Source organism: Acinetobacter sp. 22512, from assembly GCF_052044755.1.
GTDB lineage: Bacteria > Pseudomonadota > Gammaproteobacteria > Pseudomonadales > Moraxellaceae > Acinetobacter > Acinetobacter pittii.
The window spans coordinates 576,377-619,932 of record NZ_JBQENP010000001.1; the positions used below are offsets into that span (position 1 = coordinate 576,377).

39 protein-coding genes and 1 tRNA gene (1 of these 40 cut by a window edge) are annotated in these 43,556 nt (G+C 38.7%); 29 read left to right on the forward strand and 11 right to left on the reverse strand.

What is annotated here, in order from left to right; all coding sequences use genetic code 11:
- Both adeG and ACTJJG_RS02785 read left to right on the forward strand, forming a co-directional pair.
- Positions 1 to 63, forward strand: the end of a protein-coding gene (gene adeG / locus ACTJJG_RS02780) for a multidrug efflux RND transporter permease subunit AdeG (RefSeq protein WP_032062826.1). It extends 3,117 nt beyond the left edge of the window; the window shows 63 of its 3,180 coding nt (coding positions 3,118–3,180); its start codon lies beyond the left edge, outside the window; the stop codon is at positions 61 to 63.
- 12 nt (positions 64 to 75) lie between these two features.
- Entirely contained in the window at positions 76 to 1,548 is a 1,473-nt protein-coding gene (locus ACTJJG_RS02785; protein WP_032055438.1) for an efflux transporter outer membrane subunit, read from the forward strand.
- A 60-nt stretch (positions 1,549 to 1,608) separates the two neighbouring features.
- Here ACTJJG_RS02785 and glyA read toward each other — a convergent pair whose 3' ends face one another.
- Positions 1,609 to 2,862 (reverse strand): serine hydroxymethyltransferase, encoded by a 1,254-nt coding sequence (gene glyA, locus ACTJJG_RS02790; protein ID WP_372552673.1) that lies wholly within the window; start codon positions 2,860 to 2,862, stop codon positions 1,609 to 1,611.
- Between the two features lie 60 nt (positions 2,863 to 2,922).
- On the opposite strand from glyA, the gene ACTJJG_RS02795 reads away from it, so the two are divergent.
- Positions 2,923 to 3,078: a hypothetical protein gene (locus tag ACTJJG_RS02795; RefSeq protein ID WP_078225145.1), complete on the forward strand. Its 156-nt coding sequence runs from the start codon at positions 2,923 to 2,925 to the stop codon at positions 3,076 to 3,078.
- Between the two features lie 29 nt (positions 3,079 to 3,107).
- On the opposite strand, the gene ACTJJG_RS02800 is transcribed toward ACTJJG_RS02795, so the two are convergent.
- Complete coding sequence (locus tag ACTJJG_RS02800) at positions 3,108 to 4,337, reverse strand: alpha/beta hydrolase (protein WP_372552672.1); 1,230 nt, start codon at positions 4,335 to 4,337, stop codon at positions 3,108 to 3,110.
- A gap of 249 nt (positions 4,338 to 4,586) precedes the next feature.
- Between ACTJJG_RS02800 and ACTJJG_RS02805 the strand changes: the two genes are divergently transcribed.
- From ACTJJG_RS02805 to ACTJJG_RS02855, 11 genes are all read left to right on the forward strand, one after another.
- On the forward strand, positions 4,587 to 5,273 hold the full coding sequence (locus ACTJJG_RS02805; RefSeq protein ID WP_032055433.1) for a putative quorum-sensing-regulated virulence factor: 687 nt from the start codon (positions 4,587 to 4,589) through the stop codon (positions 5,271 to 5,273).
- Between the two features lie 144 nt (positions 5,274 to 5,417).
- Complete coding sequence (locus ACTJJG_RS02810; RefSeq protein WP_078225148.1) at positions 5,418 to 6,047, forward strand: hypothetical protein; 630 nt, start codon at positions 5,418 to 5,420, stop codon at positions 6,045 to 6,047.
- Between the two features lie 103 nt (positions 6,048 to 6,150).
- Positions 6,151 to 6,227: transfer RNA gene (locus tag ACTJJG_RS02815), tRNA-Arg, on the forward strand.
- A 117-nt stretch (positions 6,228 to 6,344) separates the two neighbouring features.
- Entirely contained in the window at positions 6,345 to 7,280 is a 936-nt protein-coding gene (locus ACTJJG_RS02820) for an ABC transporter ATP-binding protein (protein ID WP_002118101.1), read from the forward strand.
- Positions 7,277 to 8,050, forward strand: coding sequence for an ABC transporter permease (locus tag ACTJJG_RS02825; RefSeq protein WP_440608911.1), 774 nt, complete (start codon positions 7,277 to 7,279; stop codon positions 8,048 to 8,050). Before ACTJJG_RS02820 ends, ACTJJG_RS02825 begins: the two co-directional genes overlap by 4 nt.
- A complete protein-coding gene (gene queF, locus ACTJJG_RS02830; protein ID WP_014207239.1) occupies positions 8,047 to 8,859 on the forward strand; it encodes an NADPH-dependent 7-cyano-7-deazaguanine reductase QueF in 813 nt (270 codons plus the stop codon). The genes ACTJJG_RS02825 and queF overlap by 4 nt, the downstream gene beginning before the upstream one ends.
- 23 nt (positions 8,860 to 8,882) lie before the next feature.
- Positions 8,883 to 9,533: a hypothetical protein gene (locus ACTJJG_RS02835; RefSeq protein WP_002118229.1), complete on the forward strand. Its 651-nt coding sequence runs from the start codon at positions 8,883 to 8,885 to the stop codon at positions 9,531 to 9,533.
- A 126-nt stretch (positions 9,534 to 9,659) separates the two neighbouring features.
- Positions 9,660 to 10,802 (forward strand): rod shape-determining protein RodA, encoded by a 1,143-nt coding sequence (gene rodA / locus ACTJJG_RS02840; RefSeq protein WP_032055424.1) that lies wholly within the window; start codon positions 9,660 to 9,662, stop codon positions 10,800 to 10,802.
- A 19-nt stretch (positions 10,803 to 10,821) separates the two neighbouring features.
- On the forward strand, positions 10,822 to 11,823 hold the full coding sequence (gene mltB / locus ACTJJG_RS02845; protein ID WP_005068218.1) for a lytic murein transglycosylase B: 1,002 nt from the start codon (positions 10,822 to 10,824) through the stop codon (positions 11,821 to 11,823).
- A 289-nt stretch (positions 11,824 to 12,112) separates the two neighbouring features.
- Positions 12,113 to 12,724 carry a septal ring lytic transglycosylase RlpA family protein gene (locus ACTJJG_RS02850; protein ID WP_002118141.1) on the forward strand — a complete coding sequence of 204 codons (612 nt, stop codon included), beginning with the start codon at positions 12,113 to 12,115 and terminating at the stop codon, positions 12,722 to 12,724.
- A gap of 573 nt (positions 12,725 to 13,297) precedes the next feature.
- A complete protein-coding gene (locus ACTJJG_RS02855; protein ID WP_002118194.1) occupies positions 13,298 to 13,747 on the forward strand; it encodes an Mpo1 family 2-hydroxy fatty acid dioxygenase in 450 nt (149 codons plus the stop codon).
- Positions 13,748 to 13,790: 43 nt separating this feature from the next.
- On the opposite strand, the gene ACTJJG_RS02860 is transcribed toward ACTJJG_RS02855, so the two are convergent.
- The 6 genes from ACTJJG_RS02860 to rpsB all read right to left on the reverse strand — a co-directional run bounded on the left by ACTJJG_RS02860 (position 13,791) and on the right by rpsB (position 18,161).
- On the reverse strand, positions 13,791 to 14,108 hold the full coding sequence (locus ACTJJG_RS02860; protein WP_069119443.1) for an AzlD domain-containing protein: 318 nt from the start codon (positions 14,106 to 14,108) through the stop codon (positions 13,791 to 13,793).
- A 1-nt stretch (position 14,109) separates the two neighbouring features.
- Positions 14,110 to 14,826 (reverse strand): AzlC family ABC transporter permease, encoded by a 717-nt coding sequence (locus ACTJJG_RS02865; protein WP_069119441.1) that lies wholly within the window; start codon positions 14,824 to 14,826, stop codon positions 14,110 to 14,112.
- Between the two features lie 88 nt (positions 14,827 to 14,914).
- The gene (locus ACTJJG_RS02870; protein WP_057062045.1) at positions 14,915 to 15,739 is read right to left on the reverse strand and encodes a helix-turn-helix transcriptional regulator; all 825 of its coding nucleotides are present in this window, start codon (positions 15,737 to 15,739) and stop codon (positions 14,915 to 14,917) included.
- Between the two features lie 105 nt (positions 15,740 to 15,844).
- The gene (locus ACTJJG_RS02875; RefSeq protein WP_032004591.1) at positions 15,845 to 16,330 is read right to left on the reverse strand and encodes a DUF3465 domain-containing protein; all 486 of its coding nucleotides are present in this window, start codon (positions 16,328 to 16,330) and stop codon (positions 15,845 to 15,847) included.
- 65 nt (positions 16,331 to 16,395) lie between these two features.
- Positions 16,396 to 17,271, reverse strand: a complete 876-nt coding sequence (tsf, locus tag ACTJJG_RS02880; protein WP_002118238.1) for a translation elongation factor Ts — start codon at positions 17,269 to 17,271, stop codon at positions 16,396 to 16,398.
- A 137-nt stretch (positions 17,272 to 17,408) separates the two neighbouring features.
- Positions 17,409 to 18,161 carry a 30S ribosomal protein S2 gene (gene rpsB, locus ACTJJG_RS02885; RefSeq protein WP_002118204.1) on the reverse strand — a complete coding sequence of 251 codons (753 nt, stop codon included), beginning with the start codon at positions 18,159 to 18,161 and terminating at the stop codon, positions 17,409 to 17,411.
- A gap of 210 nt (positions 18,162 to 18,371) precedes the next feature.
- Between rpsB and map the strand changes: the two genes are divergently transcribed.
- The 4 genes from map (at position 18,372) to ACTJJG_RS02905 (ending at position 23,658) form a co-directional block, all read left to right on the forward strand.
- Positions 18,372 to 19,199: a type I methionyl aminopeptidase gene (map, locus tag ACTJJG_RS02890; protein ID WP_002118165.1), complete on the forward strand. Its 828-nt coding sequence runs from the start codon at positions 18,372 to 18,374 to the stop codon at positions 19,197 to 19,199.
- A 203-nt stretch (positions 19,200 to 19,402) separates the two neighbouring features.
- A complete protein-coding gene (locus ACTJJG_RS02895; RefSeq protein WP_032062817.1) occupies positions 19,403 to 20,521 on the forward strand; it encodes an OmpW/AlkL family protein in 1,119 nt (372 codons plus the stop codon).
- Between the two features lie 405 nt (positions 20,522 to 20,926).
- On the forward strand, positions 20,927 to 22,273 hold the full coding sequence (locus ACTJJG_RS02900; RefSeq protein ID WP_005068199.1) for an MFS transporter: 1,347 nt from the start codon (positions 20,927 to 20,929) through the stop codon (positions 22,271 to 22,273).
- A 170-nt stretch (positions 22,274 to 22,443) separates the two neighbouring features.
- A complete protein-coding gene (locus ACTJJG_RS02905) occupies positions 22,444 to 23,658 on the forward strand; it encodes an MFS transporter (RefSeq protein ID WP_032062815.1) in 1,215 nt (404 codons plus the stop codon).
- A 243-nt stretch (positions 23,659 to 23,901) separates the two neighbouring features.
- Here the strand turns inward: ACTJJG_RS02905 and sthA are convergent, their stop codons facing one another.
- Entirely contained in the window at positions 23,902 to 25,314 is a 1,413-nt protein-coding gene (gene sthA, locus ACTJJG_RS02910; RefSeq protein ID WP_002118117.1) for a Si-specific NAD(P)(+) transhydrogenase, read from the reverse strand.
- A 196-nt stretch (positions 25,315 to 25,510) separates the two neighbouring features.
- On the opposite strand from sthA, the gene lipA reads away from it, so the two are divergent.
- The 3 genes from lipA to ACTJJG_RS02925 all read left to right on the forward strand — a co-directional run bounded on the left by lipA (position 25,511) and on the right by ACTJJG_RS02925 (position 29,756).
- Complete coding sequence (gene lipA, locus ACTJJG_RS02915) at positions 25,511 to 26,524, forward strand: lipoyl synthase (protein WP_002118167.1); 1,014 nt, start codon at positions 25,511 to 25,513, stop codon at positions 26,522 to 26,524.
- 279 nt (positions 26,525 to 26,803) lie between these two features.
- Positions 26,804 to 29,266, forward strand: a complete 2,463-nt coding sequence (locus ACTJJG_RS02920) for an acyl-CoA dehydrogenase (protein ID WP_032055399.1) — start codon at positions 26,804 to 26,806, stop codon at positions 29,264 to 29,266.
- Between the two features lie 106 nt (positions 29,267 to 29,372).
- The gene (locus tag ACTJJG_RS02925; protein ID WP_032055395.1) at positions 29,373 to 29,756 is read left to right on the forward strand and encodes a carboxymuconolactone decarboxylase family protein; all 384 of its coding nucleotides are present in this window, start codon (positions 29,373 to 29,375) and stop codon (positions 29,754 to 29,756) included.
- Positions 29,757 to 29,792: 36 nt separating this feature from the next.
- Here the strand turns inward: ACTJJG_RS02925 and ACTJJG_RS02930 are convergent, their stop codons facing one another.
- Positions 29,793 to 30,329: a cysteine peptidase family C39 domain-containing protein gene (locus tag ACTJJG_RS02930; protein WP_032055393.1), complete on the reverse strand. Its 537-nt coding sequence runs from the start codon at positions 30,327 to 30,329 to the stop codon at positions 29,793 to 29,795.
- A gap of 221 nt (positions 30,330 to 30,550) precedes the next feature.
- On the opposite strand from ACTJJG_RS02930, the gene ahcY reads away from it, so the two are divergent.
- The 6 genes from ahcY (at position 30,551) to ACTJJG_RS02960 (ending at position 40,406) form a co-directional block, all read left to right on the forward strand.
- A complete protein-coding gene (gene ahcY, locus ACTJJG_RS02935) occupies positions 30,551 to 31,933 on the forward strand; it encodes an adenosylhomocysteinase (RefSeq protein ID WP_032055391.1) in 1,383 nt (460 codons plus the stop codon).
- Between the two features lie 71 nt (positions 31,934 to 32,004).
- Positions 32,005 to 32,841: a methylenetetrahydrofolate reductase [NAD(P)H] gene (gene metF, locus ACTJJG_RS02940; protein ID WP_000167014.1), complete on the forward strand. Its 837-nt coding sequence runs from the start codon at positions 32,005 to 32,007 to the stop codon at positions 32,839 to 32,841.
- Between the two features lie 18 nt (positions 32,842 to 32,859).
- Positions 32,860 to 33,582 (forward strand): 16S rRNA (uracil(1498)-N(3))-methyltransferase, encoded by a 723-nt coding sequence (locus ACTJJG_RS02945; protein WP_014207254.1) that lies wholly within the window; start codon positions 32,860 to 32,862, stop codon positions 33,580 to 33,582.
- 134 nt (positions 33,583 to 33,716) lie between these two features.
- Positions 33,717 to 36,569, forward strand: a complete 2,853-nt coding sequence (locus tag ACTJJG_RS02950) for a putative bifunctional diguanylate cyclase/phosphodiesterase (RefSeq protein WP_032055386.1) — start codon at positions 33,717 to 33,719, stop codon at positions 36,567 to 36,569.
- A gap of 236 nt (positions 36,570 to 36,805) precedes the next feature.
- Positions 36,806 to 39,076 (forward strand): NADP-dependent malic enzyme, encoded by a 2,271-nt coding sequence (locus tag ACTJJG_RS02955; RefSeq protein ID WP_372549798.1) that lies wholly within the window; start codon positions 36,806 to 36,808, stop codon positions 39,074 to 39,076.
- A 91-nt stretch (positions 39,077 to 39,167) separates the two neighbouring features.
- A complete protein-coding gene (locus ACTJJG_RS02960; protein ID WP_017398614.1) occupies positions 39,168 to 40,406 on the forward strand; it encodes a multifunctional CCA addition/repair protein in 1,239 nt (412 codons plus the stop codon).
- A 42-nt stretch (positions 40,407 to 40,448) separates the two neighbouring features.
- Here ACTJJG_RS02960 and ACTJJG_RS02965 read toward each other — a convergent pair whose 3' ends face one another.
- Entirely contained in the window at positions 40,449 to 41,624 is a 1,176-nt protein-coding gene (locus ACTJJG_RS02965; RefSeq protein WP_032055385.1) for a S1C family serine protease, read from the reverse strand.
- A 194-nt stretch (positions 41,625 to 41,818) separates the two neighbouring features.
- Between ACTJJG_RS02965 and ACTJJG_RS02970 the strand changes: the two genes are divergently transcribed.
- Together ACTJJG_RS02970 and ACTJJG_RS02975 are read left to right on the forward strand one after the other, a co-directional pair.
- Positions 41,819 to 42,577: a Nif3-like dinuclear metal center hexameric protein gene (locus ACTJJG_RS02970; protein WP_001284932.1), complete on the forward strand. Its 759-nt coding sequence runs from the start codon at positions 41,819 to 41,821 to the stop codon at positions 42,575 to 42,577.
- Positions 42,578 to 42,722: 145 nt separating this feature from the next.
- Complete coding sequence (locus ACTJJG_RS02975) at positions 42,723 to 43,349, forward strand: superoxide dismutase (RefSeq protein WP_000208083.1); 627 nt, start codon at positions 42,723 to 42,725, stop codon at positions 43,347 to 43,349.
- The last annotated feature ends 207 nt before the right edge of the window (positions 43,350 to 43,556 follow it).

Consider the following 43,556-nt stretch of genomic DNA (forward strand, 5'->3'; position numbering starts at 1 on the left):
AAACATAAATTGCATTCGGCAGCAGTTCATGAAGCACCTTTATCTACCCCACATGATCATTAAGGAGGACATTTAATGGCTACAGCAAAACAAAGCTTATTATTGTCCTCACTCATGGGAAGCCTGCTTGCAGGCTGCTCTTTGGCACCGGAATATCAACCTGCAAAGGTCATAGTTCCCGTCAAATTTAAAGAGTCTGACCCTAAACTTGAAGACAATAACTGGAAGATTGCCCAACCTGCCGATCAGCAGGTTCGAGGTGAATGGTGGCGTGTTTTTAATGATGCTCAATTGAATGAGCTCGAACAACAAGCCATTTCTGGAAACCAGAGCCTTAAAGCGGCAGCGGCTAATATTCAAGCTTCACGTGCGTTACGTTCAGCAGCACAAGCTGAACGCTTGCCAAGTATTGGTGCTGGCTTTGGACCGACTCGTCAAAAACCTTCTCCCGCTTCATTGGGTCTAGATGACAATGCTCATACGTCTGCACAGACCTTATGGCGTGCTCAAGCCAATGTTTCATATGAGCTCGATTTATTTGGCCGTATTGCCAGTAGTGTCAATGCAGCAACAGCTGATGTACAGCAACAAGAAGCTCTATATCAATCGGCGCTTTTAGCCTTACAAGCAGATGTTGCCCAAGGCTACTTTCTCATTCGTCAGCTTGATGCTGAACAAGCAATTTATAATCGCACTATTAAACTGCTTGGCGAGACACGCGACTTAGCTCAAACACGTTTTAGAAATGGTTTAGTCAGTGAATTAGATGTTTCTCGCGCACAGACCGAACTTGCTACAGCACAAACCAATGCATTAAATATTGCTCGTAACAGAGCCAATGCAGAGCATGCTCTTGCAGTATTATTAGGCAAAACACCTGCTGAGTTTAGCTTGGCAGTTCAACCTTTAACTGCAAACAGCATTCGTCTGCCAGCAGGTTTACCTTCGGCTTTACTTGAAAGACGACCTGACATTGCGGCTGCCGAGCATGCTATGGCAGCAGATAATGCGCGTATTGGAATTGCACGTGCTGCTTTCTTCCCAAAACTGGACCTAACAGGTGCACTCGGTTATGAATCATCAAGTTTAGGTGAGTTGGGTAAATGGTCGAGCCGTACATTCTTACTTGGTCCAGTGGCAGGTACTATTTTATCTTTGCCATTATTTGACGGTGGACAACGTAAGGCTGGAGTTGCTCAAGCACGAGCTGCCTATGAAGAAAGCGTGGCAAACTATCGCCAAACTGTGTTGAATGCATTTCGCGAAGTTGAAAATGGTTTATCAGATCAAAGAATACTTGATCAGCAAATTCAAGCTCAAAATCAAGCACTCTCCTCTTCTCGTCATGCAAATCAACTGTCTCATTTACGTTATCGAGAAGGTGCTATTAGCTATCTTGATGTGATTGATTCGGATCGGACTATTTTGCAACAAGAACAACTTTCTGCACAGCTTAACGGCACTAGAATGATGGCTAGTGTAAATTTAATCCGTGCATTAGGTGGTGGCTGGCATAATGCCGAGTCATCGGTAAAATCTAAAAGTTAATTCTTATCTAATTAACTTGATAAAAAAAGCGCCATACGGCGCTTTTTTTATATTTACAACTTATTGTGCGTATACAGGGAATTTTGCACAAACAGTTTCAACTTTCGCTTTTACGTCAGCAATAACTTTTTCGTCACCTTTGCTGTCAATCACGTCAGCGATCCAACCAGCAAGTTCACGAACTTCAGCTTCACCGAAACCACGAGTTGTTACTGCTGGAGTACCGATACGGATACCAGAAGTCACGAATGGAGAACGTGGGTCATTTGGAACTGAGTTTTTGTTCACAGTAATGTGAGCAGCACCTAACCAAGCATCTGCATCTTTACCAGTTACATCTTGCTTGATTAAAGATAACAAGAACAAGTGGTTGTCTGTACCGCCAGAAACAACATCATAACCACGAGCGATGAATACTTCAGCCATAGCTTGAGCATTTTTCACAACTTGTTGTTGGTAAGCTTTGAAGTCATCAGACATAGCTTCTTTGAAGCAGATTGCTTTAGCAGCAATCGCATGCATTAATGGACCACCTTGGTTACCAGGGAATACAGCTGATTGAAGTTTTTTCTCAATTTCTTCATTCGCTTTCGCAAGGATTAAACCAGAACGTGGACCACGAAGTGTTTTGTGAGTCGTCGTTGTTGTTACGTCAGCAATTTGAACTGGGTTTGGATATACACCAGCAGCAACAAGACCTGCAACGTGAGCCATATCGACGAAAAGGTAAGCGCCAACTTTGTCCGCGATGTCACGGAAACGTTTCCAATCTACAACACGGCTATAAGCAGAGAAACCAGCAACGATCATACGTGGCTTGTGCTCTAACGCTAAACGTTCAACTTCTTCGTAATCGATCTCGCCAGTTTCAGCGTTTAGCCCGTATTGAACTGCATTATAAGTTTTACCAGAGAAGCTTACTTTTGCACCGTGAGTCAAGTGACCACCGTGAGCTAAGCTCATACCTAAAACTGTATCGCCCGGGTTAAGAAGCGCTAAATAAACAGCAGAGTTAGCTTGTGAACCAGCGTGTGGTTGAACGTTTGCGTAATCTGCACCAAAAAGTTCTTTAGCACGATCAATCGCCATTTGCTCAATGATATCCACATACTCGCAACCGCCATAATAGCGTTTGCCTGGATAACCTTCTGCATATTTGTTCGTAAGTTTTGATCCTTGCGCTTCCATCACAGCAGGAGAGCAATAGTTTTCAGATGCAATTAACTCGATATGTGCTTCTTGACGCTCACCTTCAGAAGCAATTGCTTGAGCTAATTCTGGATCAAATTCAGAAATGGAAATATTGGCAAACATTAGCGGGGGTCCTATAAATTAGGGCTTTTAAGCCGTGCTAAGATTGCGGCATATTGTAGCATGAACTTTATAATTAAACAGAATGAAGTTAGCTCAGTTTTAAATAAAAATGGCTCAAGTTTTATAAAAAATGAGCCATTGTTTATAAATCAATTAAAAAGCTCGTTTAAAGCTTATATTTTAAATTTCTCTATCATTAATTTTAGCTCTCGCTAATACTAAAAAAGTATTAAATATCAATGACTCTATTGAGCTGCCAGTAAAGACTGAACATTTCCAACAATATTATCTACATTATTACTCATCACCGTGCCATGGTCCCAGTTACCCGTCACATAACTATTAATTTTAGTGCCTAAGGTAGTGGCATTAAATATCAATAGATCAGTTGCTAATTTAGGTACTGTAGGATCAGCTATCCCTTGATAAATGATGATTGGAGTAGTGACTTTTACTTGTAACGGCTGCGAATCTTTTTCCAAAAACGTTTTAACTAACGGCACAGCCATAAAATTAGGTTGTGTACGTGTAAAGCCATCTAGTGTGCCATTATGGTCTTTAGCATAATTACTCATACCCTCATAAAAGGCTCCATACAATGGTCCTGAACAAAGGTTTTCTGCTTGTGCGGCAATACTTGAAATTTGTGAAGTAAAGACTTGTGAATAATTAAAGGCAGGTTGTGTGTTGCGAATGCCAGCTGTAACCAAAGCTGTATATGTATCAAGCTGTGCATAGGTTGCAATTTTAATATCTATCGGTGCATTCGCAACTTGCGCCTCTCCATCTACTAAAATACCCACTAGATTAGAAGCAGGTGCTACCGCTACTGTACCTTTATAGTCTAGTTGTGCACGGCTCGCATATTGTGCAGCACCTAATGCAGCATGCCCACCCTGAGAATGTCCTACTGTTAACCATTTTTTTGAGGTTAATAAATTACGTTGTGATAAATAATTACGTGCCGCAACCACGGCATCTGTAATTGAAAAAGCCTCACTTTTAATATTTAAAAATGGATGTATGCCTGGGGTACCCAAACCTTCGTAGTCAGGTGCGACCACAACATAACCTGCAGCTAGTAATTTACTAATTAAATCTTTTGTACTATCTGCTAAAGCTGCCTTACTTGGTGCGCAAGTATCTGCCACACCCGTAGTGCCATGTGCCCAAACCACAATTGGCCAACCGCCTACTGGTGGTGGAGTGTTTGGTGTAAATACCAAACTGGTTGCCTGCACTTCTTGACCACTTTGACCCAACATTTTATAAGTCAAAATACTACTTTCTGCGGCAACTGATCCTAAGTTGGTGCTTGTGTAAGCCTCGACTTTAACGACTGGATTTTGAATATTATTGGTTGGAGTCCCAGATGGATTAGTAGGAGCTGGGCCATCATCACTACTCCCTCCTCCACAAGCGACTAAAAATAAACTCGTGCTAAGAACGCTCGTTATTAATAGGTTCATTTTCATTGGTATATCTTCCCTTAAATTCCATTTTTGTTTTGCTTTAGTTTTTTAATCAACATTTCCTAATGTCTTAAAAATATTTACGCCTAATCTTTATTTTCCGCAAGTTCTATTGGATGAAATTAATCTCTGAAAACTTTATTTTTAATATAAATTAACGTTCTCGCTACTCTCAGACCTCACTTCATGTTTTAAAGTGGGTAGCCAACTGTTAACATTCTTGATTACTCGTGATTGATTAAAGGGCCAGTTATGCAAACCATTATTTTAGATACAGAAACACATACACTAAATGGTTTGCCTATTGAAATTGCGTATGCCCCAATTGAAATTAATGAAGGCAAGCTCACCTTAGATAAGAGCAAATTGTTTGATCAACTTTATCAGGTTAGTGCACCTATCTCTTACGCGGCTATGGCAGTACACCATATATTAGAGTCAGATTTAGAAAACCAGCCCCACTATAAAACTTTTAAATTGCCAGAGACTACAACTTATATTATTGGTCACAATATTGATTACGATATTGCCGCGATTGCTCGTTGTGGCGTGGATGTCTCTCATATCAAACCGATTTGTACTCTAGCTTTAGCGCGTAAAACTTGGCCTGATGCAGAAGCGCATAATATTTCTGCACTCATCTATATGATTTCTCAAGGCAGCGTTAAAGCGCGAGAATTGCTCAAAGGCGCGCACCGAGCCGATGCAGATATTATTTTGACTGCTAATATTTTGATGCATATTGTCTATCATTTAAATATTCAAGACATTGAAGAGCTTTACCGAGTTTCTGAAGAAGCACGTATCCCTACGACTATTAATTTTGGTAAGCATAAAGGCACAGCAATTGCTGAACTTCCTAAAGACTATATTCAATGGTTATTACGTCAAGATGAACTTGACGTCTATTTACGTAAAGCGTTAGAAGGCGCATTTTAAAGACTTAAATAGATGATATTCATCAATTCTTCATCATATTGTCATTTTTGAGTTTTATCGTTAACCCCATTTATATTTTATTAAAAACAGTACTGTTCAACCAAGAAAATTGGACAGTCTGATTTATTTTTTATTTGGGGAAGAATGATGGCTGGTTTTTATCGAACCAATTTAGGAAGAGTCGCGCTTCAACAACGCAACATTACTTTAAATGCAAAACAAAGACGTTTACTACTATTAATAGATCACGAAGATTTTCAAAATTTAAATAGCGAATTTAAAAAACGTATTGCATCTCCAGAGCTTATTCAACAGCTTATCGACTTAAAACTCATTGCTCCTTCTGGCGAAAATTATTCAGAATTAAATGAACAAATATATTTCCCACCATCATCCGTAACTACAATAGAAGCTCATCAAAAAAATATTATAGATGAGAATAAAAGTGACAATATAGTTAGTGAAATTCAGGTTACTCAATTACCATCTTTGCAATCTACAAATACTGAAAATACCCAGCCACCAATTCCAGTTCAACAGCTCTCTTTTGAAGAAATACAACAGTTGATGAAGCAAAGCTTGAGTCAATATTGTGGGCTTATGGCAAAACCACTTATTCAGAAAATAGAACAAATAAAAACGCTTCAAGAGCTTAAAATGTGCCAAATGCAATGGATTACCAGCTTACAGGAGTCGCGTATTCCGCCTAATGAGCTAGCACATACGCTCCATTCTATTAATTATTCAATTCAACTTATTCAACAACGCATCTAAAAAAAACAACAAGTTGCTGTTTAATTAAGCATTAAACCCACTTGTTACCTATTTCGTGCTTTACCTATTGGTGTTTTTTTCCTATGATGTGGCCCACACATGTGCGCTCGTAGCTCAGTTGGATAGAGTACAGGTTTCCGAAGCCTGGGGTCGTGGGTTCGATCCCCGCCGGGCGCACCAGTTTATATATAATAACTTCATAAATTTATCTCAATTTTATAAAATTCCGACTATTTTACTTGGTTTATTAATCATTATCGCTCAAAATATACCCCTCTTTCATAATGTGAGAATTTCATGACTGATGCTTTGGTTTTAAGAGATTTGTCCAAAACATATCGTAATGGTTTTCAGGCGTTAAAAGGTATTAACCTCACTGTGCCTGAAGGTGAATTTTATGCGTTGTTAGGCCCAAATGGTGCCGGCAAATCAACAACCATTGGTATTATCAGTTCCCTCACGAAAAAAACCGAAGGAACAGTTGAGATTTTTGGACACAATCTCGACACTCACCCATCCTTGGCAAAACAACAACTTGGCGTTGTCCCTCAAGAATTTAACTTTGGACAGTTTGAAAAAGCGTTCGATATTTTAGTCACCCAAGCTGGCTATTACGGCATTCATAAAAAGATTGCAGAAAAACGTGCCGAGCATTATTTAGAAAAGCTAGGCCTCTGGGAAAAACGCAATATACAAGCACGTATGCTATCAGGTGGTATGAAGCGCCGACTCATGATTGCACGTGCCATGATGCATGAACCTAAACTTCTTATTTTAGATGAGCCTACTGCGGGTGTTGATATTGAATTACGCCGCTCTATGTGGGATTTTCTAACCGAAATGAACGAAAGCGGTACTTCTATTATTTTGACTACACATTATCTCGAAGAAGCAGAAATGTTGTGTCGTCAAATTGCTATCATTGACCGCGGTGTCATTAAAGAAGACACCAGCATGAAAAGTTTCTTAAACCAGCTGAGTGAAGAGTCTTTTATTTTTGATTTGGCAGAACCCATTGCCCCACTCCAGTTAAATATTATTGGTGTGAAGTTCAACTTAATTGATAGCAGCACTTTAGAAGTGACAATGGATAAAGCACATACATTAAATGACTTATTCCAACTTTTAGAATCACAAGGTATTCGTGTTCGTAGTATGCGTAACAAATCGAACCGTCTAGAAGAGCTATTCGTCAAAATGGTCGAGAAAAATCTTGAAGGAGAGGCAAAATGAATTTTAGCCAACTGCAAATTGCCCTCTGGACTCTAGTTCGTAAAGAAGTACGCCGATTTCTACGTATTTGGCCGCAAACCTTGTTACCACCTGCGATCACGATGAGTTTGTACTTTGTCATTTTTGGTAATTTGGTTGGTTCGCGCATTGGACAAATGGGCGGCGTGAGCTACATGCAGTTTATCGTACCCGGCCTCATCATGATGGCGGTTATTACCAACAGTTATGCTAACGTATCTTCAAGTTTCTTTAGTGTGAAATTCCAAAAGAGCATTGAAGAACTGATTATGAGTCCCGTACCACTACATATTATTTTGTGGGGCTATGTCATTGGTGGTATTTGCCGTGGTGTATTGGTCGGAGCAATTGTGACGACAATGAGCATGTTCTTTACAGACCTCTTTATACATAACTGGTTCGTAACTATATATACAGTCTTAATTACCTCGGTTCTTTTCGCATTAGGTGGTTTTATTAATGCAGTTTATGCAAAATCATTTGATGATATTTCTATTATTCCAACATTTGTCCTTACACCTTTAACCTATTTAGGTGGTGTATTCTATGCTATTAGTGCACTTGGCCCTTTTTGGCAAAAACTTTCTTTAATTAATCCTATTGTGTATATGGTTAACGCTTTCCGTTTCGGCATTTTAGGTCATAGTGACGTGAACGTTACGTTCTCTTTAATCATTGTGACATTATGCTGTGCTGTACTTTACGGAATTGCCTACTATTTACTTGCTCGTGGTTCAGGAATGCGTGAATGAGTGTCGAACAGTCTTTATTGGGTAAAGAAACTCAATATCCAACTAACTATCAACCTGATGTTTTATTTCCAATTGCTCGTGCTCAGTCTCGTGAAGCCTATTCGCATATTGAAGGTATTACACAAGGTAAAGATTGGTGGCATGTTTTTGAAATTTCATGGTTAAACGCTCATGCTATCCCGCAAGTTGCTATTGGCAGAATTACACTGCCAGCTTCTTCACCAAATTTGATTGAATCAAAGTCATTAAAGCTTTACTTCAATAGCCTTAACTTCACACAGTTTGACTCTAAACAATCATTTATTGAAACAGTTGAAAAAGACTTATCGGCTGCGGCCGGTGCAAAAGTTGAGTTAACCTTATTTCAAGTAGATGATTTAGAGATTTCTAAACCTCAAGGCATTTGTATTGATGACTTAGATCCAGAGCGTTTAGAGCAACATCCAGATGCGACTCTTTTAAAACGAGATGCGTCTGATGAAGAAGTCGAAATTGAACTATATTCTCATCTTTTAAGAAGTAACTGCCCAGTCACGGGACAACCAGATTGGGGTACAGTTTTTATCCGTTTTAAGGGCAAAAAACCTTGTTATCGTAGTGTTTTAGCTTATATTATCTCGTACCGTCAGCATAACGGCTTTCACGAACAATGTGTCGAGCAGATTTTTGCGGATATTTGGCAAAATTTGCAGCCTGAAAAGCTGATGGTTTATGCAACTTATACTCGTCGCGGCGGACTTGATATTAACCCTTGCCGAGTATCGGATCTTTCATGGATGCCAAAACCGATTCGATTGGCACGACAATAAAACGAATAATTTGAGGATACACCATGCCGTTTTTTGGTTTTACCCCTTCTGAAGGCTTATTGAACGATATACAAACTGGAATTGCGAACAAAAATTCTAGTGAGCCTTTATACCCACTTCGCGATAAGATTGCTTTACAACTTAATGAAGAGATTATTGATAATGTCTTAATTCAGTTAGTTCAGCACTTCCCTGCAAGTGAAAAGCGCGATACTGCCGAAAAACTAGCAGGCTATGTCAAATCAACAGTCGCTGTTCTTTTAAAACAATTGTTAAGCAAAGCGCCAAACGATGTTGTTAAACAGTCAGTAGAGTTCTCTGAAAAAAGCTTATTTAAAGATCCACAAGGTCAATATAAAGTAGGTGTAACTCTAGATCCTAGCTTAGTCACTAATCTTCAGCATAACTTCACTGAGCTTAAGGCGGGTAACGATATCAATAAAGCTGCATTGGCTGAACTGTATAAACAGTTTGGAGATGCTATGGTTAAACATTTTATGTCTGATTTTAATAAGACATTAGACCTTGGCATGATCAAGCGTAAAGCAGCTGATATTGGTGCGGCAGCTGTAACAAAAGCAGTTCATATTGCGATCGACAAACTCATCCCTAGCTTAAATCGCACTGAACTAAAAGCGATGGCTGAATATCACGAAAGTCTATTCTTTAACTAATAAGAAATAGCCTATCGGAAACCTAGCGAGAGCTAGGTTTTTTTATTGCAAAATATTGATATACATTGCCATTAATCAGGTTTATGTTAGCATGCGCCAAGCACTGATTGACCTAGTTAACGCCGCATGTCTCCTAGCCCACAATATAAGTTTTTACGCCAAGCTCCTCGAGATGGTCTTAGCACCGCTATGCAACCATCAAGGTGGCAACAACTCCACATTGACCCGTGGTTATGTCTATTTTTGCTGTTAAATGCGCTATTAGGCTTAACGGTACTATATAGTGCTTCGGCGCAGGATGTAGGGCTGGTCAGTAAACAAGCCATGAGTTTTGGTATTGGCTTTTTAGTGATGTTTGGTCTAGCCCAAATTCCGCCTAAGGTCTATCAAGCGTTTTCCCCCTACTTTTATTTGTTTGGCCTATTTTCGCTTGTGGCAGTTATGGTATTCGGTGAAGTCCGAATGGGTGCTCAGCGTTGGATTGATATTCCCGGTTTCGGAAGTGTCCAACCCAGTGAGTTCATGAAAATCGGCATGCCGATGATGATTGCATGGTTTTTAGCACGAAAACCTCTTCCCCCTAGTTTTTCACAAGTTATTTTATCTTTAATGTTAATTGGTATTCCCTTTTTACTGATTGCAGAACAACCTGATTTAGGGACATCACTTTTAGTATTAGCAAGCGGTATATTTGTCTTATTTTTAAGTGGACTATCGTGGCGAATGATTGGTGCAGCTGCCGCATGTGCAGCAATTGTAATTCCAATTGCGTGGGAATTTCTTTTACACGACTATCAACGCCAAAGGGTTTTAACTTTACTTGACCCCGAGGCAGACGCACTCGGTACGGGTTGGAATATTATTCAATCTAAAACTGCAATTGGTTCTGGTGGTTTTTCAGGTAAAGGCTTCCTTGAAGGTACCCAATCACATTTACACTTTTTACCCGAAGGACATACTGACTTTATTATTGCTGCATATTCCGAAGAATTTGGACTCATCGGTGTACTTATTTTAGTAGTCCTTTATTTTGCCATTATTTTTAGAACATTCCAGATCGGTTTACAAAGCTTCCATAACTATGGACGTTTAGTTGCTGGCGCCTTTGGTTTGTCTTTTTTTGTTTATGTATTTGTAAATGCGGGAATGGTCAGTGGTATTTTACCTGTAGTAGGTGTTCCTTTACCTTTTATGAGTTATGGCGGAACAGCTATTATTACTTTAATGGCCACCTTTGGTTTAGTCATGTCCATTCATACACATCGATAATCTGGAATTTTAAAACGATATGTTGTCTCAACACTTAAATAAAACTTTAAAAATGCTCGCTTTGTGTACTGGCTTAATCAGTACAAGTCATTTCGCTCAGGCCAACGATTTTGCAACACATCCTGATTATTTGAATTTTAAACAAAAAACGATGAATGCTTATGGCTTAAGTAGCGATCAAGTCGATGCAGCCATGAGTGGCGCAAAAAATTTACCAAACATTCTAAATATTATGACTCGTCCGGGTGAAAGTAAGCCTTGGTATGATTATCGCTCTATGTTCTTGGTTGAAGGCACAATTCAACGTGGTGTCCGTTTTAAAAATCAATATGCAGATGCGTTAAATCGCGCAGAACAACAATATGGCGTATCTCAAGCTGTCATTTTAGGTATTTTGGGCGTTGAAACAGGTTATGGCGCAAATAAAGGTTCTTTTATTACACGTGATGCTTTAGCTACCCTTGCTTTTGGCTACCCTCGCCGTGCTGAATATTTTGGTGATGAGCTAGCTGCTCTTATTGCTTGGACTTATAAAGAAGGCTACCCAACAAATAGTATTGTTGGTTCCTATGCAGGTGCGATTGGCTATCCACAATTTATGCCAAGCAATATTAGTAAATATGGGGTGGATTATGACGGTAATGGACATATCGACTTAAGAAACTCAGCAGAAGATGCTATTGGATCAATTGCAAACTACTTAGCAAAACAAGGTTGGCAACGCGACCAACCGATCGGGTTTATGGCTCGTTACACTGGGTCAAATCCAGAAAGTATTATTGCTAAAGATTTAACGCAACCTTTCCCATATGGTGCATTAAAGACACTCGGTATTTCTCCATTGAATCCTTTAGTTAAAATTGATGATCTCGATATGGTGAATGTTATTCAATTACAAGACTATAATGGACCAATTTACTATTTAACTTACCCGAATTTTCAAGTGATTACGACTTATAACAAGAGCCGCATGTACGCTACTGCTGTATGGTTATTAGGCACCGAAGTAGCTAGCCGATAGGCTAGCTTTTTTATACTTTATGTAAAAGTCAATAAATATTTTTGTTAAATAGATCACAATACATACATTTTTAATAACTTGTTACATTATTGATTATTTTTCAACCTAAAACTGTAAGTTTTTGCCCTTTTTGTAAAGATTTCTCGTTAAAGACTAGACACTCTCCGTAACCGATGAATATTATCCACCCCAATATAGCAATTGCAAAAGTGAATAATAAGGCATGTTCACTTTAAATTTCAGTCAATGGCTGAAAGAAAAAAGTACATGTTCTCAGGAGTTTATACAAATGCAGTTATCGCTGAAATACGTTCTTGCACTGACGGCTAGTTTAAGTATGGCCCCACTGCACGCTGAAATGGTGCAGTCATCATCATTAAACAGTGATGTAGATGGTCCTAATCTAGCAGCACGTGTATTGAGTAAAGATACTCAAAACTTTAATTCTCGTTTTTCTAACATTAACAGTCTTTCAATCACTGAACGTTCTGGCGATCAAATCCGTCGTCAAGCTATCGCAGCAAAAATTGAAATCCCTGAAGATGAGCCTTCAGTGATTGAAAAACTTAACACAGTAGCTTCAAACACTGTTCGTAAGTTTAGCCAAACTGGTATGGCGTCTTGGTATGGCCGCCAATTCCATGGTCGTAAAACTGCAAGTGGTGAAACATTCGACATGAATGCTTTAACTGCTGCTCACCGTAGCCTACCGTTGAACTGTTACATTCGAGTAACGAATAAAGACAATGGTAAAAGTGTGGTTGTAAAAGTAAATGACCGTGGTCCTTTCCATGGCAACCGTGTACTTGACCTATCATACGGTGCAGCTAAACGTCTTGGTATTACCAATGCTGGTACAGCTAAAGTAAATATTGAGCGTGTTGATGGCCCAACTTCATAAGTTATAGCCTCTCGAGTTCATGTAAAAAGCCGCAATTTTTTCTGCGGCTTTTTTATATTTTAAGTTATCAAAATAATTCCTAACGTAAAGTTAAAAAATCCTCTTTTTTTGACCCTTATCCAGCTCTGAATTTGAATATTTTTTAAACAAAAAACTATGTTTATTTAATACCAGTTAATTTTACGTCTAATTTACGTTTAGAGCGTCTTTTTTAAATTTGCGCTACCCTAGTACCATTTTTCCAAAATAAAGGCTATTTATGGCGTTTTTAGAGTAGATGAGTAGAGCTTTTTCATACAATTTTCCCATCAATCTCAAAATTACGCTTTTTTAGATGATTTCATCATCTAGCAACACAGAAAAAATATTATGAAAAATCGCCCCATTCTTGTGGTCGAATTGTCCACCTTGTCAATCACACTCGCATTATTTTTTCGTTTGCCCTTTCTTAGGTATTTTTAATACAACGCTCCCTATAGTTGAATAGTGTTAGTTTCTTGTCGAGATCCTCAAGAACAGGCTAAAATATACTCACAAAAATAAATCGAAGTTAAAACAAGGAGTGTGCTACTAATGAAATCCATTACTGAATGGTTTGATGAATATAGCGAAAGTCATCAAAATCCAACCAATAAACAAATTCACTGGCTTTGCGTTCCCGCCATTTTATTTTCTATTATTGGAATCATTGCACATTTCAGCACATTGCTTACTGCTTTATTACTTGTGTTGACCTTAGTATTTTATGCACGTTTAGATCTTGTACTTGCTGTGGCAATGGCTGCTTTACTTGTTGTTATGGCATGGCTCATTTATACCCTACCTGTAGGAGTCGGGTTTTATATCGCTATTTTTGTGATTGCTTGGGTTGGACAATTTTACGGACATAAAGTCGAAGGCAAAAAACCTTCGTTCTTTAAAGATTTACAATTCCTACTAATTGGACCAGTTTGGTGTATGGATGCTTATCTCTCAAAAATCTTACCTAAATGGAAAAGCAGACAAAAACAAGCTCTTGCTTAAAGATTAACTTAAAGCTGAATCCTTTCGATTCAGCTTTTGCATGTTAGTAATTTATTAGAAAATTTATAAAATAAAAAAATCCTAAACTTGCTATCACACTTAAAAGAACTTTTTTTAGGTACATAGCGATTACAATACAAAAGATTGCTGCATAAATATAAGGATTATTTATCATGCCTCTTAAATGATTACCATCGAAAAAAATAACTGGAATACAAATTGCAGTTAACAAACAAGGTGCAGAATAGTTAAGCATCTTATTCAGAATAAGCGGCAGTTTAATTTTTACTTGAGGTTCTAAAAAATAATAGCGATTAAAAAAGACAATTGCTGCCAAGCCTAAAATCATAAACCAAGACATATTATTGCTCCTTACCTATTTTTTCAGTTAAAACAGCAATTAACATTCCCATCAACCCTGAAAGTAAAATCGCACCCTCAATGTGATAAAATTTAAATAAAAACCCACTTAAACAAGTTGTTAGCACACCAGCTATGACCGGAAATCCTTTACATAACGGCACAATCATGGCAATAAAAATAGCAACGATCGAAAAATCCAAATGGTAATTTAAAAGATCAGGTATCACTGTCGCCAGCAGTATTCCCACCAAACTAAAAGCAACCCAAAATAAATAAAAACACAGTCCAGCTCCGAGCAGATATTCCGAACTTCTTTTTTCAAATGGAGCACTCACCGCAAACAATTCATCTGTTAATAAAAAACCTAAACTCAATCGTTTAGGTAGAGATAAGATAGAAATGTCATTTCTTAAAGTTAATGCATAAATAAAATGTTGAGCCGTTAAAAAGAAAATAGTCAAATAAATTGTAAAAACAGATGCACCTTCCATAGCCATGCTTAAGCTAACCAACTGAGCAGCTCCAGCAAAGACGAGCCCAGACATTGCTAGTGCTTTATAGAAAGATAATCCTGCATGAATTGCCATAGATCCCGCTAAGATTGCCCACGGAATAACAGAAATTGATAAGGGCAAAATATCCATTGCGCCACGTAAAAATAAATAGGATGGCTTATTTTTTGAAAACCCAACTGGCTGATTAAGCTGAATATTCATATATAAAATCCAATATAAGAAACATCTCTATACCATGCTTGATGAGTGCCGACTTATATTGGATAAAATTGCTTTAAAACTAATTTATTTATATGTTCAAACTTACTACATATTGAGTGGGTGTGACGCCCATTGCTTTTTTAAAGTGACGGTTAAAATGGCTTTGGTCAGAAAAACCACATTGTTGTGCCACCATGGCAATTTGGTCCCCCTGTTTTAATAACTGTCTTGCTTTTTGTAAACGTGCTTGTACAAGCCAAGCATGAGGTGGCAAACCAACATATTTTTTAAATTGCCTTAAGAAATGCCAAGCGCTCAAGCCGACCATGTCAGCCAAATCTTGTAAAGAAAAGTTTGTTTCAGGCATTTCTACAAGTAATTCTTTAACTCTTAATATTTTTGAATATGCTTCTGGTAACTCACAAAAAGTATGATTTGATTTACCATGTCTCTTCATAAGACAAGCTAAAGTTGTTAAATACATCGTTTCTTTGAGCAGGAAATTATCTTTTTGTTCTAATAAATCAAAAAGTAAGCAAAGCTGTTGAGCCAAACCTAGGTCGCGAATCACGGCTTGAGGAAACCATGGTGCTCCATGTGGATTTTCAAAAAAATCCTGGCTAACTTCTGCTAACATTTCAGGTGTTGGATAGATCGCTCGATAACGCCACCCTGACTCAACAGCCGATGAACCAGTATGAATCTCGTCAGCATTGACTAGAATAATATCGCCTTTAGGAGCTACATGTAGCTGTCCCGTCCTAAAAAAAGACTGTGCTCCCTCTTCAATCACACCAATACAGTACCCTTCATGAGTATGCTTTGAAAACTGTGTTTGGTGATAATGTGCTTTTAATAACTCTAAACCGCCCAACTCTCGCACATGCAGATAATCGGCTTGCTCCCGCTGCATAAATACGTCTCATCTATTCAATAAAAAAACCATAGCATGTTTTAATAAACTGAATAGAACAAAATTGCTCTATGAAAATAATCTGATTAAACGTTCACGTGAGCTTTATTGATAGATCTGTCCGTCATGTTTAAGCCAACCACTTTCATGACGACCTTGTGGATCGTGATGAGTCCAATGTAGTACACCACCTTTCGGGTTGTATTCATATTCGCCATAAAACTCAACGATGTCACCTTTATTTAGATTAGAAATTTTAGGTGCCAAATCGATATTATGTGCAACCAAAATTGAAAGACCATTTTTTAATACTAGAATGAATTTCTGGTGTCTTGACCCATCATTATCATCTCTTAAAATTGCTTTGACTCGACCACTTCCCTGCACTTGAACATTACTTTGTCTCTGCTCATAAGCAGCTTTTACAGTGTCCACCCCATTATTTGAAAGTGTAGTTTCATTACGCTGAGCTGCGGGTATAGTTGATGATGGTGATTGATTTTGCTTATGCCCAGATAAATCTAGACCAAAATACGCAGCAATCAATAAAATAATCACACCAGCAATACTGAGATTTTTTTTATTTGTCATTGTATACCCTTATTTTAACTGAGATAAAAAAAGCCCCAATGGGGCTTTTTTTATTGTGATACGAATTACTTCGCAGCAGCTTGAGCAGCAGCAACTTCTTCAGCGAAGCTAAGTTCTGCTTTCTTCTCAATACCTTCACCAACTTCGAAACGTACGAATTCAGCAACAGTAGTACCAGTTGCTTTTAATACATCAGCAACTTTCTTGTCGTTGTCGATTACATACATTTGACGATCAAGAGCAACTTCGTTCAAGTATTTATCAACTGAACCAGTTACCATTTTCTCAACGATGTTAGCTGGCTTACCAGATTCTAACGCTTTCGCTTCAGCAATTTCTTTTTCTTTAGCGATAAGGTCAGCAGGAACAGCTTCAGCATTTACAGCTACTGGGTTGAATGCAGCAACGTGCATTGCAATACCTTTACCAGTATCAGCATCACCAGTATAAGAAACTACAACACCGATTTTTAAACCGTGTTTGTAGATAGCCAAGTTTTCGCCTTCAACGATTTTCGCGCGACGAACTTGGATGTTTTCACCGATTTTTTGAACAAGTGCAATACGAGCTTCTTCAACTGATTGACCGTCTGCTAATTTTAATTCAGCGATTTTAGCAGCATCAGTTTCACCAGCAGCTAAAGCAGCAGTAGCAACAGCTTTAGAGAAGTTAGAGAAGTTTTCGTCTTTAGCAACGAAGTCAGTTTGACAGTTAACTTCAACTAAAATTGCTTTGTTGCCTTCTTGAACGATTGTGATTGCACCGTCAGCAGCAATGTTACCAGCTTTTTTAGCAGCTTTAGCTTGACCAGATTTACGAAGGTTATCAATAGCAAGCTCGATGTCACCGTTCGCTTCTGTTAATGCTTTTTTGCATTCCATCATTGCAAGACCAGTACGGTCACGTAATTCTTTTACCATGCTTGCAGTAATTGCAGTCATGTTGATCTCCTAAAATCGGTAGAAAATAAATCTTTTCAACAAAAACGGCCCAAAGAAACTCTGGGCCGTTTGCACTCTCGACGCTTAATTTGCCACCATTACATGTCGCAAAAATGACAAGCCTGCGTCAAAACGCATTAAGCCTCAGAAGCGTCTTTCGCAGCGTCATCGCCTTTTGCTTGAGCGTTCGCTTGAGATTGAGCGTATTCTTTACCAGCAAGAATTGCGTCAGCCATAGCTGAAGCATATAGAGTTACTGCACGGATCGCATCATCGTTACCAGGAATAACGTAATCAACGTTGTCTGGGTTAGAGTTTGTATCAACGATACCGATAACAGGAATACCTAAGTTCTTAGCTTCTTTGATTGCAATCGCTTCGTGATCAACGTCGATTACAAATAATGCGTCAGGTAAACCACCCATGTTTTTAACGCCGCCTAAAGAGCGCTCAAGTTTTTCCATCTCACGAGCACGTTCTAAAGCTTCACGTTTAGTAAGCTTAGCAAAAGTACCATCTTGAGATTGAGTTTGAAGATCTTTTAAACGGTTGATAGATTGGCGAAGTGTTTTCCAGTTCGTCAACATACCACCTAACCAACGGTGATCTACATATGGTTGACCAGCGCGTTGAGCTTGTTCACGGATGATGTTAGAAGCAGCACGTTTTGTACCAACGAACAAAACTTTGTTCTTTTTGCTTGCTAATTGGTTAGCGAAGTTCAAAGCATCATTTAACGCAGGAACAGTGTGCTCAAGGTTGATGATGTGAATTTTGTTGCGCGCGCCAAAAATGTATTGACGCATTTTTGGGTTCCAGAAACGAGTTTGGTGACCAAAGTGCGCACCTGCTTGAAGAAGGTCGCGCATGCTTACGTTGTAATCTGCCATTTTCTTTACCTTAAAAGTTGGGTTAGGCCTCCATATATCCGCATTCTCCACCTTTTTACAGGCACCCAGAGTAATGTGACGATATATGTGCGGATTTTTTACTCCATCTATCAAAATTGTTCGTAAAAGATATTCACGAAAAGCATTTGATAAAATGGGCGGCTATTTATACCATAGACACTTGTAAATTACCAAAAGTTTTTAGAGATCATGAACAGTACTTATACAGCTCCACGTCGATTAATCAAAACTCCAGATGAAATTGAAAAAATGCGCATTGCAGGACGACTGGCGGCTGAAGTTCTAGAGATGATCAAGCCCCATATTAAGGCAGGTGTGAGTACACTTGAACTTGATACCATTTGTCGCAATCACATTGAAAATGTGCAGCATGCTATTCCTGCATGTGTAGGCTATGGTGGAGCTCCTGGGCGCCCTGCTTTTCAACACTCTATTTGTACTTCGGTTAACCATGTTGTCTGTCATGGTATTCCCTCTGAAAATAAAATTTTAAAAAATGGTGACATCCTTAATATTGACGTTACTGTCATTAAAGATGGTTATCACGGCGATACCAACATGATGTATGTCGTTGGTGGTGAAACTTCTATTTTAGCCAACCGTCTATGCAAAGTTGCTCAAGAAGCGATGTATCGTGGGATGGCAACTGTTAGAGACGGTTCATATTTAGGTGATATCGGCCATGCAATCCAAAAGTATGTCGAATCAGAACGTTTTAGTGTAGTACGTGAATATTGTGGTCACGGTATTGGAACTGTTTTCCATGATGAACCTCAAGTACTCCATTATGGTCAAGCTGGTACAGGTATGCGTCTGGAAGCAGGTATGACTTTTACAATTGAACCTATGGTAAATGCTGGCGTATGGCAAACTAAATTGCTAGGTGACAAATGGACTGTCGTAACGAAAGACCATAAACTTTCAGCTCAATATGAACATACTATTTTAGTTACCCAAACAGGCATTGAAGTCTTAACTGCTCGTCCTGAAGAAGACCTATCTCGCTTCAACCAATAATTTAAAAATCTTAAATAAAAGGCTACTTTATGTAGCCTTTTATTATTTATTATGTATTTTTTATTAATAAATCTTTCTAAATATAAACAAATATTTCAAAAAAATTACAATTATTAATTTTTAATACACAATCTATTCAATAAAACAAGGTATGGTGGGCTCAATAAAAATCAGTAAACAAATGTCGGACATGGAGTCCTTTTATGATGAAAAAGTCATTATTTTGTATGACAGCTGCCTTTTTTGCTCTGCCAACATTCACTTATGCCGCTTCACCATATTTTAGTTTTAAAGATGGCGATGGCTTCAAACGTTTTTCTGTCTCTGCTGGTTGGCTCCATGCGATGCCTCAAGGCTCAGGAAACCCTGTCAATATCAATACTAGCGTTGCAGAAGGTACAACATCTAAAGTTGGAGATGTATCTACAAAAGCCGTTTTAGATGCAATCGACCAAAGTAAAACTTCAGGAAAATTCTGGTATAGCACTATTAGCCTTCTTGATAAGTTTACAGACACTCTTCCCTCATCACTTGCAGGTACAGCAGAAGTTAATGGTCTTTCTCAATGGCAACAACAAGGTTCTGGCTTAGAAGCTGCTGATGTTGATACTGTTGGTCTTATGTTTAATTACAACTTTACGGACAATTTATCTTTAGAAATTAAAGGTGGTATTCCTCCTAAAGTAGATATTAATGGAAAAGGTAATATTTATGCTCCCCTTTCTGGAAAAGCGACTCCTCTAAAAGACGGATCTTTAATAGGAGGAATCATAGGAGATGGAATTTCCGAGGCGGGTGGAGATATTCCTTTAAAACAAGACCTGCATATTACTGATCTTTCTCAGGGAGGTAAGGCTGCGACTGCTCGTGCATGGTTACCAGCCGTTGAACTACATTATCAATTTGGTAAATCAGGGGTAAATAAGTTCCGTCCTTATATCGGAGCTGGCGTGATGTATGCATACTTTAATGATTTAAAAATGAATCCCGGTATTGAGGCCGATTTAATTCAAGCGGGTCACATGATCCAGAATATCCATGATGGTAAAGCTGGTGCAGCATTAGATCGCAACACATCATCAGCAAATCCTATCGTTAAACTAGAAGCAACCGATACTTTTGCCCCTATTGTGACTCTAGGTGCATCTTATGACTTCAACCCAAACTGGTTTGCTGTTGGTTCAGTTTCATATTCCAAAATGAATAGTGAAGCAAAAATATATGTGACTGACCAAAATACAGGTAAAGAGCTAATTAAAGCGAATACCAAAATTGATATTGACCCACTCATTACATATGTTGGTGTCGGTTACCGCTTCTAATTTTTGTGTCACCCAAAGCTATAAAAACTTATGCACGTTTTTATAGCTTTCTTTTTTTCTATATTTTGCTTCTTTTTAAATCAAAATGCTAAAAAAATGAGCACTTTTATAAAGCCGATTGAAAAAATTTACCGCCTTCCTCTCTTATGAGCATTTACTGATTTATTTCTGTTTTTTAATTAATTTTATTTTTAATAAACTAACTCAATAGAATTAGAAAGTAATTTTTCCTTTTTAGTAAAATTAATTTTTTGGCACAAGCTTTGCTTTATTCATAGCGAGATGAGTCAACGATGATTCAATGAATAAACCAAGACGGCCAACGATGTCCGCTCTGATCGGTCTGCAGATAGGCAATAAATTGCCATGCAAATTAAAATTTCGTTCAGTTCAGAGGGACGGCGTATGTCTTCAAATATCAATCTAGATGCAAAAAAAGCAACTGAAATAAAATTATTTAGCTTTTCTACTCCTGCAATGCGCGCTTTCCACATGACATGGCTCGCATTCTTTGTGTGCTTCTTCGCATGGTTTGCTTGCGCACCATTAATGCCGGTTATTAAAGGTGAGTTCGGCTTAACCAAAGACCAAATTGCCAATATCAATATTGCCGCCGTTGCAATTACGATTTTAGTACGACTCGCTGTCGGCCCACTTTGTGATAAATATGGCCCGAGGATTACCTATACAGCTCTTCTCTTGCTTGGCAGTATTCCTGTATTTGGGGTTGCTGCTGCTAACAGTTATGAGTCTTTTTTATTCTTCCGCTTACTGATTGGTGCAATTGGCGCAAGCTTTGTTATTACGCAATATCATACAAGCGTTATGTTTGCACCTAATGTTGTAGGTACAGCAAATGCGGCAGCAGCTGGTTGGGGTAATGCTGGTGGCGGTGCAACCCAAGCTCTAATGCCTTTATTACTTGGTGCAATTGTCATGTTCGGTGTCGAACAAACTATGGGCTGGCGTGTTGCACTAATCGTACCAGGCGTAATGATGGTCATTGTTGGTATTCTTTACTGGAAACTCACCCAAGACTGTCCTCAAGGAAACTTCAAAGAAGTCCGCGCACAAGGGATTGAAGTTGGCAGTGGTAAAAAAGGTGGCATGGCAATTTTGATGCAAGCTGCCCGTAACTACCGTGTCTGGATTTTATTTGTGGCTTACGGTGCATGTTTCGGGATTGAAATTTTTATCCATAACGTTGCAGCAATGTACTATGTTGATCATTTCAAAATGGATTTAAAAACTGCTGGTTTAACCGCGGGGATATTTGGTCTTCTTGCACTCTTTGCTCGTGCACTTGGCGGTATTATTTCCGATAAAGTCGCACTCAAAAAAGGTTTAGATGGCCGCACTAAAGTACTGGTACTCATGATTTTGGGTGAAGGTTTATTCTTGATTCTTTTCTCTCAAATGAATGTGGTCGCTCTTGCAATTATTTCTATGACCATTTTTGCCTTGTTTACTCACATGGCTTGTGGCGCGACTTATGCTCTCGTACCATTTATTGATCGTAATGCTTTAGGTGGTGTTGCAGGCATTATTGGCGCAGGTGGCAATGTGGGTGCTGTTGCAGCTGGTTTCTTATTAAAAGGTTTGCTAGATGTTCAAACTTGTCTATTTATTTTAGGTGGTTTGGTTATGGTCGCAGGCTGTAGCGTAATTCTAATTCGCTTCACGACTGAACATAAAGAAAAAGAACAAGTCCTTTTTGAACAAGCATTACTTGAACGTAATTCCGCAGCTTAATTTTTACAAGAAGCAGAGATCAAAATGATGTCTGCTTCTTTAATTTTCTTCTCATAAAATACGATTCTTCAGAACTTTTTAATTCTTCTTAAATATTCCCTCCAACTATATCGATATTTTTCGATATATCTTCTACAATAAATCATCATTATTATAATTTTCCATTAATCATGACTAAAACTGGCAACCAATTTTCTCAGTCCCTCATCTATATGCTGATTGGCAGTGCAATTATTCTGGCCCTTTCATTAGGTGTCCGTCATGGTTTCGGTCTCTACCTTGTACCCATGAGCCATGAATTTGGCTGGGGACAGCATGTTTTTAGTCTTGCGATAGCCATGCAGAACCTGATCTGGGGAGCTGTTCAGCCTTTTACTGGAGCAATTGCAGATAAATATGGCAGTAAAGTTGTGGTTGCTGTTGGTGGCTTACTTTATACCCTAGGCCTACTTTTAATGGCTTTTAGTTCAAGTGTACTCATTTTAAATTTAAGCTTAGGCCTTATTATTGGTTTAGCTTTATCAGCAACCTCTTTTACGGTTTTACTGAGTGCAGTAGGCCGAGCTGCCCCTCCAGAAAAAAGAAGTATGGCAATGGGTATTGCCAGTGCAGCAGGCTCTTTTGGTCAGTTTATTATGCTACCTTCCACCCTTCTCTTGCTTAAAACGGTAGGATGGTCGTCAGCTTTAATGGTGAGTGCACTGTTAATTGCGTTTATCATTCCCCTAGCGTGGATGCTAAAAGGACCAAGCAATCAAACACCAAAAGCAATTGCTCAACCACAGCTCACATTTAAACAAGTACTGAATATTGCTAGAAAACATAAGCCATTCTGGTGGTTAGCTTTAGGATTTTTAGTCTGCGGATTTCAGGTGGTCTTTTTAGGTGTTCATCTGCCGGGCTATTTAATCGATCACGGCTTTGATGCAGCTACAGGTACCGTGTTTCTTGCTTTAGTTGGGTTATTTAATATTGTGGGGACTTATGGGGCAGGTTGGTTAGGAGATCGATTCTCAAAACCTAAATTATTAATGGCACTTTACGGTAGCCGAGGCATCGCAATCATCGCCTTTTTACTATTACCTCTAAGCACTTATACGGTATATGCTTTTGGCGTCATTATGGGGCTACTATGGCTCTCTACAGTTCCACTTACCAACGGCATCGTGGCAAATATGTTTGGTGTTAAATACCTTTCAATGTTAAGTGGTATTGTGTTTTTCACCCATCAAGTCGGTTCTTTCTTTGGCGGCTGGCTTGGCGGTGTTAACCATGACTTAACAGGTAATTACAATGCAATTTGGCTATGTTCAATAGCTTTGAGTATATTAGGGGTAATCGTACATTTTTTTGTAAATGAGGAGGCTGTTATCCATGACGCATAATGCCTTACTTTTGAAAACAATTATGACTTTGCTCGTGATTACTCTGCTGGCCTCTTCAATCATTTTATGGAAACAAACTCCTGATTTATTTGTATATTTTAATCAAGCATTTTGTGCCCACTAGAGATATAGACAGCCAGACGCATACTGCAAATTGTCATAAAAATATAAAAAACCTATGGTCTAATGAAAATAAAAAAGCCCGCAAGTTTGCGGGCTTTTTTATGAAAAACTTATTTAAAATCAAAACAAACGATTCATACCATTAAGCGCAGCTACACGATATGCTTCTGCCATTGTTGGATAGTTAAACGTTGTTTCAACAAAATATTTCAAGGTATTGTTTGGGCTGTGCATAACTGCTTGCCCAATGTGGATAATTTCGGCAGCGTTATTACCAAAACAATGAATACCTAAAATTTCCATAGTGTCGCGATGGAAAAGAATTTTTAACTCACCCACTGTATCACCGGTAATTTGCGCACGAGCCAAATGACGGAAAGAAGCTTGACCTACTTCATACGGAATTTTCTCTTCCGTTAGTTCCTGTTCATTTTTACCAATTGATGAGATTTCTGGAATAGTATAAATACCTGTTGGGATATCACGTACTGGCTTCGCATCTTCACCACTCATGTTTGCGCCAGCACAACGCCCTTGGTCATAAGCAGCAGAAGCAAGTGATGGCCAACCAATCACGTCACCAGCAGCATAAATATTTTCAACTTCAGTTTGATATTGATCATTTACTGAAAGTTGACCACGGTTATTTGGTACTAAGCCAACATTTTCAAGACCTAAGCCTTCAGTGTTTCCTGAACGACCGTTACACCAAAGAATCGCATCGGCTTTAATCTTTTTACCACTTTGTAAATGTAGTACAACATGGTCATCAAACGTTTCTAGGTGATCCATTTGCTCATTATGACGAATCAATACACCTTGTTCACGCAAGTGATAAGACAATGCATCAGCAATTTCATCATCTAGATAACTTAATAATTTTTGCTGAGTATTAATCAAGTCAACTTTATGATCTAGACCAATAAAGATTGAGGCATATTCACAGCCAATAACACCTGCGCCGTAAATAATGATTTTTTGAATTGAATAATCAAGATCAAGGATTTTGTCCGAATCGAATACGCGAGGATGATCAAAGTCTAAACCTTGCGGATGATAAGGACGACTACCTGTAGCAATCACGATTTGCTTACAGATAATTGTTTCTTTAATGCCTTCATGGCTAAAAACTAAAACTGTATTTTTATCTTGAATATATGCACGGCCGTGGAATACACCGATTTTATTGCGATCGTAAAAACGTGTATGCGTATCAACCTGTTGTTGAATTACTTTGTGTGCATTACGCAAAACCTGTTTCATGGTGAACTGTTTCCATTCACCTACTTTTTGAAACATTGGATCGCGCTGATAGCGAATAATACTAGAAACTGTTTGACGTAATGCTTTACTTGGAATGGTACCTACGTGTGCACAGTTACCACCCAGTTGATCACGCACATCTACAATTGCAACACGCTTACCCGCTTTTGCAAGCTTCATTGCCGCGCCTTCACCTGCAGGTCCAGAACCGAGAACTACCGCATCGTATTTAACGAAATTCCCACTAACGACCTCTTTTTTACGTGGCATTGAAAGCTCCTTCCTCACTTGAATGACTATATTTTATAATAAATTATGGCTAATATGCGGTGAATTTATGTATTTCTCAACCCTATATTTCTGAATAACCACATTTATTATATGAATAGTTATTTTCCGCTATTAACTGCAGAAGTTCGCTATAATACAATGTCAATGTCTCTATAAACGAGTGGAAAAGTTAAATATGTCAGAACACCGTAAACCTGAACAGGGTGTAAAACTTCGTGGCGCAGAAAAAGTCGCAAGAATTCCTGTAAAAGTTGTACCTACGGTTGAAGTGCCGCGTAAACCTGACTGGATTCGTGTCAAGATGACGGCACCAGAAGAAGTTCAGCGTATTAAAACCACTTTACGTGCTCAAAAACTCCATACCGTTTGTGAAGAAGCTGCTTGTCCAAACCTACCAGAATGTTTTGGTGGTGGTACAGCAACATTCATGATCATGGGTGATATTTGTACACGTCGTTGCCCTTTCTGTGATGTAGCACATGGTCGTCCAAATGCACTCGATGCAGATGAACCTCGTCACATGGCAGAGACAATTGCTAATCTTAAGCTCAAATATGCAGTAATTACTTCGGTTGACCGTGATGACTTACTTGACGGCGGTGCACAACACTTTGTGGACTGTATCAAAGAAGCTCGTGCACTAAGCCCAAATACATTGCTTGAGATTTTAGTACCAGATTTCCGCGGACGTATGGATATTGCTTTACGCATTATGACTGAATGTCCGCCAGACGTATTTAACCACAACATCGAAACTGTGCCACGTCTATATAAAGCAATGCGCCCAGGTTCAGACTATCAACATTCTTTAAACTTATTAAAAATGTTTAAAGAATATTGCCCTGATATCCCAACAAAATGTGGTTTGATGGTGGGTATCGGTGAAACTGAAGAAGAAGTTATTGCTTTGCTTGATGACTTGCGTGCTCATGATGTTGACTATGTGACTATTGGTCAATACTTACAACCTTCTAAACAACACGCGCCAATTGACCGCTTTGTAACGCCAGAAGAGTTCGAACGTTATGCAGAGCATGGCCGTAAACTTGGTTTTAGAAATATTTGGTCTGCACCAATGGTTCGTTCAAGTTACTTTGCTGATCGTCAATACCACGGTGAACCAGTGCCGGAAGTTCGTCGCAAAGTAGATCCAGCTAAAAAAATCGCTGTTCAAGTTGTCGAAGCTTAAAAATTAAATATCTATAAAAGCCCTCTACGTTAGAGGGCTTTTTATTTGTATAAGAAAATCAATAACATTTCTTGACAAATCGATAAAACAACCCATTACACTTTCACTTAAAAATATCTTATACCTAAAAGTACGATATATCCCTGCTCTAGCATATACATCAATTGCGACATAAAAAATTAAATTTAAACAGCATTAAAAATTAGCTAGTTAAGCCTTAAATCTCTCCTCGCTTTTTTGTAACTTCTAACTTGAGGGCTTATCTAGCAAGGAGCAAGTATGATTTTCCTACTCTTTGTTTTAAGCGTTGTCATTCAGCTTTTTGCAATATGGGCAATTTTCTTTTTTAATCTAAACAGAACCATTGGTAGTGTTATTACGATTGCTGTAGCCATACTTACTGCACTCATACTAACGCCATGGGCTCTCCTTTTAGGTATTCCCCTTATTGTCCTTAGTATCATTATTTTATTTGCACCATTACGCTTTAATCTGATTACTCAACCTGCATATAAAACTTTAGCAAACTCAATGCCGAGCATCAGTACGACTGAACAAGAAGCTTTAGAGGCAGGTACCAGTTGGTGGGAAAAAGAATTATTTATGGGGGCACCCGATTGGTCACAATTTGAAAATTACCCCTACCCAACTTTGTCAGCAGAAGAACAAAGTTTTATCGACAATGAAGTTGAGCTCCTTTGTAGCATGCTAGATGAATGGGAGATCCATCATCACTTAAAAGATCTACCACCAGAAGTTTGGCAATTTATTAAAGATAAAGGTTTTTTAGGCCTCATTATTCCAAAGTCCTTTGGTGGCAAAGAATTTAGCTCATTTGCCCAAAGCCGTATTATGAGCAAAATTGCTTCCCGCTCACTCACCACAGCTGTGAGTTGTATGGTTCCAAACTCGTTAGGACCAGGTGAGCTACTCATGCACTACGGTACCGATGCACAAAAACAGCAATATTTACCGGGCCTTGCTAAAGGTGAAGAGATCCCATGCTTTGGTTTAACCAGCCCAGAAGCAGGTTCAGATGCAGGCGCCATTCCAGATTCAGGTGTTGTTTGCTACGGTGAATATGAAGGTGCTCAAGTCCTTGGACTTCGCATGAATTTCTCTAAACGCTGGATTACGCTTGCGCCAATTGCCACCGTTGTTGGTCTAGCCTTTAAACTTTATGACCCAGAAGGCCTACTGGGAGATAAAAACAAAACAGAATACGGTATTACTTGTGCCTTAATTCCTGCAAGTCATACGGGTGTAAAAATAGGAGCACGCCATTATCCTGGTTCACCATTTATGAATGGAACAGTAGAAGGAGAAGATATTTTTATTCCTATTGACTGGATTATTGGTGGTCAAGAAAATGCCGGAAAAGGCTGGCGAATGCTCATGGAATGTTTAGGTGTAGGCCGTGGTATTTCCCTTCCAGCTCTAGCAACAGCCGCAGGTGAAATGAGTTATTTAACCGTTGGTGCTTTTGCGAAAATTCGCCAGCAATTTAATATTTCTGTCGGTAAATTTGAAGGCGTACAAGAAGCAACCAGTGAAATTGCCAGCGATGCCTATATGCTTGAAGCATTTCGTTATTTAGTGACATGTGGCCTAAACCAAGGTGGAACACCTGCCGTGATGACTGCTATGGCAAAATATTATGCAACTGAAACGATGCGTAAAGTCGTAAATCACGGAATGGATATTGCTGGAGGACGTGCTATTCAACTTGGACCACGTAATTTCCTTGCCCTTACCTATCAAGCAATTCCAATTGCTATTACGGTAGAAGGTGCAAATATTTTGACCCGTTCATTGATGATTTTTGGTCAGGGCTCAATGCGTTGTCATCCTTATCTATTTGAAGAGTTACAACTCCTTCAATCTGAAGATAAAAATAACTCAGTCAAAAAATTCGATGATTTGTTATTTAAACATTTAGCCTATACCTTTAACCGCGGTGCTAGATCATTTGCCTACGGTTGGACAGGTGGCTCAAGCGATGCGCCTCAGTCAGCAGATCAATTCACTGCAAGTTACTATAAAACGATTAATCGTTTTAGTGCCAACTTCGCACTTGTTTCAGATATGTCACTTGGCCTACTTGCAGGCGACTTAAAACGCAAAGAAATGTTATCAGGTCGCTTGGCAGATATTCACGCGCACCTCTTTATTTCTACTGCGATATTAAAATTTTATGAAGCTGGACAAAAAACTGAAGCTGAACAACTTCACGCTAAATTAGCGCTACAAAAAGCGCTCTTGAATATTCAGGAAGCATTTTGGGGATTATTTGAAAACTTCCCAGCTAAACTTCCAGCAGCATTTGTAAAATGGATCTGTTTCCCTCTTGGACGTGTCATTTCAAAACCTGACGATGAGTTAAAACAGCAAGTCGCTGAACTTATGATGCAGGAGCATCCTTTTAGAGAGCAGCTTAAACATCATGTATTTTATTCAACCAAAGCCGATGATGTAACTGGTCGTTTAGAGCATACTTTCCAAATCCTGCGAACGCTTGAACCACTTTGGGATAAGTTTAAAAAAGCTGAATCTAAAGGCAAATTTACGGGACTTACTTTCGAAGAGAATATTGCACAAGCGATAAAAGAAGGCTTTATTTCTGAAAGCGAAGCTCAACAATTATTGCAATACAACGCAATTCGATTCGATAGCATGCTTACAGATGTGTTTGATGAAGATTTAAATAAAGATCTTCCTTTGTCGAACCCTCATCAAATTTAGTGACTGATGCCTCCACTAATTCACTATTGCAATCACACTTGATTCGCATTAATTAATAAACAGCCATAAAAGCGTCAATCGACGCTTTTATTTTTAGGAGAAATTAATGTCTAAGCAAGATTACGAAAATGGATTAAAAGTTCGCACAGAAGTGATGGGAGAAGCTTTTGTAAAGCGTGCACAAGAAAATACCGTACCCTTTACCCAGCCTGTGCAAGACTGGATTAACGAGCATGCATGGGGATCGACTTGGCAACGTGAAGGTGTGCTACCTCGTAAATATCGCTCATTAATTACTTTGGCAATGCTCACGGCACTAAAATCACCAACTGAACTCAAAGGCCATGTTCGTGGTGCACTCAACAATGGTTGTACAGTTGAAGAGATTCAAGAAACTTTATTACACAGCCTGCCATATTGCGGCGCCCCTGCTACACAAGAAGCTTTTCGCGCTGCTTTAGAAGTGATTCAAGAATATCAACAAAAATAACTTCAATTGAGCCAGCACTCTACTGGCTCTTTTTATCTAATTCAATTTGGATGAATGCATCTGAAACTTACAATCATCAATCACAATAGCCTGACGGCAAATCCCCTCTACTTGACGCTGCTTTTCAAAAACTGCCGCTGACATAGGTTCAAAACTATCAAAAAAGCAGATTTCATTTTGATCTATAGAATAAATGAGCGACTGATTTCCAACACCTGCTAAAGTATCGTAATAGACAATCACCATTTTTCCATTTTCAATTGCAGCTTGAATATCTTGATAGCTTAGTGCTGGTCCAGTTGGAATTTTTAATACCTTTGCTTCTTTATAGCTCATTCGTTCGCTTTGGCTAATGCTAGGATCCTCATCTGAATGAAATGACACTTCAAATCCTAGTTTCTTTAAAGCAACAGCTAAGGCAATAGTATAGGTGCCTCCTTCATCGTGTCGGCAAACATTAATCAGCTCAACCACATCAATTTGTACTCCATGATGCTGAAGCACCATCCAAACTGCAAAAACGCCACAGTTTGACTCTAGGCTTGCCAACGACTCGGGAATATTTAATGCCATAATTAGAATCTAAAGTGATAATTACGCAGATAATAAACAAAACTGGATTGGCACTAAAAGCTTTTCCAAGTACAATGTTTCGCTAGTCGAGGGATGCTGCGACAATTGATCGGCACTAAAGATCAATTTGCCAGGCTCGACGATCGGTTAAACGCTCGTTTTAACCAACAACGGCATCCGCGAACAGAATGATCAATACTATTTTTTCCTAGGAGATCCTGATGAACGCGGTTAATGCTTCATTTACAGATTACAAAGTTGCTGACATCTCTCTTGCTGATTACGGCCGTAAAGAAATTAAACTTGCTGAAGCAGAAATGCCAGCTTTGATCGGCTTACGTAAACGCTATGCAGCTTCAAAACCACTTGCTGGTGCAAAAATTCTTGGTTGTATTCACATGACTATTCAAACAGCGGTTCTTATTGAAACGCTTGTTGAATTAGGTGCTGAAGTACGCTGGACATCATGTAACATTTTCTCAACTCAAGACCATGCTGCTGCAGCAATTGCTGCTCGCGGTATTCCAGTTTTTGCTTGGAAAGGTGAAACTGAAGAAGAATATGTATGGTGTTTAGAGCAACAGATTAATGTAAATGGCCAACCTTGGGATGCCAACATGATCTTGGACGATGGCGGTGATTTAACTGCTCTTGTTCATGAAAAATACCCTGCGCTTTTAGAACGTATTCACGGTATTACCGAAGAAACCACAACAGGTGTTCAACGTCTTATCGAAATGTGGAAAGACGGTTCTTTGAAAGTTCCTGCGATCAACGTAAACGACTCAGTTACCAAGTCTAAAAACGACAACAAATATGGTTGCCGTCATTCATTAAATGACGCAATCAAACGTGCAACTGACATGCTTTTATCTGGCCGTCGCGCACTTGTGATCGGTTATGGCGACGTAGGTAAAGGTTCTGCTCAATCTTTACGCCAAGAAGGCATGATCGTTCGTGTAACCGAAGTTGACCCGATTTGTGCAATGCAAGCATGTATGGACGGCTATGAAGTTGTATCTCCATACAAAAACGGCGTACAAACAGGCAAAAAAGAAGATATTAACCACGACTTACTTGGAAATACTGACCTTGTTGTAACCACTACTGGTAACTACCACGTGTGCGATGCAGCAATGTTAGACAGCTTAAAAGCTGGTGCAGTTGTATGTAACATCGGTCACTTCGATACAGAAATTGACACGGCTTATTTACGTGGTTACAAGTGGGTTGAAGTTAAGCCACAAGTTCACCAAGTTTATCGTTCAGAAGACGAAAACGATTACCTTATCCTTCTTTCTGAAGGCCGCCTTGTAAACTTAGGTAATGCAACTGGTCACCCATCACGTGTAATGGACGGTTCTTTTGCTAACCAAGTTTTAGGTCAAATTCACTTATTCCAAGAGAAATTTGCCGACCTACCTGCAAGTGAAAAAGCTGCAAAAATTCGCGTAGAAGTTCTTCCTAAGAAACTTGACGAAGAAGTTGCTGCTGCAATGGTTGCAGGTTTCGGTGGTGTACTTACTCAGTTAACTCAAGAGCAAGCTGATTATTTAGGCGTTGCTGTTGAGGGGCCATTCAAATCTGACGCTTACAAATACTAAGAACATAAGGGCAGACGGTGAACCGACTGCCCTTTTTTCTAAAAATGTTTCGCTGTTTACAAGGATTTGACATGACTAAACGTACACCTATTTCTTTTGAGTTTTTTCCGCCAAAAACTGATGCCGGTGCTGAAAAACTTCGTATTGTTCACCAAGAATTACAGCAATTAAATCCAGAGTTTTTCTCGATTACTTATGGTGCTGGTGGTTCTACTCGTGAACGCACACTTGCTGCTATTGAAGATTTCAATGGTAAAGGCACTCCTGTTGCCCCTCACCTTTCTTGTATTGGTGATGATAAGACGCGTATTGCTGAACTACTCGATTTATACAAAGCTCAAGGCATTGACCGTATTGTCGCTTTACGTGGTGACTTACCATCTGGACAGGTTGGTCTTGGCGAACTTCCTTATGCTCAAGATTTAGTACGTTTTATTCGTGAGCACTCAGGCGACCATTTTCATATTGAGGTTGCGGCTTATCCAGAAATGCATCCTCAAGCCGAAAGCCTTGACTCAGATATCCAACGTTTTATTGAAAAAGTACAAGCTGGTGCCAATGCAGGAATTACTCAATTCTTCTTTAATCCAGACTCATACTTTTATTTTATAGAGCGTTTGGAAAAAGCTGGAATTAACATTCCAGTCGCTCCTGGTATCATGCCTATTACCAATGCAAGTAATTTAATTCGCTTTGCAGATGGTACTGGTGCTGAAATTCCTCGCTGGATTCGTAAGCAATTACAAGCCTATGGCGATGACAGTGAAAGTATTAAAGCTTTTGGTCATGAAGTTGTTGTTAAGCTATGCGAACGCCTCATTGCAGGTGGTGCACCAAGCTTACACTTCTACTCAATGAACCAAGTCGAACCAACTCGTCAGCTTGTTGTTGACCTTGGTTTAAATTAATTTTGTAAGGCGTACCCAATGAATCGTTTTTTTATCGAAACTGAACTTACAGTTGGCTCAACAATTCAACTGACAGAATCAGTATTCCATCATTGGGTGCGTGTTTTACGTGCACAACTACAAGAACAAGCGACTCTATTTAATGGACAAGGTGGTGAATATCTCGCGACTTTGTCCGAAATTAATAAAAAAAATGCGTTTGTCACCATTGAGAATTTTAACCCTGCAAACCGTGATGCCCCTTTTAAAGCTGTTTTAGGTCAAGTCATGAGTAAAGGCGATCGAATGGATTATGCCATTCAGAAAGCCACTGAATTGGGTGTAAGTCAGATTCAATTGCTAACAAGTGAGCGTTGTGAAATGCGCTTAAAATACGACCGCGATCAAAAAAAATTAGATCATTGGCAAGCTGTTGCAATTGCAGCATGTGAACAATGTGGCTTGAACTTAGTTCCAGAAGTATTAGCGCCTATTTCTCTTCATGAATGGTTAAGTTCTTCTGAGCTTCCTCAATCTAAATTTGTTTTAGCACCAGAAAAAGAACAAAAAGATGTATTGGCGGGAATACAGCCTGAACTTGCCTTATTGATTGGCCCAGAAGGTGGCCTAAGTGAAAATGAAATTACCCAAGCCAATCAAGCTGGATTTATGAACTGGTGCATTGGTGACCGAGTTTTGCGTACAGAAACTGCCCCTGTTGTTGCCTTGTCTATTTTAAATTATCGATTTTTATCCACCTAAGTTCTCTGCACATTGATTAAATCATTATTTAAAGTTAACTTACTTTTATTGTATGAATAAAATTTCAAATTCTTTTTCACTGATAAATCAGATTCTTTCTGTATATATGTAAAAAAATAGGATAGAAAAATCTTATGTCTGGGCTTCAGGAAGAATATCTACAGCATCAAACAAAAATTGAACAGCTGAAACTTTCAACTCAATATATCCGCTGGTATTTAATTAGCCTGATATTACTGTGCCTCATTTCATATGGTATTTTTTCTTACTATTTTTCATCTACAATAACAATATTTAGCTGGTCTATTGGCCTTACCGTCGTCGCTCTTGTCTGCTTATTATTTATTCCAAATATTTTAACCCACTATCGCACGATTGATTTTACAAAAAAAGCTGATCGTGTCTTACAAAGTATTTGTTTATTATCAGGAATTTTAATTGGAATAAATGTCACAATTATTCATTTTTATCTACCTCCTGACTTAATTGCACTACCAGATGCTCATATTTTAATTGCTTTATTTATTACTTCGGCTCATATCATTGGCCTTACTTTTTTAACACAGCAACCCCGATATTTTTATCTCTTATTTATTCCTAGTACCCTCCCTCTATTAATTGCTCAATTCACACATAATCCCATAACTCAGCTACCTTTTTATTTCGCCTATAACCTCACCTTTGTAGCAACTGTGCTTTGTGCATATGCAACTCAACGCAATTACCAAAAGATCTCTCAATTATTATTAAAAAATAAACAGCTTGTTCAAATTTCAGACCAGCATACCCAATGGGCTGAAGAATTATGTGTACAACTCCAACAAGAAGTGAATAAGTCCAAAGATATTGAAGCCCAGCTTCAATTTAATAATCATTTACTTGAGCAAAAAGTACGTGAACGTACCTATGACCTCACCAAAATGAATGAGCAACTCGAAAGCCATCACTATAATTTAGCTTTTGCACATGAAACTGCGGGTATTCGACCTTGGGATTGGGATATTGAAAGTCAAAGATTGGAAATTACATTTTTCGATCAACAAAAACAAACTCAAACCGCCGTTATTCATCTCAATACCATATTAGATCGTATACACCCAAGCGATAAAAAACTTTTTGACGAACGTTTAAAACAACATTTGGAAGGCGTTACAGATCATTTTAATATCACCTTTCGAATTTTACGTCGAGATGGTTCTTGGAGATGGATTCATGATGTAGGCCGTGTCATCACTAGAGATCCAAAGACACAAAAAGCGCTTCGTATGGTAGGAATGACCCGCGATATACATCAAGAGAAAAAGGACCAAGAACATCTAAGACTATCTGCAATTGTGCTCGAGCAAGCTGCGGAAGGAATATTTATTTTAGATGAGCACCTAAACTATATTGATAGTAATCCCTACTACGAAAAATTAACCGGATTTTCTAAGTCAGAACTTCTGAATAAAGAACTATTTAGCATTACAATTAATCAAAAAGAACTACAACAACAGTTTCATACATCAATAACGCAACAACTTCTGGAGACAGGAGAATATATGGGCCAGTTTGATGAAAAGTTTAGTTCTGGTAAAAGCGTATATTTATGGTTGCATATCAATGTGGTCAAAGATGAATTCAATCAAATTACCAATTATATTGGATTTGCACGCGACCTCACTGAGCAAAAGCGCCAAGAGCAGCACCTATCTTACTTAAAAAACTACGATAGCCTCACCCATCTGCCTAATCGTCTTTACTACTACAATCAATTACATCAATATCTTGTAAACCCTTCATATAACATTAAAAATCTAGCATTAATACGGGTAAATATTGACCGCTTCCGAGCTTTCAATGAATTTTTAAATAATGATAGTGGTGATGAGTTACTTAAACAGTTCGCACAAAGATTACGCTTAATCAATATCAATGCGATTTTAGTCGCCTATTTAAATAGTGATGATTTTGCAATCATTTATGAAATTTCGCCAATTCATCCAAATGTTGAGCAATATTGCCAAAACATTTTACAAGCACTCAATGCACCTTTTTACATTGATAATCACGAATATTTTATTACCGCATCTATCGGTGTTGCATGTTTTCCTGAACATGGCAGACAAATTGATCATCTCAACAATCATGCAGAGCAAGCTCTTTCCGAGGCAAAACGTTTAGGTGGTAATACAATTTGCTATTACTGCAATAAAACAAATCACTCATATAAAACTGCCGATTTAGAGCAAGAGCTACGTAAAGCCATCCAAAATGATGAATTTGTCATTTATTACCAGCCCAAAATTAATCTACACGATCAATCAATTATTGGTTTTGAAGCACTCATTCGTTGGCAGCATCCTGAAAAAGGATTAATCCTGCCAAATATGTTTATACCTTTTGCTGAGCGTAGTAGCCTGATCTCAGATATTGGGAAAGTTGTTTTAGATAAAGTTGGAAAGCAACTCCAAGAGTGGAAAAATGCTGGTTATATCAATATTCAAGTCTCTGTAAATATTGTCGCTCAACAAATACATCGAGGCTTATTACTCAACGACTTAGATGAGGTTTTGCAAAAATATAATATTCAAGGTTCAGATCTCGAACTTGAAATTACAGAGTCAGCCCTTCTAGACAATACTGCCAATGTAAAAACGCTATTACATGCGATAAAACAACGAGATATCTCCATTGCCTTAGATGACTTTGGTACGGGTTATTCATCTTTAGCCTATCTGACAGAGTACCCAATTGACGTATTAAAAATTGATCGTGCTTTTATTTCTAAAATTGGTGATCACAAACAAGAAGCAATAGTAAATGCAATGATCGCGATGGGTAAAAGTATGGGACTTAAACTGGTTGCTGAAGGTGTAGAAACAAAAGAACAAGTCACCTATCTACAAAAACAGCAATGTGATTTTTTACAAGGCTATTTCTTTAGTCGCCCTATTCCTGCCGAGCAGATTATTCCTTATCTACAAACAAATCCGCATATTTCTTAATTGTTCTAATCATCTATTTTACCTATGCTGCTTTTTCCAAAAATGAGCGTTTTTGACTGTGAGAAATAAAGAAGTAGTGTTATATTCTTTAGCATTTAGCTCACCACGGGGCTATTGGCAATTCGTCTACTATTCTCTTAATTGGTAAAAATTAAAGCATAGTTAAAGAAGCGAGTTGCCTCTCCCTAAATGAGCAATTTGACTAGTTTGCTTTTTTGTATCAAATAGAGACTCAGATGGACGATCAATCTTTAAAACAGGCCGCTTTAAATTACCATGAATATCCAAACCCAGGGAAAATCAGCGTCACCCCAAGTAAGCAACTTGTCAACCAACGAGATTTGGCTCTAGCCTACTCACCAGGAGTTGCTGCGCCATGTTTAGAGATTGAACGTGATCCATCTGCTGCTGCTAAATATACAGCTCGCGGAAACTTGGTTGCCGTAGTCAGTAACGGTACAGCTGTTCTTGGTTTAGGTAATATTGGACCATTAGCGTCTAAACCTGTAATGGAAGGTAAAGGCGTACTTTTCAAGAAGTTTGCTGGTGTTGACGTATTTGACATCGAAATTGCAGAAAACGATCCAGATAAAATTGTAGATATTGTTGCCTCTCTTGAGCCAACTTTCGGTGGTATCAACCTCGAAGATATTAAAGCGCCAGAATGTTTCTATATCGAAAAGAAACTTCGCGAACGCATGAAAATTCCTGTATTCCATGACGATCAACACGGTACAAGTATCATTGTAGGTTCAGCTTTGCTTAATGCATTGCAACTTGTAAATAAGAAAATTGATGAAATCAAAATTGTAGCTTCAGGTGCAGGCGCTGCTGCCCTTTCTTGTTTAGATTTACTTTGTGCTTTAGGCGTAAATAAAGAAAATATCATTGTTGCCGATTCTCGCGGTCTACTCACTACTTCACGTGAAGGCTTGGATGAATCGAAAAAACGTTATGTTCAAGACATTAAAGCGACTCAGTTACATGAAGTAATGGCTGGTGCTGATATGTTCTTGGGTCTTTCTGCTGCTGGTATTCTCACCAAAGAAATGGTGAAACAGATGGCTGAGAACCCTATTATTTTTGCTTTGGCAAACCCAGATCCAGAAATTTTACCTGAACATGCACATGAAGTACGTCCTGATGTAATCATGGCAACTGGTCGTTCTGACTATCCAAACCAAGTAAACAACGCATTATGTTTCCCTTACATTTTCCGTGGTGCGCTTGACGTTGGTGCAACAACGATTAATGAAGACATGAAAATTGCATGTGTACATGCAATTGCACGTATGGCACACGTAGAAGCAGATGCAGCAACTTATGGCGAAAAATCTGCTTCATTTGGCCGTGACTACTTAATTCCACGTCCACTTGATCAACGTTTAATTTTAGAAATTGCCCCTGCTGTTGCTAAAGCTGCAATGGATTCAGGTGTTGCAACTCGTCCGATCGAAGATTTCTCTGCATACCGTCAAAAATTATCTGAGTTTGTTTATAACTCTGCATTCTTGATGAAACCGATTTTTGCTCAAGCAAAAACTGATCCTAAACGCATCGCATATGCTGAAGGTGAAGATGAGCGCGTATTACGTGCAGTGCAAATCGCAGTTGATGAAGATTTAGCTAAACCAATTTTAGTAGGTCGTACTGATGTAATTGAAGCTAATATCAAAAAATTAGGCTTACGTTTACAACATGGCGTAAACATTGAGATTGTAGATCAAGAACAAAACCCGATGTATGAAGAGTTTTGGAAAGACTACTATCAAACTATGCAACGCAAAGGTATTACTGTTGAATATGCTCAACGTGAAGCACGTCGCCGTTCAACATTAATTGCATCTCTACTGGTTAAATTCGGTAAAGCAGACGGTATGTTATGTGGTACTTACAGTAGCTATAACATTCACCTTGACTTTGTACGCAATGTCATCGGTCTAAAAGAAGGTATGAATAACTTCTTCACCTTAAATGCATTAATGCTTGAAGATCGTAACTTGTTTATTGCTGATACATACGTAAATACAAACCCGACTGCTGAACAACTTGCTGAAATGACTATTTTAGCAGCTGAAGAAGTACGTCGTTTTGGTATTACTCCGCGTGTAGCCCTGCTTTCTCATTCAAGTTTTGGTAGTGACCAGACTGACTCAAGTGCTCAAAAAATGCGTGAAGTTTATCGTATTTTATCTGAGCAAGCTCCTGAGCTTGAAGTTGAAGGTGAAATGCACGGTGATGCAGCATTAGACGAAAACATTCGTCAATTTGCATTCCCTGGCTCACGTTTCAAAGGTTCGGCAAACTTGCTCATTATGCCAAACCTAGATGCAGCAAATATTTCATTTAACTTGTTGAAAGCAACTTCTGGTAACAACGTTACTATTGGTCCAATTTTACTTGGTGCAGCAAAACCTGTTCATATTTTGACACCTACAGCAACAACTCGTCGTCTTATCAATATGACTGCTTTAACTGTTGCTGAAATCCAACAACAAGAAAAGTAATTTAGAAACTGCTTTTTACGAAAAGCATCTCTAATGACTTGAGAAAACCTCTATTCTGTAGCATGATTGCTTGAAGAATAGAGGTTTTTTCATGCAAGTGTATTTAGTAGGCGGTGCCGTCCGTGATTTTTTACTTGGGCATCCCTATCAAGAAAAAGATTATGTTGTTGTCGGTGCAACGCCGGAACACATGCTCGCCCAAGGTTTTCAACCTGTAGGCAAAGATTTTCCTGTGTTTCTTCATCCCGAAACGAAAGAAGAATATGCACTTGCACGTACTGAAAGAAAATCTGGTAAAGGCTACCACGGCTTTCAATTTTTTACCGATACCACAGTAAGTTTAGAAGAAGATTTAATTCGCCGTGATTTAACCATCAATGCCATAGCAATGGATCAAGATGGCAAATTATACGATCCATATGGTGGTCAAACCGATTTAGAAAATAAAACTTTGCGTCATGTTTCAGAAGCTTTTGCTGAAGACCCTTTACGTGTTTTACGTGTTGCACGCTTTGCGGCTCGCTATTCTTCATATGGTTTTCAGATTGCGCCAGAGACAATGCAGCTTATGCAAACCATGGCCGAATCAGGTGAGCTTGATGCCTTAACACCAGAACGTGTATGGAAAGAGACTTCTCGCGCACTTTTAGAAGATCATGCGGATGTTTATTTTCAGACATTACGTGACTGTGGGGCGTTGAAACATCTTTTCCCTGAAATTGACGCATTATTTGGTGTACCACAGCGCCCTGAATATCATCCAGAAGTGGACTGCGGCATACATACCTTAATGTCATTACAGCAAGCTTGTAAATCAAACTATTCACTTGATGTTCGATTTGCTGTTTTAGTACATGATTTGGGTAAAGCATTGACTCCAGCTAACGAACTTCCTCGCCATATCATGCATGAAGAACGTGGAGTAAAACCTGTTACCGAGTTATGTGAACGTTTAAAAGTTCCAACTCAAACTAGACAGTTGGCATTATCAGTGTGTAAAGAACACCTAAAATGTCATCAAATTATGTCGTTAAAACCGGGAACAGTATGGCGTCTATTACAGCGTCTAGATGTATTACGTCGTCCTGAGAGAGTTGAAGCTTTTGTACAAGCATGTGAATGTGATGCTAAAGGAAGATTAGGTTTAGAAGACCGACCTTATCCACAAGCTCAGTACATGTTGGATGCGATGCAAATCGTTCGCTCTATTAAAGTTCAGGATTTACCTGAAAACATTAAAGGTGCTGAGATTGGTGAAATGCTCATTCAGTACCGTATTGATGCTTTAACTGAGTTCAAACATCAGCATCAAGCACTATCTCATACTTAATTAACACCAAGAAAAAAGCCTCATTACGAGGCTTTTTTATCTTTACTGTTTAGGCAGCGGTATAAATTGCGATTGAGTATTTTGGTTTTTTCTTTCCCCTACTGTCACCACAAAGTTTTGTTGCTTCCCATCTCGCTCGACCATTACATTAATTTCGCTGTTAGGCGCTTGTAATGCAACATAATTAATCAAATGAGATGCTGAAGTGATTTGTTGGTTATTCACCTGAATAATTTTATCACCAATCTTAATACCTGCTGATGCAGCTGGACCATTTTTCAAGACATCTGCAACCACAACACCAATTTGCTGTTTAGGTGTTAATACGTCTTCTTGTGTAGGCGGTACTAAACTAATACCTAACCATCCACGGACTACACGGCCATCTTTCAAAATCGAGTTTAAAACTTGTTGGCAAACTTTAGCAGGAATTGCAAAACCAATTCCTAAAGAACCACCTGACTGAGAGAAAATAGCAGTATTTACCCCGATTAAATTCCCAGCCACATCAATTAATGCTCCACCAGAGTTACCTGGGTTAATTGCGGCATCTGTTTGAATAAAGTCTTCATAGGTATTAATGCCTAAATCAGAGCGTTCAGTCGCAGAAATAATACCTTGAGTTACCGTTTGGCCTACGCCAAATGGGTTACCAATTGCTAAGACCACATCACCTACTTCATTACCACTCAACTTAAATGGCAATACAGGTAATTTATCTAAATCGATTTTAATTACAGCTAAATCAGTATCAGGGTCTGTTCCAACAATCGTTGCTTCTGCACGACGGCCGTCATGTAATGCAACTACAATCTGATCAGCTTGAGCAATCACATGATTATTCGTCAGAATATAACCATCAGCTCGTACAATAACCCCAGAGCCTAAGCTATTTTCATTTTGCTGTTGTTGTTCAGGAACCTGATTTCCAAAAAACTCACGGAAGACCGGATCACTTAATAATGGATGATTTTGTTTAACTTTCTGGGTCGTAAAAATATTAACAACTGCTGGCGCTGCAACTTTTACTGCAGCGCTATAAGATACCACCCCGCCCGCTCGCGAAGTATCAACGAGTGGTTCAACTTTCTCAGCAGGCATTTGCACCCCATCAACTGCAACAGTTGGTTTCGGCTGATGGTATTTTTGCCATGCAATAAAACTGGCAATTACAATAATAAGTAACACCCAAGGTAACCATGTAAAGGTGCGGCGCACGTTCATATCCTCTACGCAAAGAAGTTTTTAATTAAATTAATATATTGAACAAAAAGAGTTTTCAGTTAAGCATTTTAAATTAAATATGTCGATATACATAAAAAAGTCAAAAAAGATTTGTCTAGCTTTAGTTACACAACAAAATATGTTTCTATAGCTTTAGCAATTATTTACTACTCAATTCAGGAAATATCATGGCAAATTTGCATGAAATTATTCAGTGGTGCGACCAAACCTTAAAAGCGGCAGAATTTAAAGATTACGCACCAAATGGCCTGCAAATTGAAGGTTCAACTGAAGTAAAACGTATCGTTTGTGCGGTTACTGCTTCCGAAGATGCGATTGATGCAGCAATTGCTCAAAATGCAGATTTATTACTCGTACATCATGGTTATTTTTGGAAGGGTGAACCGTATCCAATTACTGGAATGCGAGGCAACCGCATTAAAAAACTCATTCAAAATAATATTTCATTAGTCGCTTATCATCTACCTTTAGATGCACACCCAACTTTGGGCAACAATGTAGCGATTGCAGAAAAACTAAACTTGAAGAATTTAGAACCACTCGATTTAACCGAGAAACATCCGATTGGTAATATTGGTTATTTAGAGCAAGCAGTTTCTGTAGATGAGTTTAAAGCACAGCTTCAAAACAGTTTTGATTTTAAAGTGATTCATTTGCCAGCAGAAAAGCAAAGCATTCAAAAAGTAGGCTTCTGTACAGGCGGCGCTCAAGATTTTATTGCTAAAGCTGCTTTGCAAAATTGTGATGCTTATATTTCAGGTGAAGTCAGTGAACGAACTTTTTATGAAGCAAAAGAATTAGGGGTTCACTATTTCGCCTGTGGTCACCATGCTACTGAGCGTTATGGAGTTCAGCGTTTGGCACAAGCGATCTCAAAACAGTTTTCAATTGAAGCTGAATATTTTGAATTGAATAATCCGATTTAATTAAGTCTTTTTTTCAATCTGTGTTATGCGTATTAATTAGATCTTTATTGTGTATAGTTCTTTAAAACGATGCCCTATTGTTACCAGAATCATTTACAATAGAGCCACTTAATTGTATAACCCAGCAAATGCAAGGAATAGGAACATGACAACCATTACTTTACCTGCACTTCCATATGGCTATGATGATTTAGCGCCACATATTAGTAAAGAAACTTTAGAATACCATCACGATAAACACCACAATACCTATGTTGTTAACTTAAACAACTTAATCAAAGGGACTGACCTTGAAGGTAAAACTTTAGAAGAAATCATTAAAGCGACTGCTGGTGATGCATCTAAAGCTGGTATTTTCAACAATGCTGCTCAAGTTTGGAACCACACTTTCTACTGGAACAGCATGAAGCCAAATGGTGGTGGTAAGCCTACTGGCGCAATCGCTGCTAAAATTGACGAAGCTTTTGGTAGCTACGAAAAGTTTGCAGAAGAATTTACTGCTGCTGCAACAACTCAATTCGGTTCAGGTTGGGCTTGGTTAGTTGCTGATGAAGTAAACGGTAAATTATCTATTACTAAAACTTCTAATGCAGACACTCCACTTGCACATGGCCAAATTGCTGTATTAACAATTGACGTATGGGAACATGCTTACTACATCGATTTCCGTAACTTACGTCCTAAATACATCGCAACTTTCCTAGAAAGCCTTGTGAACTGGGACTATGCAAATGCAAAACTTGCAGGTCAACCAGCTGGTGTAGAGAAATAATTTTATTTCTTTATGAAAAACCACCCTATTTGGGGTGGTTTTTTTATTTTTAATACAGCAAAAGCATATTAATCAAGCAAACGATTCATTTTCTTTAATATTCTTATTGACGCTTTTAGATTTCATCCATAAAATGCGCATCAGATTCTCCAATAGCTCAGTCGGTAGAGCGACGGACTGTTAATCCGCAGGTCCCTGGTTCGAGCC

Coding starts and splice junctions, on each gene's coding strand:
- ACTJJG_RS02785 (WP_032055438.1), top strand. CDS start 76: ATGGCTACAGCAAAACAAAGCTTATTATTGTCCTCACTCATGGGAAGC.
- glyA (WP_372552673.1), bottom strand. CDS start 2,862: ATGTTTGCCAATATTTCCATTTCTGAATTTGATCCAGAATTAGCTCAA.
- ACTJJG_RS02795 (WP_078225145.1), top strand. CDS start 2,923: ATGAACTTTATAATTAAACAGAATGAAGTTAGCTCAGTTTTAAATAAA.
- ACTJJG_RS02800 (WP_372552672.1), bottom strand. CDS start 4,337: ATGAAAATGAACCTATTAATAACGAGCGTTCTTAGCACGAGTTTATTT.
- ACTJJG_RS02805 (WP_032055433.1), top strand. CDS start 4,587: ATGCAAACCATTATTTTAGATACAGAAACACATACACTAAATGGTTTG.
- ACTJJG_RS02810 (WP_078225148.1), top strand. CDS start 5,418: ATGATGGCTGGTTTTTATCGAACCAATTTAGGAAGAGTCGCGCTTCAA.
- ACTJJG_RS02820 (WP_002118101.1), top strand. CDS start 6,345: ATGACTGATGCTTTGGTTTTAAGAGATTTGTCCAAAACATATCGTAAT.
- ACTJJG_RS02825 (WP_440608911.1), top strand. CDS start 7,277: ATGAATTTTAGCCAACTGCAAATTGCCCTCTGGACTCTAGTTCGTAAA.
- queF (WP_014207239.1), top strand. CDS start 8,047: ATGAGTGTCGAACAGTCTTTATTGGGTAAAGAAACTCAATATCCAACT.
- ACTJJG_RS02835 (WP_002118229.1), top strand. CDS start 8,883: ATGCCGTTTTTTGGTTTTACCCCTTCTGAAGGCTTATTGAACGATATA.
- rodA (WP_032055424.1), top strand. CDS start 9,660: ATGTCTCCTAGCCCACAATATAAGTTTTTACGCCAAGCTCCTCGAGAT.
- mltB (WP_005068218.1), top strand. CDS start 10,822: ATGTTGTCTCAACACTTAAATAAAACTTTAAAAATGCTCGCTTTGTGT.
- ACTJJG_RS02850 (WP_002118141.1), top strand. CDS start 12,113: ATGCAGTTATCGCTGAAATACGTTCTTGCACTGACGGCTAGTTTAAGT.
- ACTJJG_RS02855 (WP_002118194.1), top strand. CDS start 13,298: ATGAAATCCATTACTGAATGGTTTGATGAATATAGCGAAAGTCATCAA.
- ACTJJG_RS02860 (WP_069119443.1), bottom strand. CDS start 14,108: ATGTCTTGGTTTATGATTTTAGGCTTGGCAGCAATTGTCTTTTTTAAT.
- ACTJJG_RS02865 (WP_069119441.1), bottom strand. CDS start 14,826: ATGAATATTCAGCTTAATCAGCCAGTTGGGTTTTCAAAAAATAAGCCA.
- ACTJJG_RS02870 (WP_057062045.1), bottom strand. CDS start 15,739: ATGCAGCGGGAGCAAGCCGATTATCTGCATGTGCGAGAGTTGGGCGGT.
- ACTJJG_RS02875 (WP_032004591.1), bottom strand. CDS start 16,330: ATGACAAATAAAAAAAATCTCAGTATTGCTGGTGTGATTATTTTATTG.
- tsf (WP_002118238.1), bottom strand. CDS start 17,271: ATGACTGCAATTACTGCAAGCATGGTAAAAGAATTACGTGACCGTACT.
- rpsB (WP_002118204.1), bottom strand. CDS start 18,161: ATGGCAGATTACAACGTAAGCATGCGCGACCTTCTTCAAGCAGGTGCG.
- map (WP_002118165.1), top strand. CDS start 18,372: ATGAACAGTACTTATACAGCTCCACGTCGATTAATCAAAACTCCAGAT.
- ACTJJG_RS02895 (WP_032062817.1), top strand. CDS start 19,403: ATGATGAAAAAGTCATTATTTTGTATGACAGCTGCCTTTTTTGCTCTG.
- ACTJJG_RS02900 (WP_005068199.1), top strand. CDS start 20,927: ATGTCTTCAAATATCAATCTAGATGCAAAAAAAGCAACTGAAATAAAA.
- ACTJJG_RS02905 (WP_032062815.1), top strand. CDS start 22,444: ATGACTAAAACTGGCAACCAATTTTCTCAGTCCCTCATCTATATGCTG.
- sthA (WP_002118117.1), bottom strand. CDS start 25,314: ATGCCACGTAAAAAAGAGGTCGTTAGTGGGAATTTCGTTAAATACGAT.
- lipA (WP_002118167.1), top strand. CDS start 25,511: ATGTCAGAACACCGTAAACCTGAACAGGGTGTAAAACTTCGTGGCGCA.
- ACTJJG_RS02920 (WP_032055399.1), top strand. CDS start 26,804: ATGATTTTCCTACTCTTTGTTTTAAGCGTTGTCATTCAGCTTTTTGCA.
- ACTJJG_RS02925 (WP_032055395.1), top strand. CDS start 29,373: ATGTCTAAGCAAGATTACGAAAATGGATTAAAAGTTCGCACAGAAGTG.
- ACTJJG_RS02930 (WP_032055393.1), bottom strand. CDS start 30,329: ATGGCATTAAATATTCCCGAGTCGTTGGCAAGCCTAGAGTCAAACTGT.
- ahcY (WP_032055391.1), top strand. CDS start 30,551: ATGAACGCGGTTAATGCTTCATTTACAGATTACAAAGTTGCTGACATC.
- metF (WP_000167014.1), top strand. CDS start 32,005: ATGACTAAACGTACACCTATTTCTTTTGAGTTTTTTCCGCCAAAAACT.
- ACTJJG_RS02945 (WP_014207254.1), top strand. CDS start 32,860: ATGAATCGTTTTTTTATCGAAACTGAACTTACAGTTGGCTCAACAATT.
- ACTJJG_RS02950 (WP_032055386.1), top strand. CDS start 33,717: ATGTCTGGGCTTCAGGAAGAATATCTACAGCATCAAACAAAAATTGAA.
- ACTJJG_RS02955 (WP_372549798.1), top strand. CDS start 36,806: ATGGACGATCAATCTTTAAAACAGGCCGCTTTAAATTACCATGAATAT.
- ACTJJG_RS02960 (WP_017398614.1), top strand. CDS start 39,168: ATGCAAGTGTATTTAGTAGGCGGTGCCGTCCGTGATTTTTTACTTGGG.
- ACTJJG_RS02970 (WP_001284932.1), top strand. CDS start 41,819: ATGGCAAATTTGCATGAAATTATTCAGTGGTGCGACCAAACCTTAAAA.
- ACTJJG_RS02975 (WP_000208083.1), top strand. CDS start 42,723: ATGACAACCATTACTTTACCTGCACTTCCATATGGCTATGATGATTTA.